This is a genomic window from Mucilaginibacter frigoritolerans (genome assembly GCF_007830615.1).
Lineage (GTDB): Bacteria > Bacteroidota > Bacteroidia > Sphingobacteriales > Sphingobacteriaceae > Mucilaginibacter > Mucilaginibacter frigoritolerans.
The window spans coordinates 288,358-346,028 of the sequence record NZ_VLLI01000003.1; the positions used below are offsets into that span (position 1 = coordinate 288,358).

Sequence of the window (57,671 nt, forward strand, 5' to 3'; positions counted from 1 at the left end):
TTAATGGTACATCGCATGTGGCACTGGCTACTGGAAGCGGATCAGATGTTTATACTTTTTGGCCACCTCCAAATACATCGTTTACTGCTAATGGTACGTCAGATAAAGTTAAGGTATACAGCATTGAAGCTTTGGCAAACTGGATGACAGCCAATTTTCATAGTACGCCAGTAGTAGAATTTTCGGCACCCAGTTGGTAATATTACATAGATGGAATACATTGAAAAAATGGATAAACTTATAATAATAGTTAAAGCATCATTTGCCGGCCTTATCGGGTATGGTTCTGTATACCAATGTCAGGTATTAAAAACAGTAAAAGGAAATATTAACGAAAGTAATATTACGATTACCATATTACAGAACGATACCGTTAACCAATCATTTTTGTCAAGTCATACCGGTTTACAATTCGAAATGGGATTAAAAATCAAGGCACATAATGAACCGTATAATTTAATGCCGATAAGCGGTTTTGTTGATGATAATAAAACATCATGGGAAATTGAGTATTTGAAGGATCATTAAAATTCAGAAAAAGTTGGAAGCTAAAACACTATCCGGATCAATTTCATCTGAAGCGAAAGTTAAATCGTCTTCAGGATTCTTTTTCCAACCCAAACTCACCATAAACCAGCCCAATGACATTTATGAACAGGAGGCTGATCATATGGCTGACAAGGTTATGCGCATGGCTGATCCATCTGCCAACCAAAATACCTTTTTTAAACCGGCTGTAAATCATGTACAGCGTAAATGCCAGGCTTGCGAAGAAGAAGATAAACATGTACATCGTAAGGAGAATAATACAGGTGAATCGGGGAGCAGTACCGGGTTGGACAGTTATGTAAGTTCATTAAGTTCATCGGGACAATCAATGTCTGCAACCAGCAGGCAGTTCTTTGAACCTCGGTTCGGGCACGACTTTTCAAACGTAAAAATCCATACGGATAGCGTAGCCGCAAAATCTGCTCAATCCATCAATGCCCTTGCCTATACAACAGGTAACAATATTGTTTTTAACAGCGGGCAATATGCCCCGGATAGCAACAGTGGTAAAAAACTCATGGCGCATGAGCTAACCCATGTAATACAGCAAAGCAACGGAGATAAAACCATTAGAAGATTCGGGTCAGATGAGCACCGGCGAATGGGTGACACAGCTGTTGGCGGTAATGTGCTGGTAACCGCCTACGGTTCATTCAGTTTTGGCGAGATGATTGCTATGGCAGGCGATTATTTTGAAAGCCTTGAACAAATAGCGTCACTTGCAGAAAGCAGAATCCCGTCAGATAAAGAGCAGATAGATTACGTATTGTGGAAGGTAAACTCAACCAGGCCACAGCCAAATGTAAGTCAAACGGCTATTGATGCTGTAAACGAACGATATAATCGGTTGGCTGCGCGTAACGAGTCGCATTTTTCCACAGGTAGCTCGCCAGGAAACAGCAATCGCGAACGTTACATAGCCGGTCACACTCAGGCAATACAAGATGCTTATATGGAAGGCTTTAATCCTTTGGTAGTTAGGCGATGGACCTGGGAGGCAAGGGAAGCATTTGCCCAGCACTATCTTACCGATGCCTTTTCTGCCGGACACGTCAGAACACAACGTGGAAGCATCCAGAGTTACTGGAATGGCATGTTCCCTAATTTTACAGATAATATGATTACCATGATAAGCTGCTATATGGCTAGCCATATTAATGAAAGGGACGCCATTGGCAACATTGTTACAGTAGATTATCTAACAGGCGAAATAGCACCTGTAGTTAGAGCCATGGGCGGTAGTACGCTTACATCATTTTCAATAGGCGACTTAATATCAAAAGTTTTGCACGATGCAGATAATGCAGGTTTGGATGTAGTAAGCCCACGCGGCCCTGCGGGAACCGCAACCGGAACACCTTTTAAGTGGCGGGCAGTTGGCGACGATCATCTTTTTGCTCCTGCGGGCGCAACAGCCAGCACAGCCCAACAGCAAACTCAACAAATGATGAGCGAGGCCATGAGGCTAAGCCATGAGGAGGGGGCGCAAGCCCGCACTGCCGGGACTTCGTCCGACGGAGCTACGCGGACACGATTGCTTAATCAGGCAAACTTCAGAGCGTTATCATTATTACCAGCGGAGGATACTACTTCAACAACCAACCCGATATATGCGTGGCGGGCTGCGAGCTTGCCGGCCCTTCCAACAAATATACAGGCATTAATTACTGCTGCATTTGCACCCGGTGCAGGTGTACGAAGCGGACTTGATGCCTTATCGGCACCTTGTATAACCTCCAGAATGGGATTTGATATGCATACCGGTGATGCCTTTACCTGTTTCAAGAGAAAGCTATTAGGAAATGTTTGGGGCACTATTTTAGAGATAGCTGCGGGTACGCTTTGCCCACCAGGCCAGAATGATTTTTGTCCAACACTTAGAAATCCTTGCCCTTAAAACGATGAATGCATTTAAATTAAAAACCACGGATAATCGGGCTGCTATTTCAGAACAAAACAGTGGTCGGGCAGCTTTTTTTGGGTCTATATCCGGCATAAGCCAACCTAATGATGTTCATGAACGCGAAGCAGATCACATGGCTGATAAGGTTATGCGTATGTCAGATCCGTCAACGAATCAAACCGCATTTTTTAAACCTGCCAATAACCATGTGCAACGGAAGTGCCAGGCTTGTGAAGAAGAGAAAAAACATGTACACAGAAAGGAGAGCGGCAATGGCGAGGCACAGGGAAGCCACGAACTGGATAGCTATGTAAACTCGCTGGGGAGTTCAGGAAAATCCATGTCACAAAGCAGCCTGCAATTCTTTGAGCAGCGATTTGGACACGATTTTTCAAATGTCAGAGTTCACACCGATTCTGTTGCGGCAAAATCGGCACAATCCATCAATGCTTTGGCTTATACTACCGGCAGCAATATAGTTTTTAATTCAGGGCAATATGCCCCCAATTCGGATACAGGAAAAAGGCTGATGGCACATGAGCTTACGCACGTAATACAGCAAGGAGGAAGCGCAAAAACAAAAATTCAAAAAGCTGATAAACCAGCACCAGCATGTGCCTTGGTATCGGCAGTACCTTCGGCCGAGCGGTTTACTTTTGTAGTTAATACTGTTAATTTTAATGAGGGTGAAGAAGACCGGTTAAAAACAAAAATTGGCACCATAGATGCCGCTACTCCTATTGATGTATTAGGAATGGCCAGCGCCGAAGGGCCTGAAGCAAATAATGTTTCTCTTTCATGCAACAGGGCACATAAAGTAGCGGATATTATAAGGGGGGCGGGGCATACAGTGGGCCTGGAAAACGCTACCGGCGGATACCCGGGCACAGCCAATATTGGCGATTACCGCTCCGTAGCACTTAACTACCACACGCCCAACAAACCGCCGCCACCACCGCCAGCATGTAGTGCAACACCACTGCCTGCGCCGGCACCAGGAGCTAGTGGAACTCCTTTGTTAATAAACCCGCATATTCCAAGCGGTTCGTTGTGCCGCGGAGCCTGTGGCGTTAATTGCCCTGATACCTGCACCCATGAAGCTGACCAGGTGATTTGTTTACCTGATTCAACAGGGACCTGCCACTTTACATATACCTATACTGGCGTGCTGAGCTGCGGTTCACATGCAGGTTGCAGAACTCATGATGATTGCTATGACGCATGCGAAGCAGCTGGCGACACTTTAGGCTTTTGCCATCGCGGGTGCGATTTGGACTGTAAAAGCCATTATGATTTAAGCACCTGCGTTGGTTGGGCACAGGGCAATGGGCCATTTGACATGAGGCTCCGTTTTTCAAACCCTCCTACTGTTTCAGCAGCAATACCAGGCCCATGTCCTCCATAAACAAATAACAAATTCGCAATTAAAAAAAACTTGAATACGTATCAACATATCGCCAACAATCAAAAGTCTAAAGATATTTCAGGCTCCAGGCCTCTATTTTTTCAGCCCAAACTTACCATCAATCAGCCAAATGATGTTTATGAACAGGAGGCTGATCATATGGCTGATAAGGTAATGCGCATGGCTGATCCATCTTTCAATCAAAATGCATTTTTTAAACCGGCAATCGGCCATGTGCAGCGGAAATGCCAGGCCTGCGAAGAAGAGGAAAAGCACGTGCATCGTAAGGAAGAAAACGGGGCCCGGGTACATGGCAGCAGCGAACTGGATAGTTATATAAATTCGTTAGGCTCGTCGGGGCAGCAAATGTCGCAAACCAGTAGGCAGTTTTTTGAACCGAGATTTAGTCATGATTTTTCAAATGTAAAAATCCATACAGATTCCGTTGCTGCTAAATCGGCACAGTCCATTAATGCGTTGGCCTATACAACAGGTAACAATATAGTTTTTAACTCCGGTCAATACTCGCCCGAAAGCGATAGTGGCAAAAAACTAATGGCGCATGAACTAACACATGTAATTCAGCAAAAATCAGCAGGTGATAAAATACAACGCATGGCTCCTTGTCCGGCAAGTTTAGCTGATGATGCACCTGTTCCGCCTGGTTTTCATCTTTATCCGGGCCCAACTGCAGTATTTCATTGTGGATTCAGAACTATTCTGGAAACCCGTGCTCCGACCCGTGATGACCCCATGAATGAATGCGTTTATGATCATTCGGGAGTTTTGGTAACCGACACACATCCTTTTAGGGGTTGCAAAGGCACACCCGATCAGTATGATTCGAGTAAAGGTGGTCTTGATTGGCTGGCTCACGGCACAATTGATTCAGGCGGAGTGGTAAGGGAGGGTGTTCCGGCCTTCTTAACCTCAAGAATATATGATATGAGTAACGCAATTGCCCAGGGAATTGCAGCACTCAATACCGCACAAGACACACTCCGCGGAATTTCAAATGCCATAGGAAATGCTTTGCTTGTATCGATATTAACGGCAAGGGTTATTTGTGATCCTGCCAACTGGACTTATAATGGAATACCTACCAGAACAAGGGCACACTTAAGTGTAATAGGTGGAATAATTTCATCCATAGCCTTAAGTGGTAGTATTAACACTCTTTTTGTAAATCTTACAAGGCCCTTAAATAGCTATCCAATTCCGCAATTACTTACAGAGATGGCTGCTGACATCAACTCGGCACTACAGGCCCAGGGAGGAAGTGTATCAATCACAGCAGCTAACATTGGTAGCTTATCCTTATATCAATTTATAGAGTGGTTGCATCAACAAACCTTAATTAATTATAACAGGCCGCCTGAACAGGTTGCAGCTGAAGATGCACAACGTATGTTACAACCACAGCCACAGCCCCCAACTCAGCCTTAAAATAAGACAAAATCAAATCAACAAGTGCAAAAGATTAATTATATAACCACATGATAAAATTTAAAAGTTAGGCCCATAAAATAACCATGTTAAAAAATATAGAAACATATATTCAGTCTTTTGCTGATTTTTTAAGAGCTGTTATCCAAAAAGATTATAGTTCAGAATGGGATTTGGGACCTGCTGCCAGTTCAATAGCAGCAGATTTCCATCAATATAACATTATGCTTAATCCTCAGGAAAGCCTTATTTTCCTGATTGCTTACCTGCCACATATTTATCCTAATTTTTATGATGAAGTAATTAAAGAAGCCATGCCACAGGGAGGCGATTTCCCCGAAATTGGCGGCGTTAGAGGTACTAACCATCGGGGACTATTACCTACCGGCGAAACAGCGCAGTTTATTTTAGCCGGCAATAATTTAAACAACAGGCTTATTATTAAGCAACTACTAAAAGACGGCACCTTGGTTAAAGAATTTATCCTCTCGCTGGAATCGGTTAAAGATGGTGAACCTGAAATGAGCGGAAGATTAATACTTAACCGGGAATGGATCAACAGACTCGTAACCGGCACCGAAACCGCGCCCAAATTCGGTCCCGATTTTCCCGCTAAAAAAATATCTACAGAAATGACCTGGGATGATCTGGTGCTGAACTATCATACCCAAAATCAATTAAATGATATTATGGTTTGGGTAAAACACAATGATACGCTGATGCAGGATGTAAACATGAAGCGTAAAATAAAACCTGGTTATAAAGCGCTTTTCCATGGCCCATCCGGAACGGGTAAAACGCTTACGGCCTCATTGCTGGGCAGGCATCTGGGGAAGGATGTATACCGGGTTGATCTTTCGCAGGTGGTGAGTAAATACATCGGCGAAACAGAAAAGAACCTCGAAAGCATTTTTATTAAAGCTGAAAAGAAAAACTGGATCTTATTTTTTGATGAGGCCGATGCCTTATTTAGCAAACGTACAAATGTACAAAGCTCGCACGACCGGTATGCCAACCAGGAAGTAAGCTACCTGTTGCAGCGTGTTGAAGATTATAATGGACTGGTTATACTGGCATCAAACTTAAAAAGCAATATGGACGATGCTTTTTTAAGGCGATTTCAGGCAGTGGTTCATTTTTCAATTCCAAACCCTGATGAACGCCTTAAACTATGGGAAAAAGCGATACCGGCCTCTTATAGCTTAGAACCTGGCATTGATTTAAAAGCCATTGCTGCCAAGTATGAGCTAAGCGGCGCGTCTATCCTCAACATTATTCACTATGCGGCCCTGCAGGCCATTTCAAAAAGCGATCAATACATCCGCCTAAATGATATTATTGAAGCGATGAGAAAAGAATACAGAAAAGAAGAACGGACAATGAATTAACCGATTTAAAACAATTAGCCAGGGAGGGCCATACCGATGTCATTAGCTCAGTTTTACATTTACTCGCCATTGGATTTTCAAAAATATGTGATGAACTCACATTTTTCGCGGCAAATAACAGTGATCCAGAACCACCATACCTGGAGCCCCGGCTACCGGGATGTAACACCTAACAATGGTGAAATGTACTGGCTGGAAGCGATGAGAAACTTCCATATTAAAGACAGGGGCTGGAGCGACATCGGACAAAACATCACCACTTTTCCATCGGGCAATATTGGTTTGTGCAGGCCCATCGATATTACGCCTGCCGGTATTTTCGGGGCCAATCATGGTGCTATCTGTATCGAAAACCTGGGTAATTTTGATACCAGAGGCGATTATATGACTCCATCGCACAGGGCCTCCATCGTATTTTTAAATGCCCTGTTTTGTATAAAGTTTAGCCTTGAACTGAATAAGGAGCAAATAGTTTACCACCATTGGTTTAATAGAACAGGCAAGCGGTTCAGCGATGATAAGATCAACAACAACCAGGTAGGTGATGAGCAAAAAACTTGTCCCGGAACAGCTTTTTTCGGTACCAATACTATTACTTCTGCCGAGGCTAATTTTTATCCGCTCATCCAAAATAAAATAACGGAGCTAAAGGGGCAGGTCCAGCCATCAACCTTAATCAAAAAAGTTAAAGCTGATGTGTTGAATGTGCGCGGCGGCCCCGGTTTAAACTTCCCGGTTTTACACACCCTTACTAACGGTACTGAGGTAACTATCTATACGGTATTTAACGGATGGAGTAAAATAAGCAGCACTGCTGATGAATGGGTTTTCAGCACACTACTATCATAAAAAATTAAAAACATTACACCGAACCTTTAAAAATAGAAATCATGTTAGCATTTATCAAAGCAAAAATATGGAGCGGATCAGGATGGTTATTGGCCCTCTGCGTTATACTTGTTTCTGTAACTATCATTTATTTTTCACTCCATTTACATTACCAGGGAACGGATCATAAAAAGCTCGATCCAACACAACTAACCAACCTGGATAATGTGTTTGCAGCATATCCGGATGCAAGCCTTGCAACGGGTCAGTCTGATACCAGTCAGAAAACTACTTTGCAAAGAGAAAAGCGCAACCAGCTGATATTTGTGTTCCTGAAAAATGAATATAACAACCAGATAGATTCAACCGGATTAAAACAGCTTGATCAGCTTTTAGTAGGATTTAACAATAAGGATGCAAAATCATATCTGGCCAGCCATGATATCATTGTTAGTGATTTCTTTTGGTTTGTAGGCCCACGCACCTACCTGGAAGTTTTAATGTGGGCATTGGTTGGTGTTTTAACCAGCCTGATTTATTATGTAAGTCTTGCTAACGGCCAGGCTTTGAAAGATGCCGGCGATGCAGATACCGGGCCTTTTGATGTTTCGGAAATTGCGGTACAGGTTTCAAAAATGTTTTACGCACCCGTATGCGCACTGGTACTGGTTTTAGGTTATAACCTGCTTAATACGGATAACAAAATGACCGATATAAGTATGGGCAAGGGACTCTTGCTATTTTCTTTTATCTGTGGATTCTTTTCGGGCAGGGTTATTAAATTCATCGACCGGCTTAAGGACCTGGTACTACCTGTTTCGGATGGTTCAGCAGGCACCGCAGCTACAGCTACAACAGCTTCATCAGGAGGCGATACTGCTGATGGCTCAGGAGATGACAAAACATCCAACTCTACAGATTCTTCAAATACAACCGGCGATACTTTAACTACCGATACCCTTACAACTAAAACCGACAGTACAAATACAGATAGCGCAGCTTTAATTCCTGCTGAAACGACCGGAACATCCACAGCAGTAGCAGTAGTTGCCCAACCGGATACTACAACTGCTACCGAAACGGCACAGGTGCCGGCAGTTGCCGCTGCTGATATTACGGTTAACCTTCAGCTCTCCCCGGCAGTTTCAGAATCTGTTGATGGACCTGATATTATTGAAGGCGGATTTAACAGCGCTGTAGTAACATTGCAGGCAGCGGAAGGTGGAAATGTAATTACCCTTATCCCACCTGCAAATGATCAGGGAGACAGTTTTACAGCGAAAGATTTGTCGCTGGGTAAATATACCTTACTGGCTATTATGGCTTATAAAAAAGGCAGCTCTATTATCAACTTATCGGCAAGCCAAACTCTTGCTATCGGCAGTGCTACTGAAAGTGTTGATTTAGCATTGGATATAACGCCGGCTAATGGGTAGGCTGCTTGGCAAATGATTATAAATAAATTTCCTCAACCCTCTTTATGACTTATCATAGAGGGTCAACGGGCGAAGCAATGACCGGGTGAGTCCTCTCTACGTGCGGCGCCAGCGTAAATGCATTGGCCGGTGCTCACTCATCCTATCTAAGCTGCGCTGGATCATCTTCTCTGCTTCGCGCAAAGAAATGAGGTAACACCGTAACAATTTAATTTACTTCTAACAAAACAGGCCTTCCAAATTCGGAAGGCCTGTTTCATTATATGCTATTTTGCCAAGTTGCGTGGGTCAGGTTTTGATTTGAGCAGATATTCATAAGGTGGTTCAACACCTTGTAAATTCTTCACAAAATAATCCCAGCGACGACGCATCATGTATGGTGCAAACGGTCCATAACCATGCGGACTGTTCGGGAATATTACCAGGTCATAATCTTTATTTGCTTTTTCCAATGCCTGTACAACCAGCAGGGTATTTTGCGGTGGTACGTTATTGTCCATCAATCCGTGAGCAAGCATCAGCTTACCTTTAAGATTTTTGGCGTAATTTTCATTGGCTTGTGCCTCGTAGTTTGAGTTAGCCGCTAAACCATCATATCTTTCGCCCCAATCATCCTCGTAGTTGCGGTTATCGTGGTTTCCTGATTCGGAGATCCCTACTTTAAAGAAATCCGGGTAGCGGAACATCGCATCAGCAGTAGCAAAACCACCACCTGAGTGGCCCCAGATACCCACCTTAGTAGTATCGATATAGTTATATTTTGAAGCGAGCTGTCTGATAGCCGAAATCTGATCAGGCAACGTATTTTCGGCCATGTTACCATAGCTCATATCGTGGAAGCTTTTTGAACGTAATGGGTTGCTGGTACCTTCAATAGCTACCACAATAAAGCCCAGCTCGGCAAGTGCCTGGTTGTCGCCCCTTGATGCTGAGAACGACCAGCTGCCAACACTACCACCCTGCGGACCCGGGTAAATATAATCTATAATAGGATATTTTTTATTAGGATCAAGATGGGTTGGCGTAAACATTATACCGTAAATATCCGTTTTGCCATCATTGGCCTTTGCCGAAAAAGGTGTTACGGGTTTCCATCCGCTGGCAACTAACCTGCTGACATCAGTTTTCTCCAGGTTAGCAATCAGCTTACCATCGGTATTACGCAAAACAATAACTGGCGCAACATCAGGTTTGGAATAGCTGTCGATAAAATAATTTCCTGACGGTGATAAAGTAACCATGTGGTTACCGGCCTCTGGCGTTAATACGGCAAAATGTTTACCGTCAAATCCAATTTTACATAATTGACTGAAATAAGGATTTTCCGCCTCTCTGCCATCAGCAATAAAATATATCATGCGGTTTTTCTCATCAACCTTAAGCAAACGGGTAACTACCCAATCGCCTTTGGTAATTTGGTTTTTAATTTTTCCGGTTGCCGCATCATATAAATAAAGATGACCGTAGTTATCACGTTCCGAAAACCATATAATTTCGTTGGTTTTAGCCAGGTATTTCCAGTTGATATCGCCCCAGCCAGATTCGTATTGTGTTGCCACATTTTCCTCAAAAACTTCACGAACGGCACCTGTTGCTGCATCAGCAATGCGTACTTTCTCCTGCTTGTGATCGCGCGAGGTTGATACAAAAGCCAGTTTACTGGCATCTTCATTCCAGTTTACATCATCAAAAGTTCCACTGCTTGAAATATCATCACTTAGCGTTGCCCTGTGCGGATCGGCAGGAATTTGTAACCTGATCACTTTTGGCTCATCAACATTAATAATTACCCTTTGAATGGTAGTTACAATTTTATCGCCAGGCAGCGGATATTTCCATGCTTTCAGCGTTGGCTTACCTACATTGGTAGTAACTAAATACATATCGCTTACACCGCGCTCATCCTGCTGAAAAGTGGCAATCTTTTTTGAATCAGGCGACCATAGCAAAATAGGGCTATCGCTGGTTTTCCAACCGGCATTGTCAGTAGCATAGCCAAAGTCTTTTATACCATCTGTGGTCAGCTGGGTTTGTTTGCCGGTTTTAACATCGCGCACCCATAAATTATATTCCTTTATAAAGGCAGCCTTTGTTCCATCGGGTGAAAGGATTTCATTCCCTTTATTACCACGCAGCGCACGGCGTCCGCCAGCAGCTTCTTCTCCTCCATCAGCAGCACCTGTATATTCATTACATTGATTAGTGCTCAGATCATATTTCCAGTGTTTATCAGCAGCATGAAAAGTAATTGATTTATCATCAACCGAAAAACTAAAAGTTTCAAACGGCAGTTTATCAGCCTCATACTTATTACCGGTAGCTGTTGACAATGCTGAAGCCAATTTTTGCTGATCAAATGCCGCAGTACGTGTTTTTTTAGCCGGATCAACCAAAATAAATTCGCTGCCTTGTGCAGTTAATGTACGGTACCAGAAGCTATCGCCCGGCAACCAGTTTGGGCGCACATTGGCATGATCAATAAGCGGATCGGTATTGTAACTTAAAAAGCTTTCGGCATGTTCATAGTCCTTTGCTGTTAAATTACTCCCCTGCTGCGCATTCACCGCAAGCGTGAGCATTAAGGGAATGGCCGTGATAAAAAATTTGTTCATCGCTATAGTATATAACTATTTAATTATTATGTAAATAAAAGAGGTCAATAAATTGCAAATTAATGGTTTGTGTAACAGTGCCGCTACATGTAACAGCATTTTGACTTACAACAAAAGATTTCACCTTCCCTACAACTGCCAAAACTGGCTATTTAATCATATATACCGTTAAAATACGTAATATATACCGTGTTTTTACGGTATAGTAAAGTAAAACAGGAACAGTATTTTTATGCTGTTAATCCGTTGCACCTAAACCTTATCGCAAGTTGACCGAATATGACTATCAATAGCTCATCTTAAAAATCGTTAAATAATTTTCTTTCAGAGAAAAAAAGGCATCGTTTTAAACCTTTCCAACAATCGCATTTTTTAATAAATCTTCCTAAACCTAAATCTTATGAGTGCAAAAAACAAAGCAGCCAATGCTGCTCCGCCAACCCAACCCAAACGCTGGACCCGTGATTACATATTCGATATTTTAAAAGAATTAGGCATTCACTACATATTCGGCGTACCGGGCACCAACGAGATTCCTATTATTGATGGTACTTCCTACCCCGAAAATGAAGTACATTATGTGGAATGCCTGCACGAAAACATTGCCATGGGTGCCGCTATGGGCTCGGCCCGCATGACGGGAAAACCAGGCATTGTGGTAGTGCATGTTACCCCGGGTATTGCACATGGCATTGGCAACCTTTTTAATGCTTACAAATCGCAGGTGCCATTAATTATTCTTTGCTGCCAGCAGCAAAATGAACTGGTAACCCAGGAACCTTTATTAGCTTCCAACCTGGTTGACCTCGCCAAACAATATACCAAATGGGCACACGAAGTACGTACCCCTGCCGAAATGCCATTAGTACTGCAACGCGCATTTAAAGAAGCTATGGCGCCACCTAACGGGCCGGTATTTATTTCTATACCATGGGAATTTAATATGGTTAGGATTCCTGATGAAGCCCATATAAAGGGCATTACCAAAATATCATCGCACTTTACCGGCGATGCGGCAGCTATTGAACAATCGGCAAAACTACTGGCCGGGGCCAAGAACCCTATTATTGTTGCAGGCGATGCGGCAGGTTATGCAGATGCATGGCCCGAGTTACAGGAACTGGCTACTCTGATTGGTGCGCCCGTTTTATTGCAAACATTTAGCAGCTTAGCCAATTTCCCTAACAACGATATGCACTGGCAGGGTGAACTTCCCGGCAGCCAGGCTGCGATACAGGGAGTATTTAAAGATCATGATGTAGCCTTTTTAGTAGGATTTGGCGCACAGGCACAACTGGCAGTTTTTAAATATTCAGACGGACCGCTTATCCCTGATCATGTAAGGCAGGTATATTTAACCAACAACACATGGGACATCGGCAAGAATTTTTATGGCGAATCGGCTGTTTTGGGTGATATAAAAGCTACCCTTCCCCTAATTAATCAATACATCAGCAAACATGTACCCGAAGGTGCCGCTGCCCGCAACAAGCACCTGGAAGCACTGGCAGAACAGCGCAAGGTACAATGGACAAAATATAAAGCCACTGCCCTAAAGCAACCCGAAATTTGGGCCGTAACTATAGCCGAAGCCCTGCGCGAAGCCATAATAGAACGAAATTTAGAGAAACAGTTTGTGTACGTTCATGAAGCGGTATCTGACGGTGCACCATTTCAATACCTGCTGCCATTTGGTACCGATGGCTCAAAGCCGATCAGTTATTACTGCGTTGCAGGAGGATCATTAGGTTGGTCGATGCCTGCCTCCATAGGTATTAAGCTGGAACCTGAAGGCTCACAGGGTATTACTACCAAACTAGTGGTAAATGCGGTGGGCGATGGATCGTCCCTGTTTTATCCGCAAACCTACTGGACAGCAGCTCATGAAGGTTTGGGCATATTGTATATCATCACCAATAACCGCGAGTACCACACCTTACAACTAGGTTTACAACAGGTTATTGCAGCTTACGGCACTGCCCAAGGTTATGAGTGGACACCCGCCACTACCGATCCTGAATATTTACGTATTAACAGACCAAAATTTGATTTTGTAGCCCTGGCAAAAGCTTTTGGTGGCGAAGCCGGAGAAGTAGTTGAAAAACCTGCCGATGTAAAAGCAGCCGTTGCCCGTGGGGTTGATTATGTAACAACCAACAATAAATCGTACATACTGGATATGCGCACTGCGCAGGATACCCCGCCACCTGCTACCGAACAGGAAACCCGCGATTTACTGCTCAAATATTACATTGAACAACCGGCGCTCGATTTTTTCCATAAACATGCTACCGAAAAATTATTTAAAGCATCAGGAACAGCAATTCCAGCTAATATTCCATCAATATTTTAATTAACCTAAATCAAACGGAGCCTTCCGTTCAAAAGGCCTTAATATGAAACAAGAAACTATTGACATTGCCATTGTTGGCGGCGGCGTATCAGGTGTGTACAGCGCCTGGAAGCTTAAACAAAAACATCCTAACAAAAAAATTGTGGTTTTTGAAGGCTGGGACCATATCGGCGGCCGCTTATTATCAGTAACCCCGCCTCATATCCCCGACATGGTTGCCGAGCTTGGCGGTATGCGGATACTGGAAAATGCCCAACCGCTTATAGTCGCCCTGATAAAAGAATTAAACAAGCAACTACCCGAAAATAATAAGATTGAGCTGTATGATTTCCCGGTAGATGAGCCTCAAAACATTGCTTACCTGCGTGGCGTTTACCTGCGTCTTTCTGATTTTACCACCCAGCCAAACAAGGTGCCCTACAACCTTACCTTTTTAGAAAAAGGTGGCACCCCGGGCGGCATTATTGTAAATGCCATTGAACAGATTGTCCCGGGAATAACTAATCCTGCTCTGACAGAGGAAGAACGTAAGCTGATGGCGCAAAATGCAAGCTTTGCCGGCGAGCCACTATACAAGCAAGGATTTTGGAATGTATTGTACCGCGTAATAAGTGGCGAAGCTTACCAGTTTGGTACTGATGCCGGTGGTTATAACTCTACCCTGTCCAACTGGAATGCAGCTGACGCTATTCCATGGTATCTTTCTGATTTTGGTATCGTGCCTGAGTACAAAGGTTTTAAAAACGGATTTCAGCAGGTGCCTAAAACGCTGGCCGATTTCTTTACTAAACTAGGCGGCGAAGTACGTATCAATTCCAAGCTGGAAGCATTTGAATCAATTGATGGTAAGTTTCATTTGTCTGTTAACGGTGATAAGATCATAGCTGATTCCCTGATCCTGGCCATGCCCCGCCGCTCGCTTGATCTGCTGGCTCCAACCTGTCCTCCGCTACAACAAATTCAAACCCTTATTGGCAGCGTTACCCCGCGCCCGCTGTTTAAGTTATTCACTACTTACAATACCCCATGGTGGCTGGCAGCAGGTTATACCGATGCCAAAACCGGGAAATTTGTCCCTGTTGAAGCCGGCCGCAGTGTTACCGACCTGCCTGTACGCCAAACTTATTACTGGCCAAAAGACAATGGTCAGCCTGCTACCTCAGGCGAGGCAATGCTGTTAGCCAGCTATGACGATGGCAACAACATTGGTTTTTGGGATGGTTTACGCCCGCAACGTACCGCAGCATGGAGACAAGGATTTGCACACCCTAAAATTGAAAACCCATTTTTAGGCGATGCCAAAGAGAATGAAGTGCATTTGGATTGGTACGAATACCAGGCTCCCGGAAAAATGGTAGCCGAAGTAGCCCGCCAGTTACAGCTGATGCACGGACTTAGCCATACTCCTGTAGTTAAAAACGCAGCCTTCCGTGATTGGGGCGAAGATCCCTTTGGTGGTGGCTGGAACAGCTGGAACATTGGCGTAAAAAGCTGGGAAGTAAGGGAAGAAATTACACATCCTATTAAAAATCTGAAGCTTTACATCTGTGGTGAAGCTTATTCTGATGCACAAGGATGGGTAGAAGGCGCCCTGCAAACTGCTGATATCATGTTAAGTAAGTTCAAATAAATTCTATTTCTAAATAAAAGCCCGCCAAACATTCTAATGGAACGTTTGGCGGGCTTATTTTTTTCGTTTGAGGTAGAAAAAATGTTTTGTCGTGTCTTCTTTACGCTTTGGCTACCTTCTTTCCGCCGAAGGCGAAGAGAAGGTCGACCAGCGTAGCGTCGTCGGGATGAGTCAATACGCCAATGCATTTACGATAATGCCGCTCGCAGAGTAGACTCACCCGATCTACGCTGCGCTGGATCACCCTCTCTGCCGCGGGCGGCAAAGAGGGTTGGAAATCATTATCTACTTAACAACAAGGACAAATAAATGGATAATTACTTTTATCGATTAATGGTTTGATACCGAAGAAATCATTCAATACCGATTCGGCTGTGCAGTACGCACCTTCTACCCAGGCCTGGTCGTTTGAGTAAGCCTCACCTACAATAAAAATATCGGCATCGGCCTCAAAAATCAACTGCGATGGTTTGCGGATTTTTTGCTGTACATCGCATACATTGTAATGCGCTGCATAGGCATGGTAACCAGCATTAAACGGCGGCAATGACCAATCCATGTACCTTGTTTCCAAAGGCTCTGGCACAAAACTGTAATCGCTCGACGGGCCAAAATGCAGGGCGGCTAATTGCTGGCGCAACATTTTTACCATCACCTCAGGCGCCTTGCGCGGACCAATCAGCGGCTGGTAGTTATCAGAGAACGGCACTTTTTCTACTGTATCTTTGCCGTACTCCAATTCTTCCCAAAAACTGGTAAACTGTTCATCATCATAACTGGCCAATATGCCATAAACCTTTTCGCCATTTTGATTGAGTGCATTATCGCCAAAATAAACCACCTGGCGTATGGGCATATCGGTTACGCTTGGACCAATGGTGTTTCTTTCGGCGGTGCTAAGTAATTGCTGTTCCTGGGTAACGGTTAATCTTTCCAATATGCATAGCTCCACCGCTTTTATCAAATCGGCAGTTGCGGCAAATGGTGTTTCCAATATGCTGTTATCGGCACCAATCTTTTTCAGGTATTGAGCCGGAAAGCCCTGTTCGCCTAATTGCTTTAACACATTTGTGGTTACTTCGTAACTGGTAATAGGCGCAGGGTAAGGTGGCGGGGTCACGGCACCGGCTGTCCACCAGGGCTGGTCAAAAAACATCCCCACTTTGTAAGATGGTTGCAATACAGCCGACTCCAGGTAAAGCTGTACCTTTTCATGATTCAGCACATCCAAACCTTCATGATCCACATAACGGGTAGCCTGTGCTACTAAATCAATAGCATTACGCGGCATAGCCAGCCAGGCCGCATCGGTAGTTCTGGATGCTGATTTTTTATTAGGATTTTCGCGCGTAGCCAAAGCATAATGGATAACGCCTTTAATCTGCAATATAGAATGCAAACGGGTATTAGGATGATATTCAAAACTTACTCCTTTTTGCTTTGCCAGCTTAACAATGGCATCAAACAAAGCATTAAACATGCTGGAGTAGCCTGTGGTTAGGGTTTTATACTCGGTACCTGGTGTAAACTCATTATTGGCCTGAAAGGCAACTGCCGCATTCCAGTTAATTACGTTCGAGGTATAGCCATTACCATCAGCAGTATAGCCATATCCTTCCGACCCCAGCTGATCAAACATCAGGTTCCAGTAGCCTATATTTTTTAACAGATCCCCTTTCTGAAAAACCGAAGTTTCGGCCAGTTCAGCGGTGATCTTGCCGTTCTGGTAAAAATCGCACCATTGGGCACGGGTTTGTGGGCCTGTGGTTGCGGTAACGGCTAAATTTTCTACTATGTTAAAACCGTTATCGGGCGAGTCTGTGTTTCCGTAGTTTTTTACATAGTACGGTGCCGGGTTAAGTGAGGTAATATCATTGAGGTACATATTTTTTGTACGCAGGCAATACAGCGGGTTGGTTGATTCATTAAAAGGTACCGAATACTGATCCAAATGCAAATCCTTAATAACAGTAGTTACCAGGCGGTGCCCCTGGCTCATGGCATCATTATCGCCGTTCCATTCAGAATAGCGCATGCCACCCAGTTCCAGGTATGATTTTGATTTATCATCCTGATAGTGCCAGGTACAAACACGGGCACCGGCGGCACGGGTACCAGGGTTTTCATCATTAAAATTGTACTGGCCCCAGTCGTATAGTTCCAATATATCGCCACTAACAAGTTGTTTGGCTTTGGCTGCTTCGTTTTCAGTTTCGCCATTGAGCAGGCGCCATGCGGTATAAAGTCCTGCGGCACCGGCTCCAAAAATGGAATAAGTTTTCTTTTTCATCTGTTTTAAGGTTTTTTTAGGTTGATTTTACTATTTATTCTAATCCGAGCCTGCGCATTTGTCCTGGCAGATCCTTTTCGGGGATCACCACCTGGATCAGGGCAGGTTTATCGGTTATGTGTTTAAGTTGATTTAAAACGGTGTTTAACTCAGCAATGGTTCTCACCACAAATCCTTCAGCTCCGTAAGCTCTGGCCAACGATAGATAATCCCATTTAGGCAGAATGTCAAAAGCATCAAATTTATGCTGAGGTCCGGGTTCAAAAGAAGTCATATCAACATAAACCTGCTCTATAGCATACACGCCATTACTTATTACAAAAAGCACGGCATTCAGCTTGTTGCGGGCCAGCGTTGAAAGCGATTGGCAAACCATCATAAAGCCACCATCACCGGCAACTGTCCATGCACGTTTACCGCTACCTAGTTGCGCACCTGATGCCGCACCGGTTTCAAAACCAATACACTGCCATGCTGCTGATGAGATATAACTATTTTGCGTAAGCCCATAAGCATTGGTGGCCACATACAAAGATGAGCTGATACCATAGGTCATCACAATTTTGCCCAGCAAATTATTATCATCCAAAAACTTCATGGAGTGCTGAAAAAAGCGGTTATAAGTAATCACATCCGGCTGGGTATCCCAATACGGATCAGAGTTGGATAGCCATGGTTCCGGGTATTTGGGTTGCGGAGGTGCCACCGTTTTTAGCGGATAACCTTTGGTGCTTTTAAACAGAGCCAATAGGGCAACCATAAAATCTTTCATGATTACATTTTCATAAATAAAATAACCTGCCCTTACCTGTTCGGTAGTAGCCAGTACCATGCTGGCATATTTGCTTTCAATAAATACCAGGTAATCATCAGTAATAATGGTTCCAAGGGTAATCACACAATCGGCCGCAGTAACCACGTCGGTTACACTTTTTATAGATGCAGCATCAGAATAAGTGCCGATAAACTTATCGCCTTTTTCGTCCAATACAGTTTTGCCTAAGCTGGTAGTGGTATACAAAAACCCGCTGGCATCAATAATTTGCTGTAACAGGTCGGCCAGGCCATAGCGCAATACTTCTACCCCGGCAAATATCAATGGATTTTTAGCAGCCGTAATTTGCGACCATGCCTGAGTCACCGCATTGGTAAGTGCCAGCTGATCGCTCTTTAAAACCAAAGGTTCCAGTGCTTTTTTTGATGGACGCGGACAAGGTTCGGCCCAAACTTCTTTATAACAGGCAATATAAACCGGCCTTTTGTAGGTAATAGCAGCAATCAGTAAATTATCAATTTTCTCGGCAGCACCTACCGATGTGCTCAATAATTCGGCAGCAACGGTTACATGGCGGTATACTTCCAGATCCAGATCGGTATTTCCAGTTGAATGGTGGTAAAGAACATCGTACATTTTAGTAATCTGGCGGGCATCAGCTCCCGGTGATGCGCTGATCACTACTACCGGGCTATATTCTACATACGCCCCTGCAATGGCATTCAATGCACTAAAGGTGCTTACCCCGTATTGCAGGGATACAGCGCCCAATCCACGGGTACGGCCATAGGCATCGGCTGCGTATGCAGCATCCAGTTCGTTTACGGCACCAATGGCATTTACGCCATCAAAATACTCCAATGTTTGAGTAAAGTGCTTTACATAATCGCCCGGAATTTGAAATACATTGGTACAGTTAAGCTGTTTAAGCCGGGTTAAAAGATAGTCGGCCACGGTAAAGGTGTTGCTTTCCATTTTATGAATTCAGGTTTATGATAAATGTTTAGGGACAAAATAAAAGGCCATTGGGTTTAAGCCTGTTTATTACAATAAAGATAAGCAACATTGATTAAAAAGCAATTAAATAATCAAAAAGGAGCCTCGCCCTGCCTTCTCTGGCAGAAAGGGTTTGGGTGAGGCTTAAGACACCGTTAAAATACGGGTTGCTTTTGTGTTAATAAATAACAATATTTACAATACCTTTATTTACTATTACTAAATATTCTTATACGGAATAGGTTTATTTATATACACCAATAAAAAATTAAAAACCAGCGAAATCAAATTTTGTTACTAACAGATCATAACAATAAAAACCTCCATTGAAGAATAATTTTAAAGAAGAAATACCAGAACCTTTTTTTGCAGTTAAGTTTTAGAAATTACAGATCGTCCACCCTGAATTGACAGCTATATCATATGGCCAATATCTATTAAGGTAGGCGATTTTATAAATGCAGTTTCCAAAATAGAAGATTTCCGGATCAATATTGTTTCCATACCAGCTAAGTAAGAATTATGGCCGCAGACAAAAGATCATTACATATTTTAATTGTAGAAGACAACCACGGGGATTACGCCCTGATTGAAGATTTTTTATTTGAGCAGATAGAAAGTACTGTTATCATCCGTGCTGAAAACTATAATGAGGCCAGGAAATTACTATCAGAAAGCACATGTATCTTCGATATTATTCTGCTTGACCTTTCATTACCCGACATGAAGGGCGAGCCACTTATTAAAGGAATTACTGAACTATGTGCCAATACGCCGGTAATAGTTTTAACTGGGTATACTGATTTTGCTTTTGGAGTAAAATCGCTTTCACTTGGGGTTTCTGATTATATGTTAAAGGAAGAGCTAACACCTTTATCACTTTATAAAAGCATTATTTACAGTTCCGAACGCAAAAGGATCACGGCAGATCTGGCAGAATCAGAAAAAAAGTATAGTGAGCTTTTCCACCTAAGTCCCCTGCCAATTTGGGTTTATGATGTGGAGACGCTAAAGTTTCTGAATGTAAATAAAGCGGCTATAATACATTATGGCTACAGCCACACTGAATTTTTATCGATGACTCTAAAAGATATAGAGATTCGGCGTCAGGAAACACCCACAATTTCCTCCCCCGATAAAAACGGCATGGTATTGCATGGAGTATATGAACACAAAAAAAAGAATGACGATATTATACAGGTTGACCTTCAAAGTAATCCCATATTTTACCGGGGTAAAAAAGCCAATGTGGTTTTAGCCAATGATGTTACCGAAAGAATAACCTATATAAAGGCTATTGAAAAGCAGAACGAAAAATTGAGGGAAATATCATGGATACAATCGCACATTGTAAGGGCTCCTCTAGCCCGTATTATGGGACTTGTTCCTTTACTTAAAGATTTAAAACCAAGCAATAAAGACGACAAGGAAACCATGCTCGAGTATTTATGGCTATCAGCAAATGAACTGGATGAGCTCATTAAAAACATAACCGACAAAACCAGGGCCGCCGATTACCAGATTACAAAAAATGGTTATTAATGATGTCTCTTTTGTTGATATGATCAAGATAGAAACAAATTTGGCCAATAAAAAAGCGCCCCGTATCTCACCCCGGAGCGCCATTAAGCTATCAAACAGATAACCTCAACTAAATCGGATCAATTTCTCATGCTGATCCTTTTTTAAGCACCGCAAGGCACTTAAACTCTTCATTAATCAATAAAATTCCGGAAGTATGCCCGGATTTTTTTATTGGTTATAATTTTTTGGCACTAATAAATGCTTGTATTTTTTGTGTTTCTTCAGGATAAATGGCAATCCGGTGCGTACGTACCAGATAAGGATCCTGTTTTTCGCCATGGGTTGATACAACTGAAATAATACCTGAAGGTTTCAACGGCATATGGCAATCAATACAATTGTTTTTTATTGCAGCCCCCAACTTGGGTGCCATTTTACAAAAGTTATGATTGGCTTCATTATGGCAATTCATACATTTTTGCGAATACAATGCCAGGTTAGTGCTTTGGTTCTGATGAACATCATGGCAGGTTGTACAATCCATATTACTCATTAAAAAGCATTTGCTGAAAGCCAGCAAACCATTCTGGTTACCATGAACATCAAGCGTAGCCGGGTTAGGATCCTGCTTTAAAAAATTGGGTTCCTTAAACTTGGCTAAAGTATCGCCCATCTTAAAAATGAACGAAGATCTCTGAAAAACATCCTTGGCACTTCCGTGGCATACCGCACAAGCATCCAGCTTTTGCGACCTCGTTAATGAGGAAAACTTAACAATGTATCTTGCCTTCTTTTCTTCTGGAAACTCGGTATGGAAATTTACGTGATTGGTACCCGGGCCATGGCAGCGTTCACAATCAATCCCTAAAATAAGCGATTGGGGATCGAACTCAACCTTACGGCTTTGCAAATTAACTTCCGCCTGCGGAATTTCTTTAATATACGAGCTATGGCACTCAAAGCATCTGCGCAGTATAGGGCGACTAAAGTCAGCCTGATTACCGGAGTAACCGGGACTATTTGTCCAGCTATGCAAAGCACTAAAGTACGACATCGGCAGCTCAAATATTTCCTTGCCTTTCCAGTACAAATAGGTTTCAGATTTAACGCCGCCAAAAGTAATATCAAAGCGATGGGCATCCAGTTGCTTGCCGTCAAGGTAGGCAACCTGGTAAAGGCCATCTTGGTGCTTTTCCATTACTACCTTTAACCTGTCGTTTAGACCAACCGTGTTTTTTCCTTTCAAAAAACTGCCGTGAATGTCATGTTCATCGACAATTCTTGAACTTTGAAAGTGAGCCGTATGGATGTATGAATTGTAAACATCCTTATGGCATTTTATACATTTATTAGAACCTGCATAAACCGGGTCGCGCGGATCTGCTTTTTCCTTATTAAAACATTGCGTAAGCAACGTACTTAACGGAATTAAAAGAAAAACAAAAAAGCAAATATTCTTAGTTTTCATTATCCTTTACTATCGTAGCTGTTACCATTTATAGGTAGCAACAGCTCCGGCACCTAAAGTTGTGCTTACTATTTTTGAATTAAATTTAATATTAAATTGTTGAGCACTGGCACCTGCGTTTAATACAATAAGCACTTTGGAGCCATCTGTGTTTTTAAACGCTACATTGGGTAAAGTTGTATTAACATCTGATGCTATACGTACGGCACCTGGTCTTACAAATTTTGATGCATGGGCAATAATATAATAAGAAACATTACGCGATATAAATGATCCTATGGTTAAAGCTCCCTGGCAGGTAGAACAACCGCCATTGGTATGCGGACCAAAATTAGGATCGGATGCCAGGTTCCATTCTATTACATTTTTGCACCAGTTACGGGTAGCACCAATAATAATATTATTTAAATGCCATGACAGGTCACCACTGAATGAACCTGTTGAGGCTGTATATATTTCAGTAAAATAAAGATTCTTGTTAGGGTAGGCAGTATGAACAGGCGTTAATGCACTGATATCACCTGCATACAAATGGAAGGCCGAGCCATCAACATATTGATTAGCTGCCTGATCTGCCAGAATAGTTTCCGGATAATCCGTTCTATCGGCATTATGATCATACACAATGATTTTTGTAGTTAGACCGGCAATTTTAAATGCAGGGCCGAGGTTATTTTTTACAAAATTATCTTCCTCATTTGGCTGCATCACCATGCTTGGGTTATTGTTTGCATTCAGCGGTTCATTCTGTGGCGTTATGGCATCAATAGTTATTCCCTGCTGCTGCATTGCCTGAATATACTTCACAAAATAGTTGGCATAAACGCTATAATAAGCGGTGTCTAAACTTCCCTGGCTAAAGCTGTTGTTTGATTTCATCCAACTGGGAGCCGTCCATGGAGTAGCTATAATTTTTATAGATGGATTTATAGCGAGTATCTTTTTCAAAAGAGGTATCAGGTCTGTTTGTTCCATACTGATACTAAAATTCTTAAGATTAACATCAGTACCTGATGCATCGGTTACATCATCATAAGTGAAATCACTTGCGCTCAAATCAGATGCACCAATACTTATCCGCAAATAACTGATACCAATACTTGTACTATCGGTACCAAAAAGTTCGGTTAACAATGGCCCTTGCTGAGCTGCCGGTAACTGGTTAATTAAAGAGGCGCTGCCACCGGTTAATGCAAAGCCAAAACCATCTATTGATTGGTAAGTTTGGGTGGTGTCAACATTAATAGTGGCATTTTGATTAGTTGGACTGCTAAACAACAGACTAATATTTTGCTTTTGCAATAATGATTGTCTGTCGGGAGTGGTTAACCACATGCTTACATCCGTTTTAACAGGTGTTACCGGAGTAACGGGATTAATCGGCTGACCACCGCTAGTTGATTTTTTACTGCAACCAACCGCTACAGCAAAACAAATAAAAAGCATAGAACCGGCCAATAAAAATTGTTTCTTCTTTCCTTTCATGGCTATAATTTTAATGGGAAGGTTGTTAATAGGAAAAGGATTGTTAAAACAAACCCTGCAAGATAAGCCTTGCAGGGTTTGTTTACAGGTTATTGATTAATAGCCCGGATTTTGTTTAATTTTTGAACCGTTAGTTGTTTCATTTAACGGAATAGGTAATATTTCGTTTTTGTTGGCAGTAAAACCTTTAAAGCCTAAAACGGTAGGTGCTTGTCCCCATCTAACTAAGTCAAACCAACGGTGGCCTTCAGTAGCAAGCTCTAAACGGCGTTCGTTGTAAATGTTAGGTAAGCTTACAGGTACTGATGCTAAGCCAACCCTTGCACGTACTGCATCTAATAATGCTTGTGCACGTGCAGTGTTTGAACCGGCATTTACCAATGCTTCAGCTTCCATCAGGTAAGTATCAGCTAAACGGATCTCGATATAATCATTTGGCCAGTTAAGGTCAATAGTACCGGTAGTTACTACGTTCTTCAACAATGGAGCATATTTTTGAATAAAATAGCCAGTGTTCTGATAGCTTGGTGAATAAGTGGTATTGGTTGCTTTTGTTAAACTATCGATATTAGCAATAGTGTAAGGATACCTTGGGTCGCCTTTCATTGCAGTAGCCAATTGAGTACTTACCGGGTTAAAACCATAACCACCGCTGTAGTATAACGGACCGCCGTAGCTTCTTGGACCAACCATTTGAACATAAATGTTTGATTTAAACTGATCCCAGTTGCTCCAGGTATAATTTTGTGTACCTGAGTGTACCAATTCAAAAATAGACTCACTGTTAAATTTATTTTTCGGATCAAAAATATCACCATAATTAGGCAATAATGCATAACCATAAGTGCTGTTGGTACCGCCTGGAGTTGTTCCGTTTACATCAGCAAGGATTGCGGCAGACTGCGCCCATTTCTGTTCGTAAAGATACACCTTACCTAAAAGAGCTTTAGCTGCACCCTGAGTAACACGACCATCTTCTGCGGCCACAACAGTTGGAGGCAAATCAGCAACGGCAGTTGTTAAATCTGCTTCGATTTGTGCATATACAGCTGCAGGAGTAGCTTGAGTTACGGTATAAACCTGTGCAGTTGTTAATGGTGTTAATATTAACGGTACATTTTTAAATAACCTTTCCAGATCAAAATAATAGTGTGCACGTAAAAACAGGGCCTCACCGGTATATCTCTTTAAAAGATCAGCACTTAAGCCAGGTACGCTAGGTAGTGCCTGTAATAATACATCGGCACGGTTAACACCCTGAAAGTTTATTGCCCAAAACTGATCTTGAGGACCAACTGAAGGATTTAATGTGTAGTTGTTAAATACCTGCCATTGGTTTACGTCAGATGAGCTACCACCACCGGCAACACAATCATCCGACCCTGCATTTAATGCACCAAGCGGATCAGAATAAGTATTATCAATACCTCCGGTTTCGGTAACCAGCGGATCATAAGCTGCTACAACTCCCTCTAGGGCCTGCGAAGGATTTGCATAAAAATTTGAACCCAAAAACTCTCCTTTGGGTTGTAGCTCAAGGAAAGATTTCTTACAGGAAGCAACTACTCCAACCACTCCTATCAGGGAAATAGCTATATATTTTAAATATTTTCTGTTCATTTTCTTTAAATCTTAAAATTTACAATGTTATATCAAGGCCGGCCATAAATGTGCGTGCCTGAGGATAAATACCCATATCCACACCAAACTGATTGTTGTTACCAATACCTACTTCCGGGTCATATCCTTTATAACCGGTTATGGTTAACAGGTTATTACTGCTGATAAAGAATCTTACTTTCTGAATATCAGCTGCTTTTAACCATGCTGTTGGTAAAGTGTAACCTAGTTGCAAAGTTTTGATACGGAAATAAGCTCCATTTTGCAAATAAAAATTTGATGGATTTGTAAAATCACCACTACCTGTAGGATCAGTTACTGTTAATGCAGGATAGTTACTGTTGGCATTTGATGGAGTCCATGCATTTAATGCGGCAATAGGATAGTTAGCCGTTGGAATATCTAGACGACGGTATGCCTGAAATATTTTATTACCCCATACACCCTGACCAAATAATTTAATATCATACTGATGATAGCTGGCATTAAAATTAACACCATAAGTAAATGTTGGCAATGGGTTACCTAAGAAGGTACGATCATTTGCATCAATTTTACCATCTCCGTTAATATCAGCCCATTTAAAATCACCTGGTTTTGCATTTGGCTGTATTAAAGCACCACTTTTATTTTTGTAAGCATCAATTTCAGCTTGAGAATGGAATACACCTAGTTCTTCAAAACCATAAAACTCACCATAAGGCTGTCCTGGAGTTACACGACCAATTTCATAACTGTTATCTCCTTGTAATGATCCTGTTTTTTGATATTGGATCTGATCACCCAATGAAGTAACTTCATTATGGTTATAAGAGATATTACCACCAACACTGTAGCGGAAGTCGCCTATTCTATCATTATAATTTAATTCCAACTCAACACCTTTATTTTCCATATTGCCTATGTTAGCAAATGGAGCAGTAGCAAAACCTGCGTACGAAGGAAGTTGAACCGGCTCAAGCATACCCTGAGTTAGTTTTTGGTAAATATCAAAGGTTACATTTAAGTTGTGCAGCACAATTGCATCAAAACCGATATCTGCTGTTTTGGTTTCTTCCCATTTCAGGTTAGGGTTGGCAGGAGCGTTCGGGCTATAACCAATGTTTAACACTTGACCATTGCCAAACACATAATTGTGCCCGCTACCAATAGTCGAAGTATATTCAAATGGATTCAATGCCATTTCGTTACCCACTATACCATATGAACCACGTATTTTCAAAAAGTCAACAAATGATTCTTTAGGGAACCAGTCCTCTTTTGATATTACGTAACCAGCTTCGGCCGAAGGGAAGGTACCGTAAATGTTATCGCTACCAAACTTTGAAGATCCATCATGGCGGATAACACCTGAGAATAAGTATTTCCCATCATAATCATATTGTAATCTTGCAAAGGTAGAAGCCAGGTGATATGGCTGATTATCGCTACCGTTAGCAATAGTATTAGCCGCAGGTAAAGAGAAATTTGGAGACGCCTGGCTGAAAGTGTTAACCGGCTCACCAATAAATGTACCACCCAGGGTGCTTCCACTTTCTTCCTGTGCACTTTGACCAATTAAAGCGGTAAAGTTATGTTTTCCAAAAGAACGCGTGTAAGTAGCGGTGTTATCAATGTTCCAGGTAAAGTTTCTGTTATTTGCCAGGTATTGTGATGTATTTGACAAATTGCTTGTACTTGAATTCAAATAGTAAAGCGGTGTAAATGAATCACTGCCATAATAAGCTTGTTTAGCACTGATTTGTGATCTGATCTTTAACCCTTTGATAGGAGTAATTTCAACAAATGCATTTCCTAATAAGTTAGTCGCATAATTGTAGTTTCCTAACTGGGTTTGCAAATAAGCCAATGGATTGGTTATTTCTTGCCCAACATAAGGCGATATGCCATAAAGCTGACCCTGTGCATTTCTAACTGCATATTGGTTAGCATAATCGCTAGGGTTTGGCGAACCAGCAGGATTAGTTTGTATTACCGGGGTAATAGGATCAAGGTTTAAAGCAGAGCTTAAAGGCCCACCAAATACACTGTTTGTATTTAAACTACTTTGACTGTGGGTGTAAGTATAAGTGATGTTTTCACCTATTGTTAACCATTTTTTTGCTTTATAGCTGGTATTAGCAGTAAAGGTAAATTTCTTATAATTAGAAATTGACGGATCAACGATACCATCCTGATCTAAATAACCAAATGAAGTATAGTAATTGGCATCATCGGTAGCACCACTGATACTTAAATTGTGATTTTGTATCAAGGCGTTGGTGAAAATTTCATTTTGCCAGTTAGTACCTACTCCAAATGAAGAAGGATTTGCAAAAACAGGCACATAAGTATTTCCCTGATTTCTGGCATCATTTGCAGCAGCTTCGTTTCTTAAAGTTGCATATTGGGTAGCATCGGTTAATTGAGGCTTGCTTACCGGATTTTGATACCCTACATAACCATTATAGCTAACTTTGGCAGAGCCTTTTTTACCTTTTTTTGTAGTAATTAAAACTACACCATTTGAGGCGCGTGAACCATAAATTGCAGCAGAAGCATCTTTCAACACATCAATGCTTTCAACATCATTAGGGTTGATGTTATCAATACCACCGTTGTCAACAACAACACCATCAATTACATATAATGGATCACTGTTGTTTATTGAAGTTATACCTCTGATTCTGATAGCCGGAGCAGAACCCGGGGCACCAGAGCTTTGTACCACATTCACACCTGAAGTTCTTCCCTGCAAAGCATCGTCAACACGGGTAACTTGCTGATCCTGAACATCACTCGCTGCTACGTGGCTAATTGCACCTGTTACAACGGCTTTCTTTTGCGTACCGTAACCTACAACTACCACTTCATTTAAGCCTTTAACAGCCTCCACTAAAGTAATAGTGATAGAAGTTTGCGCACCTACGGTAACATCTTTTGTAGTGTAGCCAATGTATTGAACCTCAAGTACAGCTTGTGGGCCGCTTACATTAAGTTTAAACGCACCGTTAATATCAGTTGTGATACCATTGGTTGTACCTTTTTCTACAACTGAAGCTCCGATAATTGGCAAACCAGTTTCATCAACTACCTTACCTGTTACCGGGATACCTGCTACGGCTTTTGCTGATGTTGTTCCGGTTGCTATAGTTACAGTACCGTCATTGTTAACCGTTACTGTATTTTCAGCATTTTTACCCAAAACTATTCTGTCTTTTAGTACTTCGTAGTCAATACCATTGTTTTTAAACACCTGGTCAAGTACGGTTTTAAGTGACTGATTTTCAAAATTAACGGTTACTGTTTTTGAAACATCAATAGCGTTTTTGCTGTAAATAAACTTAACGTCATTGTTTTTCTGTAAATAGTTTAATACATCAAGCAAAGTAGTATTACCAAGCGACATATTTACTGTTTTATTAAGTACATCCTGTGCCTTCAACGGACTTGAATAAGCAAAGCTGCTTAATACGGCGGCTATCAGGATTTGGCTAAATGTAATCTTCATGATTTTATACCAAAGAGTAGGCTTTCGTATACCAAATTTCATATATTTGTTATGTTTCTATGTTAAAAATGAGACAATTAAAGCCCTTACACCATAAATGGTGTTCATCATGCGGGGCTTGACTTTTTGAACTTAGGAGTGCTCGTAACACTTCTAAGTTTTTTTGTTTTCGCAGGTGCCTTGCACCACTATATCGGTAATAATCAGGTTTGTAATTTCTTTTGCATAGTTTATTATTATTGGTTAAGTAATTGGTTTATTCAAGTTCAATACTGTTCGCTTTTATCTCGTAATTGATATTCAGCGATTTTTTTAGCGCCTCCAATACATCTGGTAAATTAAAGCCGGTCATATCAGCATTTAAAATATAACGGTTTAATTTATCATCGCCAGCCTTTATATGCACATGGAATTTTGCATTTAGTACCGGAATAATTTCCTTTAATGGTTTATTTTCAAAAGAAAAATCTGCCCTTTTCCATATTTGCAAAGCGGGTTCTTCTACTACCGATTGCGGTTGCAAAACATGCTGTTCTAACAAATAAATAACTTTTTGATGCGGATATAACATCACCTCGTCTTTTCCCAGGCTGGTTGAAATCTGTTTACCGTCATCTGACTTTTTAATGCTTACAGAAACCTTTCCGGTAAGTACAGATACTTCCGCCTTGTTGCTTTCTTCATTATCATTTACCAGGAAACTGGTTCCCCACACTTTGGTAATAATGGAACGGCTACTGATAATAAAAGGACGCTCAGGGTTCTTGGTGACCTCAAAAAAGCATTCGCCAGATATGGATACGTTTCTTGATTTACTATTAAACATACCCGGATAAGTTAATTTTGAATGTGGGCTTAACCAAACAGAACTATTATCAGGAAGTGTTGCTTTGTAAATTTGATTGGAGTTATTGGCAATAGATACCAGCTGTTTTGCGTTTAAGTCAGCAGTCTGTAGCAGGTTGGCTTGTTGTTGTTGATACAATACCATTACTCCTGCAAATAATATTATAGCAGCCGCAGCAGCTATAGTATACCATTTACGCCAAAAATTATAAGGTAATTTTTCAGGTATTTGTTCTTCTTCAGCAATATTGCCGATTTTTAGAAGAATATGGTTATAAATCCGTTCTTCTAATTCCTTTTCTTCGGACGCACTTATAGCTGAAATATAGTCATCGTCATACTCAAAAGACTGGTACCATTTTTTTACTAATGATATTTCAGCCTCCGTGCATTCGCCATTAATATACTTTTCCAGTAATTCAACGGGTATAAGTTTCTCCATGAAAAGAAAAAAAATTGGTTTATAAAATACTTGACGCATAAGAAAGGCCCATCCCCTACGCCAATGAAAAATATTTTTTTATTATTTTAAAAAGAAGAGCAAAAAGATGAGCAGGTAATGGCTTAAGCCAACACGAAGCTTCTTTAATGCTTTGGTAAGATGGTTTTCAACCGTTTTTTCAGAGATCCCCAGATATAGGGCTATTTCTTTATTGGTTTTATGTTCGTTTCGGCTTAAGTGGTATACCGAACGGCATTTATCGGGTAATTGGTTTACTTCTGCTTCAATAGTATAAGCAAGCTCTTTCAACATGATAGTATCTTCTGTTGAAGTATCGGTTTCAGTATGAATTACTTTAAATGCCTCCCTGTACTTATCTCTAACAAGTTCTTTACGATACTGATCAATAACCTGGTTAGTTACCGCCAAATGCAAATACCCACCAACAGTTGTAGTAATTTGAATGGTATTTCTTTTTATCCAAAAGTTAGTAAATATTTCCTGGGTAATTTCTTCGGCCTGCTCTTTACTTTTTAGCCTTTTATATGATTCGGCGTAAAGTTTTTTCCAATAGCGACTGTATATTTCCTTAAATGCACTAAGCTTATCCTGCCTTAACAGATCAAGAAGCTCATCATCAGAAAGTTTAGTAAAATCACTCATCAGTTATCAAAAGATGTTAATGAAGCATAAATAAATCATTAACGCATCGACAAAACTCAAAAAAAATCAGCTAACAATCAAGTATTTTAAAAAACCTTCGTTTTTACAACAATAATTATTACCAACATATTTGAATCTTGCTTTTAATCAAATACATAGCAAATATATTTTACCATACCTGAATCATAAATAACTTTAAAATCATTTACTATAAATTAACAAACCAACTTAAACACTCACTGGTAGTTACACAATAAAAAAATATTTTTCTTAACTAATAATTTAACAAACCATCACTACAAATCTTCTAATAGATAAGATTCATTTCTACTAAATAATATATCTTTTTGCCAACTTACATATCCGTTTGTTGTATAAAATGACTTTAATATGAAAAGTATTTTATTCGTTACACTAAAACATTTTCGATTTTCTTAGGGGCAAAAAAAGCCGCTTCATGATATACATGAAACGGCCACTCATTTATTATATTAAAACTAACCGCAATTTATTGAGCATCCCACCAAACACGCCCGCTTAATACATCTCCTCCCGGAACGGCATTATGAGCAGCAGTATAATTGGTTGGGTTGTTAGCTGCCTCAACCAAAGGGTATGGAAAACGGCGTGGAATAGTTCCGTTTGTAGCATTACCTGGATAAACAACAGGAGTTAAAGTTGGATAGTTTGTCCTTCTCCAGTTACTCCACGATTCATAAAAATCCATCATGGTATTAGTCAACACCCAGTATTGGGTATTAATCATATTTAAACCCGTTTCACCGGCAACATAAGGGTTAGCAGCCACATAAGCAGCAGCTGCAGATTGTGAAACAGTAGCACCCGGATCATACTCTGACAAATAGGTAATAGCAGCTTCAACACCATTATTATAATGCGTTGCGGCGCTGCCACCAATGCCAAAACGCTCAGCTGCATCGGCCAGTAAAAGTTCCGATTCGCCATAGGTAAGTATAAATGTAGGTGAACCCATTTGAACCAGGTAAGTACTTGGTGATGAATAGTCGCCAAGGGTAGTAAAACCAGGAGCAGATCCTAATGTTAAACCCGGAGTACCACTAAGATCATAGCCATTTGGCTGACCTTTTTGGTCGGCTGGGTTTGCATCACCACCGGCAACGCCAATTGTAGCATTTGTAACCGAAATTACCGCTAAACGAGGATCGTTGGTAGATTTTAACTGGTTGATAAAGGTTTGGGACCATTTTACATAAGTATTCTCAGGTCCGCCCTGTAATACCTGGCTAACGCGATTAACTGTTGGACGGCCTCCTGTCGGGTCATGTAAAAGGAAAGCATCATCAGAGTTAGCTGCCATTGTTTTGCCAATTACCGTTTGCACAACTGATTTTGCTGTTGCCGGATCAACTTTGCTTAAACGCATAGCCACACGCAATAACAAGCTATTGCCAAAACGTTGCCATTTGCCGATATCACCATGATAAATGGCATCACCGGTTGGGATATCACCCTGTGGATTTAATTTTGAGGTTGCATCCTGCAACTCTGAAATTAAATTAGTGTAAATAGACTGCTGTTTGTCATATACCGGGAATAATATTTTCCCGTAATAACCTTCACCCGCCTGTGAGTAAGGTACATCACCATAAAGATCGGTAATACGTTCAAATATCAACGCCTTCATAATGCGTCCAATCTGGTGCAGGTTATTGTATTTGGCTACCCCATCAGTAGTAGTAACCATATCAACAATTGGTTTTACCTGCTCAGAATACGCACCATCCGCGCCATTATCACTCTGCCAGTAAGCAGCAGTGTATTCAGGATTGGCCAGGTATTTATCACCCGCCCAATAACCAATTGAAGTAGCAAAACCCTGAATCATATCAGAGCAGTAAATCAAATCTGCACGCCAGGTATCATAACTAAAATCCTGACTACCTGTATAATCCAATTGCGCTGTGGTTAATAAGTAATTAGGATCAAAATTGGTAGCGCTAAATGCCGTAGGGTCTGTATTTAATTTATCAAAATTTTTGGTACAACTTGATGCCAGGAATAAGCCCATAGTTAGCAAGCTGCTATATATCAGTTTCTTTTTCATTTTAATTAAAATTAATTGTTATTAAAATTTAACATTCAAGTTTATTCCGTAGGTTCTGGTAGGTAACTGATCACCCAATTCTAAACCTTGCGACGTAGCCCCGTAACTTGCTTCAGGATCAATGTCAGTTGTTTTCTTCATGATGTAAAATAAATTACGACCAACTAAACTGACATTTATACCCTGTATAGCGTTATGAAACATTGAAGCTGGGAAATTATAACCCAATGTTATTTGACGGAACTTGATAAAGCTTCCATTTTGAACAAATAAGCCCGAAACGTTATTGCCTAACTGCGTGTAGTAATTTTCGGCTGTAGTAACATTAGCAGGACCAAATCCGGTTGTACGGCCAGGTAAAGTAGCTTTTGACAAACCATCTTCATAAGCATAGTATTCGGTCCCGGCAAATATTTTACCACCTAATTTGCTGTCTATCAAGAATGAAAGGTTAACATGACCGAAAGTAAATTCGTTGTTAAAACCACCGCTCCATTTACCGTATGCAGAACCATAGTTTTTCAATGCGCCCTGTACCGGGATACCTGTAGTTGGGTCGACAACTATTTTACCATTGGAGTCATATTTATAATCAAATGCTTCAACCTGATCTGCAGCTTTACCTACCACATCAGCTAAAAAGCCGTTTCCTGTACGTGAAGTTGCAACTGGTAAAGAAGATTGACCTGCAGCCAGAGCTAAAACAGTGTTGGTATTTTCAGCAAAATTTAACGAAGTTGTCCAGGTAAAGTTTTTAGTTTTAACAGGCACGCCGGTAATTAAAACTTCTAAACCTTTGTTTCTTATTTCACCAATATTTAAAACTGCACCCTGGTATCCTGAAGTAATTGATGCCGGAGCCGGTACAATTTCGTTTTTAGACAGCTTGTTATACCAGGTTACATCAAAACTTAAACGATTATGGAGTGTATGTAACTCTGTACCAATTTCCAGCTCAGAAGCGTCTGATGGTTTAAGTTGATCGTTTGGTGTTGAAGTATTGGTAATGGTACCTAATGGCATACCATTTAACTGCACCGGTAATAAGCCATAATTTAACAATGTTTGATATGGAGAGGTAGCTGCACCAACATTTGCCCAGCCGGCTCTTACTTTTCCAAAATCGAGCCACGTTGGTTTCCAAAGCTCGGTAAACACAAATGAACCGCTTACCGAAGGATAAACAATATTTAACTTATTGTTAGGAGATGCTGAAGATGCTAAAGTTGAGAACCAGTCTGAACGTGCTGTACCGTCTAAAAATAAGAATGATTTATATGACAGATCTAATGTTCCGTACAAGGAGTTTACATCAAATTTATCGTCAGCATAAGCTATTGATTTTGAAACGGTGTTACCGATGGTATAAACATAAGGGATTACAAAACCAACACCTGATTCTGTGGTTGATTCAATGGCGCTTTTCCTAAGGTTACCACCTACGTTTGGGGTAATGGTAAAGTCTGAACCCACTTTAAACGGCTTACCTATCAGGAAGTCAGTATTTAACTCAGAAACATTATCATACGTTTCTCCCAAATTCTGAAATGCCTGCGCATAATATGCTGTTCCGGTAGGTACAATGTTGGTATAACGCTCAGTGTAATAATCTTCGCCAATACGTACTTGTGCAAATAAGCCATCGTCAAAAGTGTAACGGGCACTTGCCGAACCGATGATACGATTACGGCTACTGTTATTCACAAAATTATAGGCAGCAAACCAAGGGTTGGTAGCATAATTATTATTGGTAAATTGCAACTCGTTACCGGCAGCGTTGGTACCTTTGGTACTTGGGCTAAGGGTATTTACATTTAAACTGGTAGGTAAAAACGTAATCTGATAGCTGGAGTTACCCGGACCATCGCCTAAAATAGGTCTGTTTTGAGCATCATCACTAATGTAGTTAACATGTGCATCAATGGTTAGTCTTTTTATAGGGCTAAAGTTTCCGGAAAAATTAAAGTTTCTTCTGTCATAACCAGAATTTGGCGTTGGCGCCTCGTTGTGCAAGTCACTTGCCGAAAAACGGATTGAGGCAAGGTCGTAAGCTTTACTGAAAGACAGGGTATTGGTAAAAGTACTTCCTGTACGATAAAATTCACTAAAGTTATCTTTTTGCGCAGTATACGGGCGGGATACGCCATCAAACTGAACTACTGAAGAACCATCAAGAGGTGCGCCCCAACTGTCGTTACCAGAGTTGAATGCTGATGTTGCACTATTTGGCTTTAGGCCCTGCGCACCATTACCATATTGGTACTGAAAATCAGTCGGGTTTATTACACTTTCCAAAACATAGTTTGAGCTATACTCTACAGTACCTTTGCTGCTACCGGTTTTGGTTGTTATTAAAATAACACCATATTTTGCTCTTGATCCGTAAAGAGCTGCAGCTGCAGCACCTTTAAGTACCGAAATAGAGGCAATATCTTCGGGGTTAAGGTTACCGATACCATCGCCCTGATCGGGTGAGTTTGAATATTGACCGCCACTATTCATTGATAAACCTGCAATTTCAGTATTATCAATATTGTTCATAGGGACACCATCAATTACGTATAAAGGCTGTGTAGAACCACTTAAACTGGCTGCACCACGGATATTAATATTTACCGATGAAGCCGGTCCTCCAGATATTGTTGATACGTTTAAGCCTGCAACTTTACCTTCCAATTGGTTAGCAAAGTTTACTTCTTTGGCTGTATTCAAATCGTCGCCTTTTATTTCGGTAACAGAATAACCCAAAGCCTTACGTTCTTTTTTAACACCTAAAGCGGTAACTACAACTTCGCTCAGTTGCTTCGAATCTTCTTCCAACTGTATGGTTAAAGTTGGACTAGCTATCGTTACTTCTTTTTTAAGATAGCCTAAATAAGTAAATACCAGCACGTCGCCAATATTTGCTTCCAGCGTAAATTTACCATTTATGTCTGTTTGGGTACCTTTTGCACTACCTTTAACTATTACGCTAACACCGATAATTGCCTGGCCAGTGGCATCGCGCACGAAACCTGATATTGGAATAATATTGTTATTGGTTTCTTCGGTTGCAGAGAGTTTAGGAATTTCCTGCATGTTGGCTGCAACCCCTATATAGTTGCCAACCATTTTGTATTTAAGATGTGTTGTGTTCTGTAATTCAGCAATTACCTCAGCAAGGGGCATGTTCTTGACATGGAGGGTAATTGATGGCAAGTTTTCAATAACCTGTTCATCGTAAACGAAGGTTACGTTTGCCTGTTTTTCAATGCTTTTAAATACCTGTTTTACACTGGCTTTAACCACATTTACATTCATATCCTGAGCCTTGGTTCCGAGGGCCATCAGGAGCGATGTACAACTTATTTGTATGCCGATAATTATTGTAGAAATGCGCATGCATTTTTTGAGTATGGGCAATACTTTGCCGTAAAAATTTATCATATTTGTAAGGGTTTAATATTCACGTTAAACTAATAGCCTGCTGTATATGGGTCTCAAGCATATATACACAGGCCAAATCTCATTGCCGGGGACATTTGCCGTGTCTCCGGCTTTTTTCCTTTCTTAGCTGCTAAGTAGGGTATGTTTTATTTAATCACTACTGTACTGTCATTGGCAATTTTATAATTAAAATGTTTGGTGAAACTTAAAATTTCCATAATGGTATCCAGCCGCTGGTTGCCCAGGGTTATGGATATGCGTTCATTAAGCAGCGCTTTATCAGCTACTTGTATATGTGTGTTATATTGTTTTTCTATAGCTTTAAATACATTATCAAGGTTTTCCTGATCAAATACCAACGGACTTTTGCACCATAAATTAATTACCTGATCGGGGGTAACACCCTTGACAAACTGGTTAGCCATTTTATTTAAAACAATCTCCTGCTTAGGCAATAACATAACAGCAGGTTCATTAGCATGCCCTGGGCGGGTAATGCCTACCTTACCGGTAATTACATTTACTTTGGTCATCCCTTCTTTGGCAGAGGTGCGTACATCAAATGAGGTACCCAGCACTGTAATATTTAAAGTTTTGGTTTTCACTACAAATGGATGTTCGCTTTCGTGCTTAACATCAAAAAAGGCCCGGCCCTCAATTAACTGTACTTCCCGCAATTTCCCTTTAAAACTATTAGGATATTTAAATGTGGTATGTGCATTTAACCATACTGATGAACCATCAGCCAAGGTTAACTTAGTGATTTTTTGGGTGGTAAGTGTTACCTGTTCTGAACCGGATGCTGCTGTTTTTCCTACTAATTTATTTGCATACCAGGCAATACCAACAAAAAGAAAAACTACTGCTGCTGCAGCACTCCATCTAATCATTTTTATTATCGACGCCGAACGATTACCCGGCATAGCATTATCCTTCAATTTCTGATTGATTATCTCTGAATGAAGATTTTCATAGATCCTCATTTTTACATCTGTTTCCGAATCTTCTGCAGAAACAACCTCTAATTGATCGCCATCATGAATAGTATCATACCACTGGTTCAACAACTCCTTTTCTTCAGGCGTTGCTGTACCATTAAGATACTTTTTCGCCAATTGCTTCAACTCACTCCTGCCAATAGGGCCCATTTTTACTGCTTTTTATAACATAGAGTATATTTAATACCAAATACCCTTGCTTTATTTTGAAACTTTTTAAAAAAAATTCAAAAGTTGGTGTAAAAACAACACTAAGTAGGCAAAAAACAAGAGAAAAAATAGTAAAATAGAAGAAAAACAAGGGAATTAGCGCTTAAAAAGAGCCATAATGATTAAAAACACCAAAAAATCACTCATCGAAGCACCTAAATTTGCTCGTATAGTACGCAAGGCTTTAGTTAAATGCCCTTCGGCTGTTTTTTGTGAAATATTTAATTGCTCAGCTACATCCGTAAGTGACATATCCTGCAATTTATTATATTGAAATACCAGGCGGCACTTCTCAGGTAATTTATTAGAAAGATTCTGGATTATTTCGAGCAGGATTTTATTATCCACATCAATTTCGGCAATATCACCGGCATTTAAAACACCAAGGGCATTTTCATTCTCCTTCAGTTGTTTTTCTTTGGCGCAATGCCGATAAACAGCATACCGCGTCATTGCTGCCAGGTATTGAGTTAATGATTGTATAACTAGTGATTCCCTTTTTTTCCAGAGGATAAGAAATACCTCCTGAACAATTTCTTCAGCACTATCGGTATCCTTTAGCAGTTTATAAGCTATATAATAAAGCCTGTCCCAATAACGGTTATAAATTTCGGTGAATGCTGATTCGTTCCCATCTTTAAGCAGATCGGTCAATTCCTTATCCTCAAGTATTTGAATAGCACTCATTAGGGATCAGCCGGAACGAAAATAATATAAATTTAATATAAAAGTAATATTGGTGTTAAAAACTAGCACGCTAAGTTGCACATTTTCTATCAAAATTCACAACTTATATAAAATTGGTGAATTTTATTTATTACCGAATAATATTTGGCCTGCTATTCAATAAATTACAAAACACCCTCAACAGGTAACACTTTATCCAAATTTCCCCAAGCTTCCCATCTGTGTAAAATCATAAAATAATTTATTAATTAAATATTAATAAATACTACCAAAAACAACCCTCCCTGGCAAAAAGCAACCAATCTGTTAAAATAAAATCACTAAAAGTTTATTATCCAAAAACCGCAGTTGTTTTACTTACGTAGTTTACCATTAAAGGCTTATCATGTTTAACACAGGTATAAAATCATTGAGCGATTTAAAGACCCAGGAGGTAATCGCTAACATCAGAAAAATAAGAGAGTTTAGGAACTACACGCAGGATTATCTTGCCGCTAAACTTAATATATCCCAAAATGCTTACAGCAAAATTGAATTGGGTTACAGCAGCATTACCTTGCACCGGCTAATTGAAATTACAGAAATCCTGGAAATTTCACTTGTTGAGCTCATTAGTTTTGGTGGTGATATGGCTCAAATTAAATTTACTGTAAAAGCGTCGTAATTTATTTCTTATAACTTGTTTAACTCTTCAATTAGTATTTTGCTTACTTCATTAAAATAACGGCGAACGCCAAAACCCATTACACTCTGTATTCCACGGGTGGCATTGGTTAAAAATACTTCATCTGCCTCATACAAAATTTCGGGATTTATTTGTGCTTCGGTAACGGGTATATTGACCTTTTTTGCCAAATCAATTATTACCTGGCGCATTACCCCTTCAACACAGCCTTCACTCAATGCCGGAGTGTATAAATGATTTTGATACCATACAAATACATTTGAGCTGCTGGCTTCGCACAAAAAGCCATGCTGATTTAATAAAAAGGCATCGTCGAGCTTGTTTTGCGTTTTAAACAACCCGGCCATAATATAAGTAAGCGAATTACAGGTTTTAATATTAGAAAGGTAGTTGGTAGGCTTAGGCAAATCTGGAAAAATATCAACAATCAGCCCCTTCGGATTTAGAAAATATCTCGGCTCATCCAGCGGCTGCAATTCAAGCGCATAAGCCATTTTATTGCCCGATGGTGTATACAAACCTTCTGCATCACGATATACCGTTAAGCGTAAACGGCCATGTTTAATTTTGTTGCGGCGCGATATATCTTCACACTTCTCCCTCAAAAACCAGCTATCCATTTGCGAGTAACCATCAATTTTCAATGCTTTCATCCCTCTTTGCAAACGGTCGGCATGTAAATCGGCAAATTTCAGCTGCCCCTTCATCAGGCGCATACTTTCAAATAAACCATCGCCATATTTAAACGCCCTGTTATTTATCGAAACCAGCTTAGTGCCGGCCGGCATTATTTCGCCATTAAAATTGATAAAAACAGGTGTCATGGTTAGTTATTAGCGAAGGAGGTTAGAGATTAGTTTTTCTTTTAAACGTAGTAATATCAGAAAGTTTCATTTTGTATGCTAAAAGTTCATTTACAGGCTGGATTTTTCAAATCTCCAGTATCTAATCACTAATCTCCAACCCGCTATATTTACGCCATTTATTTAAAACAGTTTCAAAATCTTTTGGCAAAGGCGCTTCAAACAGCAATTGTTTTTTTAGGGTTGGATGTAAAAAGCCCAGTGTTTGTGCGTGTAAAGCCTGCCGCGGCATCAGTTCAAAACAATTTTCAACAAACTGCTTGTACTTATTAAACACGGTTCCTTTTAATATTTTGTCGCCGCCATAAGTAGCGTCACTAAATAAAGGATGCCCAATATGTTTCATATGTGCCCTTATCTGGTGTGTGCGGCCAGTTTCCAGTTGGCATTCAATCAACGTTACATAATCCATTCGCTCCAAAACCCTGTAATGCGTTACTGACCATTTTCCTTTTTCAGGATCATCATAAATAGACATTACCCTCCTATCATTCACACTCCGGCCAATATAACCGGTTACCGTGCCATCTTCCGGTAAATCGCCCCAAACTAAGGCAATATATTTACGGGTTATGGTATGGTCAAAAAACTGCTTGGCAAGCCAGGTCATGGCACGCTCGTTTTTACTGATGAGCAATAAGCCCGAAGTATCTTTATCAATACGATGCACTAATCCGGGCCGACCATCATTACCGGGCAAGGTTGGTAATTGCTGAAAGTGATATACTAGTCCGTTCACCAACGTCCCCGTATAATTATTATATCCCGGGTGTACCACCAGTCCGGCAGGTTTGTTTACTACCAGCACATCGTCATCCTCATAAACAATATTAAGCGGGATATTTTCCGGATATACTTCCGTATCTCGTGGTGGATGTGGTAATACCACCGAAATAACATCGAGCGGCTTTACCTTATAGCTGGCTTTTATTGGTTTTTCATTAACCAAAACATTCCCAAGCTCAATTGCGTTCTGAATACGGTTACGGGAGGCATTTTCAACCCTGTGCATCAAAAACTTATCAATGCGCAGCAAGGATTGTCCCTTATCAACAATAACACGCAGGTGTTCGTATAAGTCTTGTTCGTCCTGGTCTATTAATTCGGTTTCATCTGCCATTGGCGCAAAAATAGTCGTTTTTTAATTTATTGGCCTACGTATATTATTATTGCGACAATAATACAGCACTTATAGTAAAATGTTTGTTTAACTTGAGTCATTAATACTTACTAAAGCATACCACCACCATGAAAAAGTTCTACTCTTTATTGGCTTTGTCCATGTTAGTTTTTTTATCGTTACGCTCAAATGCACAAAGCGGCTTTTCGGCCATTATAAAAGCAGCACCTGCCGATGCCACCAAATTGGTTGATGCTTATGGCGAGCCATTGTTTAAAGGCTTGGGAGTTGGCCTTAACAGCGGATGGAACAATACCGCAAAGACCAAAAAACTGCTCCATTTTGATTTACGTATAACCGCATCAGCAGCCTTTGTATCAAATGCTGATAAAACTTTCGACGTAACAAAAATTGGCCTATCAAACAACGTAAGACCTGATGACCCTACCCAAACCATAGCCCCTACTTTTGCAGGTAGTAAAAATACCACCGGCCCTTTATTGGATATTTATGATGATAACGGGCGCAAAGTGAGTTCTTTTAATACCCCTTCTGGAAAATTGTCGGTTATCCCTGCTCCGCAAATACAACTAACGGTAGGATTAATTCAAAACACAGATCTTACCATACGTGCTATTCCAAGTATTAATTTAGGTAGCGATGTAGGTAAGGTTTCATCAATAGGCTTTGGCTTAAAGCACGATATAATGCAGGACATTATAGGAAAAACTGCCGACAAACTGGTTCCGTTTGATTTGGCTGTTGCCGTGGGGTACAGTCATTTAAATCTTAATATTCCGTTAAATGTTCAGCCCGACCAGGGTGCTGAGCCCGAAAATGCAAGTCAAAATACTGATTTTACCAATCAGCATATTTCTGGCAGCTTTAACAGTTTTATGGCGCAGCTTATTATTTCCAAAAAATTATTGGCCTTTACACCATTTTTTGCTGTTGGCTACAATACTACGCATACTAAGGTAGGTGTTATTGGCAACTACCCCATTACAACCGGCGCTACATTTACCGGCACCCCAACCTATACCACTTACCCTAACCCGGTTAATATTAGCGAAACCAGCATCAATGGCGCCCGCGCCGACCTGGGATTTCAGTTGAACTTAGGCTTTTTCCGCTTTTATGCTTCGGGAAGCCTGGCTCAATATAAATCTGTTAACGCAGGTATAGGCTTTGGTTTTTAACTTTGCCGGATGGATATTGATCTGGAAATTTTTAGCCCCGTTCAGCAAATTAAAAATAAACTGTTTGCTGAACGGGGCATTTCTGTTTTTATAAAACGCGATGATCTGATCCATCCCATTATTTCGGGCAATAAATGGCGCAAACTGAAATACGTTTTACTTAAGGCACAAGCCGAAAACAAAACGCACCTGGTAACTTTTGGGGGTGCCTACTCCAATCATTTACTGGCAACGGCGGCAGCAGCAGCCAAATTTGGCTTTAGGGCCACAGGTATAGTACGGGGTGAACCTGTAGATAATGACACCCTGTTTTTATGTAAGCTGCACGGCATGGAACTGCTATTTACTGACCGGGACAGCTACCGCGATAAAACAACCCTGTTTGAAAAATATTTCGGCAACAATGCCGATGCTTTTTTTATAGACGAGGGCGGTGCGTCAGCCGAAGGGGCCAGAGGCTGTAGTAAACTCATTAATGAACTCGGCGAAACATACAATCATATTTTTTGCGCATGCGGTACCGGCACCACAGCGGCAGGCATTATAAACGGCATACATGAGCATAAGCTTGCTACTCAATTTAATGCCATACCTGTGTTTAAAAACGGCGAATTCATGAAAGCTGAGATTGACCGTTTTTTAACCGCGCCCGCCAGTTACCAATTACATACCGATTACCATTTTGGAGGATATGGCAAAACCACCCCGGAGCTGATTGAATTTATAAAACAATTTGTACCCGCCACCGGCATTTTAATTGAACCCGTTTACACCGGAAAAATGCTCTATGCCTTATTTGACCTGGCTCAAAAAAATTACTTTAAACCCGGCGACAAAATACTGGCCATCCACAGCGGTGGTATTTGGGGATTATTGGGGATGAAGGAGAAGTTTTGAGTGGTAAATGCATTTAAATTAAGCGTAAAAGCAAAGCCTTAGTTATAAAAGTTTATCCGTAAAAAGGCCAGTACTCACTCGTTTGGCAGGGGGCATACAAAACAAAATTTTATCATAAAAAAGCTTCCTATTTATCCTTTTTATTCCGTTTTTCAACCGAAACCTGTGGTTATTGATTGCTGGATATCTCAAAACCAAAGTCAAAATCAGTACAAAAACCAACTTTAAACAATTTAAAGTTACTTTTTGGCATTTCGGTTCAAAAACCGCCTAAAATTTGTTTTTAGGGGCTTTTTGAGTAAATTTGGAAAAACCAAATTGATATGTATAACCTACTTGTTTCTCCTGAAAATGTACAGGCTTCTTTACAGAAGCATGTTTTAGCCGATGGCTTCGACTTAACTTTTGACATGGAAAAAAGTAAGGGTGTTTATATTTACGATGCTAAACATAACCGTACCCTGCTCGACTTTTTTACCTGTTTTGCGTCGGTACCCTTAGGTTATAATCATCCCAAAATGGTGAACGATGAAGAGTTTAAGAAAAACCTGTTATTGGCTGCCTTAACCAACCCATCAAACTCTGATATTTATACTACCCAGTATGCGCAGTTTGTAGAAACTTTCGACCGAGTGGGGATACCGGAATACCTTCCGCATGCCTTTTTCATTTCAGGCGGCTCATTAGCCATTGAGAACGCTTTAAAAGTAGCTATGGACTGGAAGGTTCAGAAGAACTTCGCAAAAGGCTACACCAAAGAAATAGGTTTTAAGGTAATCCATTTTGAGCATGCTTTTCATGGTCGTTCGGGTTATACTTTAAGTTTAACCAATACCCAACCCGTAAAAACAAAATGGTTTGCCAAGTTTGATTGGCCACGCGTATCGCACCCTTATATTAATTTCCCTTACAGCGATAGCAATCACGATGATCTTTTACAAAGAGAAGCGTTATCCATAGCCCAAATTAAAAAAGCCTTTGAAGAAAATAAGGACGATGTTTGCGCCATTATTATTGAACCCATACAATCAGAAGGCGGCGACAACCACGTAAGGCAGGAGTTTTTAGAACAACTGCGCAAACTTGCCGACGAAAATGAAGCTTTATTGATTTATGATGAGATACAAACAGGTGTAGGCTTAACCGGTAAATTTTGGTGCCATGAACACTATGGCGAAAATGCCCGCCCGGATATTATTGCTTTCGGCAAAAAGATGCAGGTATGCGGCATACTGGCAAGCAAACGAGTTGATGAGGTTGAACATAATGTATTTAATGTACCATCGCGCATTAATTCAACCTGGGGTGGTAGTTTGGTTGATATGGTAAGGGCCTCAAAAATTATGGACATTATTGAAGAGGACAACCTTTGCGAAAATGCAGCTCAAATGGGCGAATACCTGCAAAACCAATTACATGATATTTCAAAAAGACATGATGTTATCACTAACATACGGGGCAAAGGCCTGTTAACAGCTTTTGACTTTCCGGATAAAGGAAGAAGAGACCAATTTCTAAAAGAAGGAATGGAACAAAATGTAATGTTTTTGGGCTGTGGTGACCACAGTATCCGTTTCAGGCCTGCCCTTATTATTGACAAAAAACATATTGATGACGGCTTAACAATACTTGAAAATATAGCTGCAATTCTGTAATAAATGTAAAACTTTTGCTACAGTGCCTATTATATAAACTAAAAATAGTCCTTTTACTACTTATTATAAACTAAAACCCCTTATTAACGTTAATTATTGAGAACAATATTAACATATACTACATTTTTACCAATAAAAGCAATATTTTTAATTATTGCGCTTGGTATTTTTGAATAAGGAGAAATAAGTAATTTAAAAGGTATAATGAGCAAACACATTGAGAAGTTAAAAAAACAGCTGATAGAAATATCTGAAGTTGTTAATTCATTCCGTTCTGAAGCAGTGCAGGTTAGGGTGGTAGATAAGTTGTTGGAAGCATTGCTTGAATCTGAAAAAGTGGATAATGACAATGCTGAATTATTTAACAAAAGAGGATACAAGCAGAAGCTGGATGGTGAGGGAGAGTATTCAGGTTCAAAACTTGGAAAAAAACCAGGAGCTACTAAAGTTTTAAATCAATTGCTATCAACTGATTTTTTCGATGTGCCCCACTCCATATCATCAATTGCTGAGTACTGTAAAGAAAATTTCGATTCAGAATTTAAAACCTCTGAGCTTTCAGGCATTCTGTTAAAGCTTGCTAACGAAAATAAATTAAGGCGGGAAAGAAGCAACGAAAACAATCGCTTTGAGTATGTAAGGGCTTAATAATGGCAGCTATACAGACAAAAATGGTGATGAGTTTTAAAACTCATCGCCATTTTTTTATCGGTTACATGAAACGGCTGAGCGTAAATCAAATTATAATTTTAGTGCCTGTTGTCACAGTTCAAACTTATATACTTATTAGATTTATCCACAAAGGGCACTACATCGCATCCAAAACTAATATAATCAAACCCAACCAATACGGGTGGTCGATTTTTCAATAGATGCCCTGTCCATTGTTCAAGTGTATTCTGGCTATCATTTAAAACGCTGATCGGAGCTGGCGAGGAAACCTCGGTTTCATAATCTAAGTAGTTATATATAACTTCATTCTCTGTGTTAATTATCAGTATCCTAAAGGATTTAGCGGTGTATGCGTTATCGGTTTTCAGGTATTCTTGAAGATAATAATGAAACCCATCCGACTCGAAATCATATGCATTATTAAATTTATATTCTTTTAGTACCCTCTTATTTTCGGCATTCAGCTCAATAGCTGGAACTTTTTTGGGGTCAATTTTCTCCCATATAATCGGATGCATCTGTCTCCGGGCAAAAGGGCTTGATACCCCGATATATACAAATGTTTTGCCAAAGTAGCTACTTCTCAATCCTGCCAGCAACACCTTATTTATTTGAAAACCGAATTGATAATCCAATGCTGTATGTTTCGCTACAGTCGCATCTTCATAAATACTCAAACTCGCTACAGCTTCCAACGAGCTTATTGGAAAGCTTAGGAGAGTATCGTTAGAGTAATCATAAACAAATAAACTATCAGCTTCAGAAATGCCTGTCGCCATCAGAAGCCTCTTTCTATATTTTGAAGTCAGCACCAAGTACCGTGTTTCTTCCGGCTTTTTGTTTTTCAAATCAGGAAGGACAAGACGATCAACAGAGTCCTGCGGTGTATTAAGAGAGCCAGGCAGTGGATTTATATCAGATAATGAAACGAATCCTACGGTATCTCCTTTACCCGTTTCTGTCTTATTAAGTTCAAAAAAAGAAATGCTATCCCCGCGACTGTAGAAGTCGTCTTTGTTTGTTTTTAAAGGAATAGCTTTTGATGGTACTTTCGTTGATCGGTGCGTTTTGGCACGTCGGGGCTTATCATTATGCCGACAAGAATTCAGGATAAATGCACCGATTATCGCAAAGAAAATCAAAAATTTAAAGTTTAATACTTTACGAGTCATTCTTGTGGCTATATGTTTTATCTTACCTCAGATCAAACAAGCTATCAACCCCTAAAATTTTTCTTGAGGTAAAGCCTTCGGCATATTTCACCTGGATGCTTTTCCCAAACTCGCGAGCGCGGGCCTCAACCACTTCAATAAAATTGGGCGAAGAAATATAAGTCTCAGGTTCATTATCCCAGTTAGGATTATAAAATTGCGAACCATAGGCACGGATGCTTTCTATTTTTTTATCCCAGTATTCGGTAACGTCTACTAAAATATCAGGTTTAATATATCTGTCCTGTATAAAATGTAAAACTATTGGCGTGCGCCATATCTGCTGCAGCTGTCCGTTGTCAAAAGTTTCTATTTTGCGCAATCCAGCTAAAAAAGATGAGGCTTCTACCAATTCATTTGCCCGGCCATGGTCGGGGTGCCTATCGTGATAAGCATTGGTAATAATTATTTCAGGCTGATATTTACGGATAGCAGCTATTACTTTTAGCTGATACTCTTTAGTATTTTCGAAAAAGCCATCGGGTATCGCCAGATTTTCTCTTACGCTTAAACCAAGTATCCTGGCTGCCTCAGCGGCCTCGGCAGCCCTAATCTCAACAGAACCGCGCGTGCCCAGCTCTCCTTGCGTTAAATCAACAATACCTGCTTTTTTGCCTTCGGCAATATGTTTTAAAATAGTACCAGCACAGCCCAACTCAGCATCGTCAGGGTGTACGGATAAAACTAATATATCCAGTTTCAACATAAAAAAATTCAATTATTTACCGGGAGCCAATAAACGCGTTATCTGCTTCCTGATTTTGGATGATGTTGGCTTGGTAAACGGATAAAAGAAATCGGTTACCATGCCTGATTTATTGATTAAGAATTTATGGAAATTCCATCTCGGAACAGAGTTGAGCTTGCCATTTTCTTTCTTATCAGCAAAAAACTTATACAGCGGATCTGCATACGGCCCTCTAACCCTTATTTTTTCAAAAACGGGGTAATTTACTCGTTGGATTTCACAAAACTGTGCCAGTTCTTCACCTTCAAGTGGTTCCTGTCCGCCAAAATCATTGGATGGGAATGCCAATATTTGAAAATCCTTCCCTTCAAAGGCATCTTTCAATTCGGCCAGTTCTTTTAGCTGGGGAGTAAAACCACATTGGGAAGCGGTATTTACTATCAAAAGAACTTGATCTTTATAATCAGCCAGGCTGACTTCTTCACCGTTTAACTTTTTAACATTAAACCGGTAGATACTTTTATCAATCATTACTAATAGTTAGTAGAGTTATAACCGGCCTGCAACAAAATGGCTTCAATGTCCTTTTGCTGATCAGCGTCATAAGTCTCTTTTAAATCGTGCCCGAATATACGGGCGGCAGATTGGTATAAAAATGCTTTAAAGCCACCTTTAAGATCCTTAACCATTGCATAGCTGGTATTACCGGTTTCGCGGTCAATCAGCTTTATCAATACCTCTCCCTGACTAATTGTCAGATCCTTAATCTCTTTATTAAACAAATCCTTAATCTGTGTTTCGCAAGCATCAATCAATTCTTTTTGTTTGTGCTTATCTGCGGTTAAAGCCAAATCCCGCTGTAGTTGACGGTACCTTTGCCCCGCAAAACGTGCGTAAGGCAATACTTTTAACACATTGTAACGTAAACGACGGTAATTATCCAGATCTTCCTGGCTTTTAAAAATACGGGTATCGGTAATCTTTATGTCAGGAATTACAATCCAGGGCATTAGTTTACCACTATCAACCGTTAAATAGGTTTTAATGGTATCGTTTTTGCCCAAAATTAATGGCGCAGGTTTTTCCGTTTGGGCCATTGCCGAACCCATCAAACAACAAAACAACAGTAAAAGACCAATTAATTTCATATTTTTACGTATTACAAAATTAATGCATTTTATTTGGGATTTTGTTAAGAACCTGTAATTATATTTTTAGTTACAAAAAAGATTGAATAATAAGGAGTATAGCGCATATACATGAAAGAATTAGTGATTGATCTGGAAGCAGAGAAGAATGAGATATTAAAAAGATATCGTGCTTTGTTGCGCGCTTCAAAGTCTACCCTTCAAAAAGGCGATAAACGCATGATACGTAAGGCTTTTGAAGTAGCATTGGAAAGCCATAAAGACATGCGCCGTAAATCGGGCGAGCCTTATATTTATCATCCTATTGCCGTTGCTCAAATAGCTGCCGAAGAAATTGGTTTGGGTACTACCTCCATTGTATGTGCTTTATTACATGATGTGGTGGAAGATACCAACATGACCCTTGATGATATTGAAAGGGAATTTGGCAAAAAAGTAGCCATGATTATTGATGGCTTAACAAAAATATCGGGCGTTTTTGATACCAACAGTTCGTTGCAGGCCGAAAATTTCCGCAAAATGCTGCTTACCCTGGCCGATGATGTAAGGGTAATATTGATAAAACTGGCTGACCGTTTGCACAATATGCGCACCATGGAGTTTATGCCGCGCGATAAGCAGCTAAAGCTATCATCAGAAACGGTTTACCTGTATGCTCCGCTGGCACACCGCCTCGGTTTATATGCCATTAAATCAGAACTGGAAGATCTTTCTATGAAGTACATGGAAAGAGAAACTTACCAGTTTATTAAAAATAAGCTTAATGAGAAAAAGGCTGAGCGTGAAAAATTTATCAGGGATTTTATTGAACCGGTAAAAAAAGTAATTGCGGGCCAGGGTTTGGAGGCTGATATTTTCGGCAGGCCAAAATCTATACACTCCATCTGGAATAAGATGAAGAAAAAATCGATCCCTTTTGAAGAGGTGTATGATCTTTTTGCCATCAGGATAATATTGGATAGTACACCCGAACACGAAAAGGCTGATTGCTGGAAAGCTTACTCCATAGTTACTGATCTATATCGTCCAAATCCCGACAGGCTGCGCGACTGGATCTCATCCCCAAAAGCCAACGGTTACGAATCATTGCATACTACTGTAATGGGCCCCCGCGGGCAATGGGTTGAAGTGCAGATCCGTACCAAGCGGATGAATGAGATTGCCGAAAAGGGTTTTGCTGCGCATTGGAAATACAAGGAATCATCAAGCGACAGCGGTTTGGACCAATGGGTGCAAAAGGTAAGGGATCTGTTAAAAAATCCGGAGTCAAATGCACTCGATTTTCTGGATGATTTTAAAATGAACCTTTTCTCGGATGAGATTTTCATTTTTACCCCAAAAGGAGCATTGATCCAGCTACCACTAAACGCTACTGCACTTGATTTTGCTTTTGAAATACATACCGACGTAGGTGCAAGCTGTATAGGTGCCAAAGTGAACCACAAGCTGGTACCGCTTAACCACAAACTGCAAAACGGCGACCAGGTAGAGATCATTACCTCGAGCAAGCAGGTACCTAAGGAAGACTGGCTAAACATTGTGGTAACGGCTAAAGCCAAAGCCAAAATTAAATCGGCCCTAAAAGAAGAAAAACGAAAAATTGCTGAAGATGGCAAGGAAATATTGGAGCGTAAGCTGAAATCATTAAAAATCACTTACAACTCCGAAAATATACATAAGCTAAGCTATTTCTTTAAGCTGCCATCAACCCAGGATCTTTTTTACAATGTTGCCAAAGGTACTATTGATATGAAAGACCTGAAAGAATACCAGGCATCAGAAAAAGTAGTTGAAAATAAACCGCAGGATAAAATTGAAGCCGAACAGGTACAGAGCCTGATGCGCAATTTGAAATCAAAAGACAAGGATATGCTTTTGATTGGTGAGGATATGCAGAAAATTGACTATAAACTGGCCAATTGCTGTAACCCTATACCTGGCGATGATGTTTTCGGCTTTATAACCGTAAGCGATGGTATTAAAATACACCGCACCAATTGCCCTAATGCAGCTAAGCTGATGGCCAATTATGGTTACCGCATTGTAAAAGCAAGGTGGACCAACCAACAGGAACTGGCGTTTTTAACCGGCTTAAGAATTACAGGTATTGATGATGTTGGCTTAATCAATAAATTAACTACCGTAATATCAAATGACTTTAAGGTAAATATGCGTTCCATTACAGTTGACAGCGATAACGGTATTTTTGAAGGTTCTATTATGGTGTATGTGAACGATACAGAACACCTTGATAACCTGATTAAAAAACTAAAAACAGTAAAAGGCGTAACCGGCGTTAACCGCTTTGATTCGGTTATTGAAAAAGCGTCTTAATTGGCTGACTGAGTGATTGGTTGATGGAGTGAGCGGTTGCTTTGATAACTCAATCAACCTAATAAACTTAATCAACTCCAAACTAAATTCTTAACTTTGTCTCTTTAAATAATATCATGTCTCAACAGGAAACCATAGAGATGGTTAAAAAAATTTTCGAGGCTTATCTTGAAAATAAAAACCTAAGAAAAACTCCCGAACGATTTGCCATACTGGAAGAAATTTATTCCCGGTCAGATCATTTTGATGTGGAATCATTGTACATCCACATGAAAAATAAAAAATACCGTGTAAGCAGGGCCACGGTTTACAATACTTTAGAGCTTTTGGTATCGTGTGATTTGGTTACCAAGCACCAGTTTGGTAAAAACATGGCCCAATTTGAAAAATCATACGGCTATAAACAGCACGATCATATTATTTGTATTGACTGCGGCAAGGTGGTTGAATTTTGCGATCCCCGTATTCAGCAAATACAAAGTATGATGGGCGGCTTGCTGAAATTTGAAATAAAACACCATTCGCTTAACCTGTATGGCAATTGCGAAAAGCTGAAAGCAGGGCATTGCGAAAGGAAAGTTTAAAGGACTCCTAATCTTTTTAAATTTTATCGTGATAGATTTATCAAGTATGATACCTTTGCGGTAAATAAATTCATCATTTATTTTATTGACGCTGAAGATGATGCCTGCTTCAACCATATTGAACAGGTGCGCATCATCTATTTATAGCATTTTGACGATTATTTAAGAAAATAAAAAATTAATGGCTGTTGACGTATTATTAGGCCTCCAATGGGGCGATGAAGGTAAAGGAAAAATTGTTGATGTACTGAGTGCAGGCTATGACCTGATTGCTCGTTTCCAGGGCGGACCAAATGCGGGGCACACGCTTGAGTTTGACGGTAAAAAATTCGTTCTGAATACCATTCCTTCGGGCATATTTTTTGAAAACACTATGAACCTTATCGGTAATGGTGTAGTGATTGACCCCATCACCCTAAAAAGGGAAATTGATAAATTGAAAGATGCCGGGCACGATCTTTTAGCCAAAGGCAACCTGATGATTGCCAAAAAGGCGCATTTAATATTACCAACACACCAATTACTGGATGCTGCCTCAGAAAAGAAAATGGGCGAGGGTAAAATCGGATCAACCTTAAAAGGTATTGGCCCAACTTATATGGATAAAACCGGCCGTAATGGTTTACGTGTTGGCGATACCACCCTGCCTGATTTTAAAGAACGTTATCAGAAACTGGTTGATAAGCATGTATCTATGCTTAAATCATTATACGGCGAAGTTGATGATTTCAGCGATCGCGAAAAAGCATTTTTTGAAGCCATTGAACTCATCAACAAATTTAAACTGGTTGATTCTGAGCATTTGGTAAACAGCTATTTACAACAAGGCAAAAAAGTTTTAGCAGAAGGCGCACAAGGTACCATGCTTGATATTGATTTCGGCTCTTATCCTTTTGTTACTTCTTCAAACACTACCACAGCAGGCGCTTGTACCGGATTAGGCATTGCGCCTAATAAAATTGGTGATGTTATAGGTATTTTTAAAGCTTATTGCACCCGTGTTGGAGGCGGCCCCTTCCCTACTGAATTAAACAATGAAACTGGCGAAGAATTACGCCGCATAGGCCACGAATTTGGCGCTACCACAGGAAGACCCCGCCGTACAGGCTGGATTGACCTACCGGCCCTAAAATATGCTATAATGCTTAATGGTGTTACCGAACTGGTAATGACCAAGGCCGACGTGTTAAGCGGATTTGAAAAAATTTATGCCTGCACCCACTATAACTACCTGGGCGAAAAAATTGATTATATGCCTTATGATATTTGCTCGGTAGATGCTGAACCAATACTGAAAGAAATTGACGGATGGAAAGAAGATATTACCGGCATTACCGAAATATCTCAAATTCCTGAAAAACTAAGCGCTTACATCAGCTTTTTAGAAGCGGAGCTTGGTGTACCTGTAAAATACCTTTCAGTTGGACCAGACAGGGTACAAACCTTGATTTTACACTAAAACTTTAACAACAACGCTATACAAGGGCTCTCCATTAATGGAGAGCCCTTTTCAGTTAATATTATCATTTAGCGAAACCTTAATTAAATTCGTATAGAGAATAATTGAGTTTGTATATACATTAAGCCCATTGGTGTAATTAAAATGCTATTTCGGTTTCCATTATTTAAATTGGAACATCAAAAAGCATTAAATTATGGGAATTGGCACTACACTAAAAAAAATCAGGCTTAATAAAAAATATTCGCAGCAATACGTAGCAGATCACTTAAACATTAGCCGCAAAACTTATAACAACTGGGAAAACAACAAAACTGATCTCACTTTACAAAAGTGCGATAAGATTTGCGAACTCTACAGTATTGGAATTACCGGGCTAATAGAATATCACTATAATGTGACATCAATAAATTAAAGTACAGATAAGCTTTCTATTTTTGCAGGGTGATTAAACGCATTACCAATCTGCAAACATTTAAAAAGAAAGCTTTACAATGGGCATCGTCTTTTAATGTTTTCTGTTATCTTGATTCAAACAATTTTACAGATTCATATTCAAAGTTTGATGTTCTGATTGCAGTTGATGCGATAAATGAAGTAATAAGTTTTGCAGGGGCCGCTTACGATGAATTGGAGACATTTCGCAAAAATAATGCGCAATGGATTACCGGTTTTTTGGGGTATGATTTGAAAAATGAAACAGAAAATCTAACCTCCCAAAATATTGATCATCTTAACTTTCCCGATCTGTATTTCTTTGCACCCAAATACCTCATCCTGATTAAAGGTAATGAGGCAGAGATTATTGCAACCAATCCTGCAGAAGTACTTGCTTGCATTGAAGCACAAAAAACAAGTACCGTTACAGATGTAACAGCTGTAAATATTTATCAACGATTTAGCAAGACAGAATATATCACCACGATTGAGGAAGTTAAAGCACACATCAATCGTGGTGACATTTATGTAACCAACTTTTGTCAGGAGTTTTTTGCGGAAAATGCCACAATAGATCCATTGGCCGTTTTTTCAAGGCTGAATGAAATATCCCCCAACCCTTTCGGTTCATTTTTCAAGTGGAAGCATCATTATATTCTTTGCGCCTCACCAGAGCGTTTCCTCGCTAAACGGGGTACCAAATTAATATCGCAACCTATTAAAGGCACAGCAAAAAGGGGTAAAAACGATGAGGAAGACAAGGCCATCAAAAACAAACTAAGCAGTACCGTTAAAGAACTACAGGAAAATGTAATGGTGGTTGACCTGGTAAGAAACGATTTAACCAAATCTGCCAAACAAGGAACCGTACAAACAGAAGAGCTTTTTGGCATTTACAGCTTTAAGCAGGTGCATCAAATGATCTCGACGGTGGTTTGTGAACTTGATGAAAACATCACACCCATACAGGCTATAAAAAACACCTTCCCAATGGGCAGCATGACAGGGGCACCCAAAATAAGCGCTATGCAATTAATGGAGTATTATGAACGAAGCCGCCGGGGCGTTTATTCAGGCGCAATTGGTTATTTTAATCCCGATGATGATTTTGATTTTAATGTGGTAATCAGAAGCCTGCTATACAACAAGCAAAACAAATACCTGTCTTTCCAGGCCGGCAGCGCCATTACCTACCATGCTGATGCCGAAAGTGAGTATGAAGAATGTTTACTTAAAGTACGAGGGATAATGGAGGCGCTGAATCAACCAGAATCTTCTCCCCCATCCGCACACTAATATCCGATCCGTTGGCAAAAAATGCCGAATATGGTTTAACAGTTAAATACGGCACAAAAGCATCGCCATATAAAGTCTTTATATCGGCCTCAAAAACATAATCCTTTACCTCAGCTATCTGCCATGATAGATGTTCAACCTGGTACTCTGTAGTTTTAACCTTGCTGATTTGATTATAGCCCCAGTAATGCTCAAAAATAAATTCTTCGGGGCTCCCTGGTTTAATATCTTCAAATTGATTACTTACTGTTGCGCCAAGTTTGTTCCAAATACCTTTCAGCTTCCACTCATAAATAAACTCCGTATTGTCCTCAAGCAATTTTATGGAATGCCGCATAGGCAGGGCGGTATATTTTTCCTGATATAAATTATTGGCTATAAAAGCAATAATGCTTTTGGGTACAATTTCGCTCACAAACACTGCTCCGCGTTTCCACAGTTTTCCATCAAAATACTTTACATAAAAGCGCAGGTTTACCTCTTCAAAGTTGACATGAAAGGGCCATTTAATGCCTAAAACATGAGTATCTAAAAACATAAAGCCTACCATACTCATCAATGTTTTACCCTGCCAGGTATCCAGTACCGTTCCTGCGGGTAAATAAGGTTTTAATATTTCCGGATCAACTTCATAGTTGAGCATTAGCAGGTTTTTCCATTGTGCTTTTAAAAACCTGCTTTTTTCCATAAGAATTTAGTAAAGTAAAATTAGCTTACGCGTTTGCTGGTATCGGGTATCTTCTTTTTGAAAAAGTTCACTCTTGATTCTTTTCCTTTTAATAAACGCTCTATATTTTTTTGATGGGTAACCAATATCAACGCGCAAATACACATACCATATATAATTACCGACCTAATATAAACAGGAAAAACAAAAGTAACGCCCAAAAGGTAAGTAAAACCAGCGGTTATAGAACTGAGGGATACATAACGCGTAATTAAAAGCACCACAATAAATACTCCTACACAAAGCAGGGCCGAGTCTAAATTAACGGCAAGCACCATCCCAAACAAGGTAGCCACACCCTTACCACCCCTAAAGCCTGCAAATACCGGAAACAGGTGCCCCATAACTGCTGCAATGCCCAGCGCAAGTTCATAATTAGTGTAAGCAATGGAGTGGGATGCCCCAGTGGTTGAAACACCTATAAAATAAACCAGGTTGGTTGCTGTCCACCCTTTTAAAATATCTAAAAGCATAACAGGGATGCCTGCCTTTTTACCCAGCACCCTAAAGGTATTGGTTGCCCCGGCGTTGCCGCTGCCATATTCCCTTACATCAACCCCATAAAATGCCTGCCCAATCCAAACAGCTGTTGGTATTGACCCGCATAAATAGGCCATAATAAGTGCTGAAACTGAATAGATGGTAATCATATTACCGCAATAATAGTAAATATTTAATGATTAGAGCTTAGTGAAAAGAGCTTAGTTATATTTAACAAAGCTTTATGAAAACACCCGTTAAATATTAATATCCCTCACTAATCTTTAACAATAACTGCTTTTAAGCTAAGGTCCAAACTCTTAACTGAATGTGTTAAGGCACCTACTGATATAAAATCAACCCCACAATCCGCATACTCGCGAATGTTGTCAATTGTTATACCTCCTGATGCTTCTGTAATAAATTTATTATCAATAATTTTTACCGCTTTACGCAGCTCATCAAATTTAAAGTTATCAAGCAATATACGGTTTATACCACCTGTTTGCAAAACCTGCTGCAATTCATCAAGGTTTCTTACCTCAATTTCAATTTGAAGGTTTTTATTTTTCGCTGCCAGGTATTGATGTGTATTTTCAATAGCCTGCCTTATGCCACCCGAATAATCAACATGATTATCCTTTATCAATATCATATCATACAAACCAAAGCGGTGATTTACACCGCCGCCAATCCTTACGGCCCATTTTTCAAGGTAGCGTAAGCCGGGAGTAGTTTTCCGGGTATCAAGCACCTTTGTTTTGGTGCCTTGTAAAAGCCTTACAATCCGATGCGTGGTAGTAGCCACACCACTCATGCGTTGCATACAATTAAGCACCAAACGTTCGGCCTTTAAAATGCTTTGTGCATCGCCTTCCACTTCCAAAACAATGTCGCCAGGCTTAATGTCTGCTCCATCATTTAAAAAAAGGGTTACTTTAAGTTGCTCATCAACAATACGGAATATTTCAACCGCCAGTTCAACACCGGCTAAAGTGCCACTATCTTTTACTAAAAGTTTTGCTTTACCTTTTGTACCGGCTGGTATAGTGGCCAATGAAGTGTGGTCGCCATCGCCAACATCTTCACTAAGTGAATTTATTATAAACTGATCAATAATTGATTTGTCCAAACCTTATAGATTTAAAGCCCAAAAGTAAAAACAATTTTCGTTGTGTCCATACTCTGTAGTTTTATTTAACAAGCCCAATTCTATTAAACCAGGATTATGACTACAGTATATGAATTATCTATCGACTTAAAACTATGGACTATGGACCATCGACTATGGACTCCTTCCCCTCCCTACTTCACCTTCTCCGTTTCTATTCGCATTTCAATTAGTTCAAAATGTTTATCTATTTGTTTCAGGGTGCAGGCTATACGGAAGGCACTCTTATCTGTATTCATCGTAATAACCCCAAAGTAATAATTAGGATTAGAATTTACCCGGTGAAGCATTTTAACCAACCTCGGCTTATTTTCATTAAAAAACTTAGTCAAAACAAGCTCTGCCTGGGTTTTTGAATAAACATTTTCTTCATTTAAAATGGAGATCTCAACGCTTGGAGCAAACATGGCCGACAGTGCATGCACATCACCTTGCTTAATTAAAGTGGCAACATTATCAATCGGATCGGCAAATGTGCCCCCCGGAAC

General features: G+C 40.3%; 44 protein-coding genes (2 of these 44 only partly in view). 21 read left to right on the plus strand and 23 right to left on the minus strand.

What is annotated here, in order from left to right:
- The 8 genes from JN11_RS07055 to JN11_RS07090 form a co-directional block, all read left to right on the plus strand.
- A protein-coding gene (locus tag JN11_RS07055) for an eCIS core domain-containing protein (RefSeq protein WP_144911082.1) crosses the window boundary here: on the plus strand, positions 1 to 200 show its 3' end. 1,141 nt of this gene lie to the left of the window's left edge; 200 of the gene's 1,341 nt are visible here — the last part of the coding sequence; its start codon lies off the left edge, out of view; it ends in the stop codon at positions 198 to 200.
- 28 nt (positions 201 to 228) lie between these two features.
- Positions 229 to 528 carry a hypothetical protein gene (locus JN11_RS07060; protein WP_144911084.1) on the plus strand — a complete coding sequence of 100 codons (300 nt, stop codon included), beginning with the start codon at positions 229 to 231 and terminating at the stop codon, positions 526 to 528.
- 13 nt (positions 529 to 541) lie between these two features.
- Positions 542 to 2,446 carry an eCIS core domain-containing protein gene (locus JN11_RS07065; RefSeq protein WP_211360688.1) on the plus strand — a complete coding sequence of 635 codons (1,905 nt, stop codon included), beginning with the start codon at positions 542 to 544 and terminating at the stop codon, positions 2,444 to 2,446.
- A 4-nt stretch (positions 2,447 to 2,450) separates the two neighbouring features.
- Positions 2,451 to 3,857 carry an eCIS core domain-containing protein gene (locus JN11_RS07070; protein ID WP_211360690.1) on the plus strand — a complete coding sequence of 469 codons (1,407 nt, stop codon included), beginning with the start codon at positions 2,451 to 2,453 and terminating at the stop codon, positions 3,855 to 3,857.
- A 30-nt stretch (positions 3,858 to 3,887) separates the two neighbouring features.
- A complete protein-coding gene (locus JN11_RS07075; RefSeq protein WP_144911088.1) occupies positions 3,888 to 5,303 on the plus strand; it encodes an eCIS core domain-containing protein in 1,416 nt (471 codons plus the stop codon).
- A gap of 86 nt (positions 5,304 to 5,389) precedes the next feature.
- The gene (locus JN11_RS07080; protein ID WP_144911090.1) at positions 5,390 to 6,691 is read left to right on the plus strand and encodes an ATP-binding protein; all 1,302 of its coding nucleotides are present in this window, start codon (positions 5,390 to 5,392) and stop codon (positions 6,689 to 6,691) included.
- A 36-nt stretch (positions 6,692 to 6,727) separates the two neighbouring features.
- The gene (locus JN11_RS07085) at positions 6,728 to 7,540 is read left to right on the plus strand and encodes an SH3 domain-containing protein (RefSeq protein WP_144911092.1); all 813 of its coding nucleotides are present in this window, start codon (positions 6,728 to 6,730) and stop codon (positions 7,538 to 7,540) included.
- Between the two features lie 41 nt (positions 7,541 to 7,581).
- The gene (locus tag JN11_RS07090) at positions 7,582 to 8,955 is read left to right on the plus strand and encodes a hypothetical protein (RefSeq protein ID WP_144911094.1); all 1,374 of its coding nucleotides are present in this window, start codon (positions 7,582 to 7,584) and stop codon (positions 8,953 to 8,955) included.
- Between the two features lie 266 nt (positions 8,956 to 9,221).
- On the opposite strand, the gene JN11_RS07095 is transcribed toward JN11_RS07090, so the two are convergent.
- Complete coding sequence (locus JN11_RS07095) at positions 9,222 to 11,567, minus strand: S9 family peptidase (protein WP_144911096.1); 2,346 nt, start codon at positions 11,565 to 11,567, stop codon at positions 9,222 to 9,224.
- A gap of 400 nt (positions 11,568 to 11,967) precedes the next feature.
- Between JN11_RS07095 and JN11_RS07100 the strand changes: the two genes are divergently transcribed.
- Positions 11,968 to 13,920, plus strand: a complete 1,953-nt coding sequence (locus JN11_RS07100; protein ID WP_144911098.1) for a thiamine pyrophosphate-binding protein — start codon at positions 11,968 to 11,970, stop codon at positions 13,918 to 13,920.
- A gap of 43 nt (positions 13,921 to 13,963) precedes the next feature.
- Positions 13,964 to 15,550, plus strand: coding sequence for a flavin monoamine oxidase family protein (locus tag JN11_RS07105; RefSeq protein WP_144911100.1), 1,587 nt, complete (start codon positions 13,964 to 13,966; stop codon positions 15,548 to 15,550).
- Between the two features lie 289 nt (positions 15,551 to 15,839).
- Here JN11_RS07105 and JN11_RS07110 read toward each other — a convergent pair whose 3' ends face one another.
- Positions 15,840 to 17,840, minus strand: coding sequence for a flavin monoamine oxidase family protein (locus JN11_RS07110; protein WP_144911102.1), 2,001 nt, complete (start codon positions 17,838 to 17,840; stop codon positions 15,840 to 15,842).
- 34 nt (positions 17,841 to 17,874) lie between these two features.
- On the minus strand, positions 17,875 to 19,590 hold the full coding sequence (locus tag JN11_RS07115) for an alpha-keto acid decarboxylase family protein (protein ID WP_144911104.1): 1,716 nt from the start codon (positions 19,588 to 19,590) through the stop codon (positions 17,875 to 17,877).
- 543 nt (positions 19,591 to 20,133) lie between these two features.
- On the opposite strand from JN11_RS07115, the gene JN11_RS07120 reads away from it, so the two are divergent.
- Positions 20,134 to 21,153: a response regulator gene (locus JN11_RS07120; RefSeq protein ID WP_144911106.1), complete on the plus strand. Its 1,020-nt coding sequence runs from the start codon at positions 20,134 to 20,136 to the stop codon at positions 21,151 to 21,153.
- Between the two features lie 217 nt (positions 21,154 to 21,370).
- On the opposite strand, the gene JN11_RS07125 is transcribed toward JN11_RS07120, so the two are convergent.
- The 10 genes from JN11_RS07125 to JN11_RS07170 all read right to left on the minus strand — a co-directional run bounded on the left by JN11_RS07125 (position 21,371) and on the right by JN11_RS07170 (position 38,556).
- The gene (locus JN11_RS07125; protein ID WP_144911108.1) at positions 21,371 to 22,603 is read right to left on the minus strand and encodes a multiheme c-type cytochrome; all 1,233 of its coding nucleotides are present in this window, start codon (positions 22,601 to 22,603) and stop codon (positions 21,371 to 21,373) included.
- A 21-nt stretch (positions 22,604 to 22,624) separates the two neighbouring features.
- Positions 22,625 to 24,088, minus strand: a complete 1,464-nt coding sequence (locus JN11_RS07130; RefSeq protein ID WP_246138957.1) for a glycoside hydrolase family 30 protein — start codon at positions 24,086 to 24,088, stop codon at positions 22,625 to 22,627.
- A gap of 96 nt (positions 24,089 to 24,184) precedes the next feature.
- Positions 24,185 to 25,708, minus strand: a complete 1,524-nt coding sequence (locus tag JN11_RS07135; RefSeq protein ID WP_144911110.1) for a RagB/SusD family nutrient uptake outer membrane protein — start codon at positions 25,706 to 25,708, stop codon at positions 24,185 to 24,187.
- A gap of 19 nt (positions 25,709 to 25,727) precedes the next feature.
- The gene (locus JN11_RS07140; protein WP_170227707.1) at positions 25,728 to 29,198 is read right to left on the minus strand and encodes a TonB-dependent receptor; all 3,471 of its coding nucleotides are present in this window, start codon (positions 29,196 to 29,198) and stop codon (positions 25,728 to 25,730) included.
- A 256-nt stretch (positions 29,199 to 29,454) separates the two neighbouring features.
- A complete protein-coding gene (locus JN11_RS07145; protein ID WP_170227708.1) occupies positions 29,455 to 30,486 on the minus strand; it encodes a FecR family protein in 1,032 nt (343 codons plus the stop codon).
- 81 nt (positions 30,487 to 30,567) lie between these two features.
- Positions 30,568 to 31,149: an RNA polymerase sigma-70 factor gene (locus JN11_RS07150; RefSeq protein ID WP_144911116.1), complete on the minus strand. Its 582-nt coding sequence runs from the start codon at positions 31,147 to 31,149 to the stop codon at positions 30,568 to 30,570.
- 508 nt (positions 31,150 to 31,657) lie between these two features.
- Entirely contained in the window at positions 31,658 to 33,235 is a 1,578-nt protein-coding gene (locus tag JN11_RS07155; protein ID WP_144911118.1) for a SusD/RagB family nutrient-binding outer membrane lipoprotein, read from the minus strand.
- 21 nt (positions 33,236 to 33,256) lie between these two features.
- Entirely contained in the window at positions 33,257 to 36,661 is a 3,405-nt protein-coding gene (locus JN11_RS07160; protein WP_144911120.1) for a SusC/RagA family TonB-linked outer membrane protein, read from the minus strand.
- 146 nt (positions 36,662 to 36,807) lie between these two features.
- On the minus strand, positions 36,808 to 37,809 hold the full coding sequence (locus tag JN11_RS07165; protein WP_144911122.1) for a FecR family protein: 1,002 nt from the start codon (positions 37,807 to 37,809) through the stop codon (positions 36,808 to 36,810).
- Positions 37,810 to 37,965: 156 nt separating this feature from the next.
- The gene (locus tag JN11_RS07170; protein WP_144911124.1) at positions 37,966 to 38,556 is read right to left on the minus strand and encodes an RNA polymerase sigma factor; all 591 of its coding nucleotides are present in this window, start codon (positions 38,554 to 38,556) and stop codon (positions 37,966 to 37,968) included.
- Between the two features lie 385 nt (positions 38,557 to 38,941).
- Between JN11_RS07170 and JN11_RS07175 the strand changes: the two genes are divergently transcribed.
- Positions 38,942 to 39,220, plus strand: a complete 279-nt coding sequence (locus JN11_RS07175) for a helix-turn-helix domain-containing protein (RefSeq protein WP_144911126.1) — start codon at positions 38,942 to 38,944, stop codon at positions 39,218 to 39,220.
- 8 nt (positions 39,221 to 39,228) lie between these two features.
- Here the strand turns inward: JN11_RS07175 and JN11_RS07180 are convergent, their stop codons facing one another.
- On the minus strand, positions 39,229 to 40,065 hold the full coding sequence (locus JN11_RS07180) for an aminotransferase class IV (protein ID WP_144911128.1): 837 nt from the start codon (positions 40,063 to 40,065) through the stop codon (positions 39,229 to 39,231).
- Between the two features lie 121 nt (positions 40,066 to 40,186).
- Positions 40,187 to 41,224 carry an RluA family pseudouridine synthase gene (locus JN11_RS07185; RefSeq protein ID WP_144911129.1) on the minus strand — a complete coding sequence of 346 codons (1,038 nt, stop codon included), beginning with the start codon at positions 41,222 to 41,224 and terminating at the stop codon, positions 40,187 to 40,189.
- A 128-nt stretch (positions 41,225 to 41,352) separates the two neighbouring features.
- On the opposite strand from JN11_RS07185, the gene JN11_RS07190 reads away from it, so the two are divergent.
- The 4 genes from JN11_RS07190 (at position 41,353) to JN11_RS07205 (ending at position 45,623) form a co-directional block, all read left to right on the plus strand.
- Positions 41,353 to 42,423 carry a DUF6588 family protein gene (locus JN11_RS07190; RefSeq protein ID WP_144911131.1) on the plus strand — a complete coding sequence of 357 codons (1,071 nt, stop codon included), beginning with the start codon at positions 41,353 to 41,355 and terminating at the stop codon, positions 42,421 to 42,423.
- Between the two features lie 9 nt (positions 42,424 to 42,432).
- Complete coding sequence (locus tag JN11_RS07195; RefSeq protein WP_144911133.1) at positions 42,433 to 43,320, plus strand: 1-aminocyclopropane-1-carboxylate deaminase/D-cysteine desulfhydrase; 888 nt, start codon at positions 42,433 to 42,435, stop codon at positions 43,318 to 43,320.
- Positions 43,321 to 43,643: 323 nt separating this feature from the next.
- Entirely contained in the window at positions 43,644 to 44,975 is a 1,332-nt protein-coding gene (gene lat, locus JN11_RS07200) for an L-lysine 6-transaminase (protein WP_144911136.1), read from the plus strand.
- 204 nt (positions 44,976 to 45,179) lie between these two features.
- Positions 45,180 to 45,623 (plus strand): hypothetical protein, encoded by a 444-nt coding sequence (locus tag JN11_RS07205; RefSeq protein WP_144911138.1) that lies wholly within the window; start codon positions 45,180 to 45,182, stop codon positions 45,621 to 45,623.
- A gap of 101 nt (positions 45,624 to 45,724) precedes the next feature.
- On the opposite strand, the gene JN11_RS07210 is transcribed toward JN11_RS07205, so the two are convergent.
- From JN11_RS07210 to JN11_RS07225, 4 genes are read right to left on the minus strand one after another with little or no spacing between them, the layout of a single operon-like run.
- The gene (locus tag JN11_RS07210; RefSeq protein WP_144911140.1) at positions 45,725 to 46,819 is read right to left on the minus strand and encodes a hypothetical protein; all 1,095 of its coding nucleotides are present in this window, start codon (positions 46,817 to 46,819) and stop codon (positions 45,725 to 45,727) included.
- Positions 46,820 to 46,841: 22 nt separating this feature from the next.
- A complete protein-coding gene (gene bshB1, locus JN11_RS07215) occupies positions 46,842 to 47,561 on the minus strand; it encodes a bacillithiol biosynthesis deacetylase BshB1 (protein ID WP_144911351.1) in 720 nt (239 codons plus the stop codon).
- Between the two features lie 15 nt (positions 47,562 to 47,576).
- Complete coding sequence (locus JN11_RS07220; RefSeq protein ID WP_144911142.1) at positions 47,577 to 48,077, minus strand: glutathione peroxidase; 501 nt, start codon at positions 48,075 to 48,077, stop codon at positions 47,577 to 47,579.
- Positions 48,078 to 48,079: 2 nt separating this feature from the next.
- Complete coding sequence (locus JN11_RS07225; protein ID WP_144911144.1) at positions 48,080 to 48,694, minus strand: DUF4294 domain-containing protein; 615 nt, start codon at positions 48,692 to 48,694, stop codon at positions 48,080 to 48,082.
- Positions 48,695 to 48,805: 111 nt separating this feature from the next.
- On the opposite strand from JN11_RS07225, the gene JN11_RS07230 reads away from it, so the two are divergent.
- The 5 genes from JN11_RS07230 (at position 48,806) to JN11_RS07250 (ending at position 54,805) form a co-directional block, all read left to right on the plus strand.
- On the plus strand, positions 48,806 to 51,028 hold the full coding sequence (locus tag JN11_RS07230; protein WP_144911146.1) for a RelA/SpoT family protein: 2,223 nt from the start codon (positions 48,806 to 48,808) through the stop codon (positions 51,026 to 51,028).
- A gap of 116 nt (positions 51,029 to 51,144) precedes the next feature.
- On the plus strand, positions 51,145 to 51,612 hold the full coding sequence (locus JN11_RS07235) for a Fur family transcriptional regulator (RefSeq protein WP_144911148.1): 468 nt from the start codon (positions 51,145 to 51,147) through the stop codon (positions 51,610 to 51,612).
- Positions 51,613 to 51,793: 181 nt separating this feature from the next.
- Complete coding sequence (locus JN11_RS07240) at positions 51,794 to 53,071, plus strand: adenylosuccinate synthase (protein ID WP_144911150.1); 1,278 nt, start codon at positions 51,794 to 51,796, stop codon at positions 53,069 to 53,071.
- A 196-nt stretch (positions 53,072 to 53,267) separates the two neighbouring features.
- Positions 53,268 to 53,486 carry a helix-turn-helix transcriptional regulator gene (locus JN11_RS07245; RefSeq protein WP_144911151.1) on the plus strand — a complete coding sequence of 73 codons (219 nt, stop codon included), beginning with the start codon at positions 53,268 to 53,270 and terminating at the stop codon, positions 53,484 to 53,486.
- A 29-nt stretch (positions 53,487 to 53,515) separates the two neighbouring features.
- Entirely contained in the window at positions 53,516 to 54,805 is a 1,290-nt protein-coding gene (locus JN11_RS07250) for an anthranilate synthase component I family protein (protein ID WP_317131266.1), read from the plus strand.
- Here JN11_RS07250 and JN11_RS07255 read toward each other — a convergent pair.
- The 4 genes from JN11_RS07255 to JN11_RS07270 form a co-directional block, all read right to left on the minus strand.
- The gene (locus JN11_RS07255) at positions 54,741 to 55,493 is read right to left on the minus strand and encodes a YqjF family protein (protein ID WP_144911153.1); all 753 of its coding nucleotides are present in this window, start codon (positions 55,491 to 55,493) and stop codon (positions 54,741 to 54,743) included. The two genes, JN11_RS07250 and JN11_RS07255, sit on opposite strands and share 65 nt — an antisense overlap.
- A 20-nt stretch (positions 55,494 to 55,513) precedes the next feature.
- Positions 55,514 to 56,182, minus strand: coding sequence for a glycerol-3-phosphate 1-O-acyltransferase PlsY (gene plsY / locus JN11_RS07260; RefSeq protein ID WP_144911155.1), 669 nt, complete (start codon positions 56,180 to 56,182; stop codon positions 55,514 to 55,516).
- Positions 56,183 to 56,289: 107 nt separating this feature from the next.
- Positions 56,290 to 57,144 carry a carboxylating nicotinate-nucleotide diphosphorylase gene (gene nadC, locus JN11_RS07265; RefSeq protein ID WP_144911157.1) on the minus strand — a complete coding sequence of 285 codons (855 nt, stop codon included), beginning with the start codon at positions 57,142 to 57,144 and terminating at the stop codon, positions 56,290 to 56,292.
- A 173-nt stretch (positions 57,145 to 57,317) separates the two neighbouring features.
- Positions 57,318 to 57,671, minus strand: partial view of a DUF4783 domain-containing protein gene (locus JN11_RS07270; RefSeq protein WP_144911159.1) — the 3' portion only. Its footprint extends 45 nt past the window's final position; 354 of the gene's 399 nt are visible here — the last part of the coding sequence; its start codon lies beyond the right edge, outside the window — the gene reads right to left on this strand; its stop codon occupies positions 57,318 to 57,320.

Coding starts and splice junctions, on each gene's coding strand:
- JN11_RS07135 (WP_144911110.1), bottom strand. CDS start 25,708: ATGAACAGAAAATATTTAAAATATATAGCTATTTCCCTGATAGGAGTG.
- lat (WP_144911136.1), top strand. CDS start 43,644: ATGTATAACCTACTTGTTTCTCCTGAAAATGTACAGGCTTCTTTACAG.
- JN11_RS07085 (WP_144911092.1), top strand. CDS start 6,728: ATGTCATTAGCTCAGTTTTACATTTACTCGCCATTGGATTTTCAAAAA.
- JN11_RS07190 (WP_144911131.1), top strand. CDS start 41,353: ATGAAAAAGTTCTACTCTTTATTGGCTTTGTCCATGTTAGTTTTTTTA.
- JN11_RS07175 (WP_144911126.1), top strand. CDS start 38,942: ATGTTTAACACAGGTATAAAATCATTGAGCGATTTAAAGACCCAGGAG.
- JN11_RS07235 (WP_144911148.1), top strand. CDS start 51,145: ATGTCTCAACAGGAAACCATAGAGATGGTTAAAAAAATTTTCGAGGCT.
- JN11_RS07145 (WP_170227708.1), bottom strand. CDS start 30,486: ATGGAGAAACTTATACCCGTTGAATTACTGGAAAAGTATATTAATGGC.
- JN11_RS07185 (WP_144911129.1), bottom strand. CDS start 41,224: ATGGCAGATGAAACCGAATTAATAGACCAGGACGAACAAGACTTATAC.
- JN11_RS07100 (WP_144911098.1), top strand. CDS start 11,968: ATGAGTGCAAAAAACAAAGCAGCCAATGCTGCTCCGCCAACCCAACCC.
- JN11_RS07150 (WP_144911116.1), bottom strand. CDS start 31,149: ATGAGTGATTTTACTAAACTTTCTGATGATGAGCTTCTTGATCTGTTA.
- JN11_RS07255 (WP_144911153.1), bottom strand. CDS start 55,493: ATGGAAAAAAGCAGGTTTTTAAAAGCACAATGGAAAAACCTGCTAATG.
- JN11_RS07155 (WP_144911118.1), bottom strand. CDS start 33,235: ATGAAAAAGAAACTGATATATAGCAGCTTGCTAACTATGGGCTTATTC.
- JN11_RS07240 (WP_144911150.1), top strand. CDS start 51,794: ATGGCTGTTGACGTATTATTAGGCCTCCAATGGGGCGATGAAGGTAAA.
- JN11_RS07070 (WP_211360690.1), top strand. CDS start 2,451: ATGAATGCATTTAAATTAAAAACCACGGATAATCGGGCTGCTATTTCA.
- plsY (WP_144911155.1), bottom strand. CDS start 56,182: ATGATTACCATCTATTCAGTTTCAGCACTTATTATGGCCTATTTATGC.
- JN11_RS07060 (WP_144911084.1), top strand. CDS start 229: ATGGATAAACTTATAATAATAGTTAAAGCATCATTTGCCGGCCTTATC.
- JN11_RS07225 (WP_144911144.1), bottom strand. CDS start 48,694: ATGAAATTAATTGGTCTTTTACTGTTGTTTTGTTGTTTGATGGGTTCG.
- JN11_RS07170 (WP_144911124.1), bottom strand. CDS start 38,556: ATGAGTGCTATTCAAATACTTGAGGATAAGGAATTGACCGATCTGCTT.
- JN11_RS07110 (WP_144911102.1), bottom strand. CDS start 17,840: ATGAAAAAGAAAACTTATTCCATTTTTGGAGCCGGTGCCGCAGGACTT.
- JN11_RS07090 (WP_144911094.1), top strand. CDS start 7,582: ATGTTAGCATTTATCAAAGCAAAAATATGGAGCGGATCAGGATGGTTA.
- JN11_RS07245 (WP_144911151.1), top strand. CDS start 53,268: ATGGGAATTGGCACTACACTAAAAAAAATCAGGCTTAATAAAAAATAT.
- JN11_RS07125 (WP_144911108.1), bottom strand. CDS start 22,603: ATGAAAACTAAGAATATTTGCTTTTTTGTTTTTCTTTTAATTCCGTTA.
- JN11_RS07095 (WP_144911096.1), bottom strand. CDS start 11,567: ATGAACAAATTTTTTATCACGGCCATTCCCTTAATGCTCACGCTTGCG.
- JN11_RS07130 (WP_246138957.1), bottom strand. CDS start 24,088: ATGAAAGGAAAGAAGAAACAATTTTTATTGGCCGGTTCTATGCTTTTT.
- JN11_RS07210 (WP_144911140.1), bottom strand. CDS start 46,819: ATGACTCGTAAAGTATTAAACTTTAAATTTTTGATTTTCTTTGCGATA.
- JN11_RS07140 (WP_170227707.1), bottom strand. CDS start 29,198: ATGAAGATTACATTTAGCCAAATCCTGATAGCCGCCGTATTAAGCAGC.
- JN11_RS07120 (WP_144911106.1), top strand. CDS start 20,134: ATGGCCGCAGACAAAAGATCATTACATATTTTAATTGTAGAAGACAAC.
- JN11_RS07180 (WP_144911128.1), bottom strand. CDS start 40,065: ATGACACCTGTTTTTATCAATTTTAATGGCGAAATAATGCCGGCCGGC.
- JN11_RS07115 (WP_144911104.1), bottom strand. CDS start 19,590: ATGGAAAGCAACACCTTTACCGTGGCCGACTATCTTTTAACCCGGCTT.
- JN11_RS07220 (WP_144911142.1), bottom strand. CDS start 48,077: ATGATTGATAAAAGTATCTACCGGTTTAATGTTAAAAAGTTAAACGGT.
- JN11_RS07205 (WP_144911138.1), top strand. CDS start 45,180: ATGAGCAAACACATTGAGAAGTTAAAAAAACAGCTGATAGAAATATCT.
- JN11_RS07230 (WP_144911146.1), top strand. CDS start 48,806: ATGAAAGAATTAGTGATTGATCTGGAAGCAGAGAAGAATGAGATATTA.
- JN11_RS07105 (WP_144911100.1), top strand. CDS start 13,964: ATGAAACAAGAAACTATTGACATTGCCATTGTTGGCGGCGGCGTATCA.
- JN11_RS07165 (WP_144911122.1), bottom strand. CDS start 37,809: ATGGGCCCTATTGGCAGGAGTGAGTTGAAGCAATTGGCGAAAAAGTAT.
- JN11_RS07160 (WP_144911120.1), bottom strand. CDS start 36,661: ATGATAAATTTTTACGGCAAAGTATTGCCCATACTCAAAAAATGCATG.
- JN11_RS07195 (WP_144911133.1), top strand. CDS start 42,433: ATGGATATTGATCTGGAAATTTTTAGCCCCGTTCAGCAAATTAAAAAT.
- JN11_RS07080 (WP_144911090.1), top strand. CDS start 5,390: ATGTTAAAAAATATAGAAACATATATTCAGTCTTTTGCTGATTTTTTA.